A 57,178-nucleotide genomic window follows, 5' to 3' on the forward strand; every position below is an offset into this window, starting at 1 on the left:
ACAGATGAAGCTTCTGTAATTTCAGGTTCTATGGGATTAATGCCTTCTGCTTCTGTTGGAGAACATACCTCATTGTACGAACCAATACACGGTTCTTATCCTCAGGCAACCGGATTAAATATTGCAAATCCTTTGGCAACAATTTTATCTGCTGCGATGATGTTTGAAGATGCTTTTGGATTAAAAGATGAAGCCGAAGCTATTCGTGCTGTTGTTAATAAATCACTGGAACAAGGAATTGTTACAGAAGATTTAGCTGCAAAAGGAACTAAAGCTTATAAAACAAGCGAAGTTGGAGACTGGCTTGTAGCAAACTTATAATATTAGTTTCAGGTTTTATTTTGTTTCAAGTTTCAAGTTATTGGAACGTGAAACAAAATAAAACCTGAAACCTGAAACAAAATTTACCACATAAAAAAAGGGATCAACTTTCGTTGATCCCTTTTATATATTTAGAAAAAAATATTAATATCCTCCTCTACCACCACGGTCATTTCCACCACGGTTGTTTCCTCCACCATAACCTCCGCGTGAATCTCCACCACGGCTGTTATTATTGAAGCTTCTTCTTTCACCCTCAGGTTTCGGTTCAGATTTATTAACCACAATTGCACGACCTTGAACAGTAGCTCCGTTCAGTTCATCAATTGCTTTTTGAGCTTCAGCATCGTTTGGCATCTCAACAAAACCAAAACCTTTGCTTCTTCCAGTAAATTTATCAGTGATAATTTTAACTGAATCTACTGCTCCGTAAGCCTCGAAAGACTCTCTTAAATCTGCTTCCTCAATACTGAATGGAAGGCTTCCAACAAAAATGTTCATATGTACTTATTTATAATAATGTAGCAAATGTAGTCTTATTTTTCTCTAATCTACTACATATTAGCTTATTTATGTTTTTATTTTGATTTTAAAAACCAAATATCATCAAAACGTGTTAAAAGTAACAACATTTAATGTCAGGGAATAGAAGTCAGCGGTACTTTATAAAAGACACCCTCGGTAAAGGTTATTTTTGGTTTTTCTGCATCATCTTCATTTAAGTTTATTGCAGTAAATTTGAATGTTCCTGAAATTGTTTTATTGTCAGCATTATACTCTGTAATTGTAATCTGACCATTTCCCTGATCTGTACCTGTAGAGAATTCACTTTTCTTTTCAGGCAAATCATTAATATAATATCCTTTAGAAATATCATCGATTCCCAGAACGTAACTACCAACAGCAGGAGAAGCCGTGGTTAAAGTTATTTTTTCATAACCTAAATAGCCTTCAACGGTTACAGTACCATCTCCGGCAACGTAAGCTTTGTAATTCTGAGCTCTCCAGAAAACATTATCTTTTAAGGTTTGAAATGCCGGATTATTAAACTTTATATCTTCTGTACAAGATATTACAAACAAAATAACTGGCAATAGAAACATCCATTTTTTCATAAATATGGTATTTAAAACAAAATTTACGCAAAAGTATCATATTAATAGAAGGAAAACCTAAATGTACATTAGAAAAACATACATTTTTACATTAAATCTTAACTTTGCTTTTTAATATAAATTTGAACGTAGTATTCAGAAAAAAATTATATCTTTGCGCCCTTAATTAACAGAGGTCGAGTACCTCAAAATTTAATCATACGATTATGTCAGTAAAAATTAGATTACAAAGACACGGTAAAAAAGGAAAACCTTTTTACTGGGTTGTAGCTGCAGATGCACGCTCAAAAAGAGATGGTAAATACTTAGAGAAAATCGGTACTTACAATCCAAACACAAACCCGGCAACTGTTGAGTTAAACCTTGACAACGCAGTTAAATGGTTACACAATGGTGCACAACCAACTGATACTGCCAGAGCAATTCTTTCTTACAAAGGTGCTTTGTTGAAACACCACCTTGATGGAGGTATCCGTAAAGGAGCCTTGACTCAAGAACAAGCTGATGCAAAATTAGCTGCTTGGTTAGAAGCTAAAGCTGGAAAAGTTGATGCTAAAAAAGAAGGTTTAACAAAAGCGCAAGCTGATGCTAAAGCTAAAGCTTTTAAAGCAGAACAAGAAGTTAACGCTAAACGTTTAGCTGCTGCAGCTCAGGCTGAAGCTGATGCTATCGCTGCTGCAACTCCTGCAGTTGAAGAAGAAGTTGCTGAAGTTGAAGCGGAAGCTGCTACTGAAGAAGCTCCTGCAGCTGAAGAGAATAACGAAACAACTGAAGCATAATTTTATTTAGCGGTAATGCGTAAAGAAGAATGTTTTTATTTAGGTAAAATCGCTAAAAAATTTAGTTTCAAAGGTGAAGTTCTGGCTTATTTAGACACGGACGAACCTGAGTTATACGAAAATCTGGAATCAGTGTTTGTTGAATGCAACAAACACCTGGTTCCTTTTTTTATTGAAAAAAGTTCTCTGCATAAAAACGATTTTCTTAGAATTCGTTTTGAAGACATGAATACTGAAGAAGAAGCAGATGCAATTATTGGCAATGCTATTTATCTTCCTTTAACGATGTTGCCAAAACTTTCCGGCAACAAGTTTTATTTCCACGAAGTTATTGGTTTTGAAATCGAAGACCAGCGCTTAGGCGTTTTCGGAAAAATTGCAGCTGTTAACGACACTACTGCTCAACCTCTTTTTGAAGTTTTGAATGGCGAAGTTGAAATGTTAATTCCGATGATCGATCATTTCCTTGTGAAAATTGACCGTGAGAATAAAAAAGTAATCATGAACTTGCCAGAAGGGCTTGTTGAGATGTACCTTTAATTAAAATTCCAAAAATTTTTAAATTTCAAATTCCAATACGAGGAGTTATTTTCTTAAAATATTTTTAAAAGAAAAAACTTTCAAAACAAATATAATTTCTATTTTTAAACTCTATTTATTGAATTTAGAATTTTAAAATATTGGATTTACACTATGACTAAACCCTACGATTTAGAGGAAAGGACTTTCTTGTTTGCAAAAGAGTGTCGAGCATACATTAGAACTTTATCTAAAACAACATCAAATATTGAAGATGGAAAACAATTAATAAGATCTTCGGGTTCTGTTGGAGCGAATTATATTGAAGCGAATGAAAAACTTGGAGACAAAGATTTAATATTTAGACTTAAAATATCCCGAAAAGAGGCCAAAGAATCTAAATTTTGGTTGAGATTACTACACGAATTAAATCCCGATCAAAGAATACTTTCAGATTCATTAATATTCGAAGTCGAAGAATTAAGAAAGATTCTGTCGGCAATAATCACCAAAACTTCAAAATAAATATTGAATTTTTAATCTTACTTTTGCAATTCTAATTACTCCATTTACATTTGAAATTTTCTTCTTTCAAATTGGAATTTGGAATTTTAAAAATTTGGGATTTATAATATGTTTCAATTTAAGCAATTCTCTATTCAACAAGATAAAACCGCTATGAAAGTCGGAACTGATGGTGTTTTATTAGGTGCGTGGGCTCCAATAGATCACAATCCGTTTAGTATTTTAGATATTGGTGCCGGAACTGGAATCATTGCTTTAATGCTTGCTCAACGTACTCATGCGGAACAAATTGATGGTCTTGAAATTGATGAGGATGCTTATGAACAAGCAGTCGATAATTTTGAAAATTCGCCTTGGGGAGAACGTTTATTTTGTTTTCATGCCGGCTTAGATGAGTTTATTGATGAACCCGAAGATGAGTATGATTTGATTGTTTCCAATCCCCCTTTTTATGCCGAAGATTATAAAACAGAAAACGATCAGCGTGATTTAGCACGTTTTCAGGACGCAATGCCTTTTGAAGAGTTAATTGAAGTTGCAGATTTATTACTTTCTGAAAACGGAATATTCGCTTTAATTATTCCTTTTAAAGAAGAAGAAAAATTTATCGCTCTAGCGAAAGAATCTGAACTATATCCGATAAAAATTACACGAGTAAAAGGAACTCCAAAATCTGAGATCAAGCGCACTTTACTGGCTTTTAGCCGAAATAAAACTTCTGAAATTGAAATCGATGAACTAATTATCGAAATTGACAGGCATGTTTATACTCCTGAATATATTGAATTGACAAAGGAATTTTATTTGAAGATGTAAAAAAAATATCTTTGTCAAAGTTTGAAACTTTGACAAAGATTTAAATTGTTTTATTTTCCATTTTTAGCAAAAATAATTGCTCTTTCCAAAACTTCATCTCGACCTTGCTGAATACCTAAAATGGTTGGTTTTACTACAATATCAGGTACAATACCTATTCGCTGTGTTTCTTTTTTGTTGGGATAAAAAACGCCATAACAAGTAAACGAAGTATAAAATCCTTTAATGATCGGAAATCCATAATTTGCTCCATCTGCACCTCCTGTCTGACTTCCTATTACTTTAACTTTTGGAGCAGTTTGCAAACTCATCGCATTAAATTCTGCGTGGCTCACTGCTTTTTCATTTATTAAAACAATTACTTTTCCTTTGTAATATTCTGGATTATTTTTACCACACTTTAGAATTTCATTTCTCCACAAATAACGTCCTGGATAACTTACATCTGGATCTAAGAATTTAACAAACTCCTTAGGCTCAGAATTTAGCCAGTCCGAAATAGCAAACATAACATCATGCGGACGTTCACGATTATCAAAAATAATAGCATTTGTATTATTAAGTGCAGAGATCAAAGCAGGGACATCACTTTCTTCTAATGCATCATAATTAACATAGCCAATATTATCCTCTAAAATTTTCCATTTTTCTCTATCTGGAAACTGAATTTTTAAGTCTTGATATTTATAACGATTTATTGATTTTAACGCTGTTTTTCCATCACGGACAAACTCTACTTCAACAGAGGATGTTTTTCCATTAAAAATTGTCCAATAGGCATTCTTTAGTACAGACGGTTCATTTGATCCTTCAACATATTTTCTATTTTCTTTTAATAGTTGAGCAATAGTTTTTCCATCAACTTTTGTAACTACATCACCTACTTTTAAATCATTTATTTTTCCTAATGAATCGTTTTTTAAACTTACTATAATTGCTTTTTCATCTATAATTTTGACATCAGCCGGAATAAATTTATCTCCAAAATATTCAAATAATTGAGACATCTGAGTTGATGCATGTGTATCATTCAGTTTTATTGAAATCTCACGCATTGCCAAAACAAAATCTTTCTCAGATTCCGGAGCATCAAATCTTGGAAGCATTTTAATTAATACTTTATCCCAATTTTCATCCATTTGATATTTGTACGGAAAGAAGTATTCTATATAATTCCAATATCTAAACAATGCAAGAAGACGTAAATTTTTATCCGTCCACTTAAAATCGGCGTATTTTATCTCATTATTAAACTGCAGCGGCACTTTTCCACTATTCAATTCGTAATCAACATAAAACTGCTTTCCCTGAATTCTGTTTTCTTCAATAAATTTTAATTTTTTGGAAAGTGATTTAGAGAATAATTCATTTTTTGAAAACCAGGACAAATCAAAATTTTTATCGAAATATTCTATTTTTGAAGCTGATTTAGGAGATGTATAATTTTTAACTTCTCCTAAAGAAACAATCCAGTTTTCAATTATTAAGGAATATGCTTCTGCAGTTTTTGCTTCTTCTACTTTTGGTAAAATTTGAAACAATTGCTCATCCCAGTTTTTACTTCCATCTACGACATTTGGGTGATAATATTTTAAAAATCCCCAAACTTTACAGGTTACAGCGAGCTTTTGGGTTTCGGTTATGGGTTTTGAAAATGCATTTTGAAATACTAAAATAAGGATAAGAAACAAAGTTTTCTTCATTAGAAAATGGTTTTTGGTTGTTAAATAGTTATAGTTATTTTTTAAACCTGTTCAAAAATACTTTTAAACTGATATAAGATTCTTTCGAGTAATCGTAAATCTTCAGTTACGATTTCGGCACTTCCTTTCATTTCCTGCTGGAAAATAATTTGTTTTTTATACGATGTTTCCAGTCCGTTTGGCAGTGCAACATCCAATAACAGATTTCCATCCTTATCAGGAACTAAAGAAATATTACGGATTTTGCCGTATAACACACCAAATTCCCTATCCGGAAAATTCGAAAGTCTTATATTTACTCGTTGTCCCACTTTTATTTTTCCGGAATTTAATGCCGGAGCTTTTACTTTTCCAACAAAACCATTTCTGGCATCGGGAACTATCGAAAAAACATTATCACCAGAATTTATCGTTTGGTTTTCTGTCCATACCTGCAAAAAAGTTACGACACCGCTAACGGATGATTTTAGTGTATAATTAAGTTCCCAGTCTTTTATCACTTTTTTTAGCTGATAAAAGGACTGAGCCATATTTCTCCCAAGGTTAACCTCTTCCTTAGTGCTGTTTATATGTGAACTCTGGCTCGATTTTGTGTTATCTATCAAAGATGACCTTAATTGAGAAATCGACGATAAGAGGTTTTTATAATTCTTTTGCGCCTGAAGGTAGCTCAGTTTTTTGGTTTCCATTTCCTGAGTTGATACAATACCTTTGTTGAATAACGTTTCAAAACGTGCTACTTCATTTTTTTGAAGCTGCAATTCACTTTCATTAATTACCTTTTGCTGCTGAAGGATTTCCAAACGCTCTTTTATTTGGATGTTTTCAGAACTTTGAGCCCTGCTTTCCACTTCATAAGGCTGTAAGTCCTTATTTAATTTTTGTGCCTGATAATCTTTTTGAAAAACAGCATACGCGCTTTCAATTTCGCCTAACTGCGCGTTTTTTAATGCAGAAAAAGGAAAATCCTTTTTTGGATCATTAACATTATAACTATCAACAATACTTTTTAATAAAAATACATCCTGGTAATTGGCCGTATTTTCAATAATAGCAAGAGTTGTGTGTTTTTTTATTACCGATTTATCCTTAACTAATATGGCTTCAATTCGTCCTGATGTTTTAGAAACTATTTTCTCTGGCGGTATATTGGTTGTAATTACAATTTCGGTATTTACCACGTCCGGGTATTTAATAAACCAGGACACAAAGAAAAGCATCACCAGAATTGTGAATATCAGAACTGTCCCCCAACGTATCATCCAGTGTGGGACTTTGGTGAGAATGTCCTGAACTTCCTCGCTTCTTAACTCAAATGTACTATGATCTTCTGCCATGATTAATTTCCTAATTGCAATTGGTTTCGAACCAATTCAAAATAATTCCCTTTTTGCTCTACTAATGCCGAATGGCTTCCTATTTCAATAATTTTTCCTTTATCTAAAACTACTATTTGATCGGCATTCATCACGGTGCTTAATCGGTGGGCGATAACAACAACCGTTTTTTCTTTGAAGAAAAGAGACAGTTTTCGCATAATTTCTTTTTCATTATTTGCATCTAATGCAGAAGTAGCTTCATCAAAAAATAAAATTTCAGGATTCTTATAAACAGCTCTCGCAATAAGTAATCTTTGTTTCTGGCCCGTACTCATTCCTGTGCCTTCAGAACCAATTTTAGTATTGTATCCTAATGGCAAACCACTAATATATTCCTTGATATTGGCAACATCGGCGGCATACATTAATCTTTCTTTATTAATATTATCAACACCAATTGCAATATTATTGGCAATCGTATCACTAAAAATAAACCCTTCCTGCATAACGGCACCAATATTAGCCCTCCATGCTTTTTGTGAAACGTTTTTTAATTGCGCATTTCCAATACTAATTTCTCCTTTTTCCGGTTCATAAAATTTGAGCAGCAGCTTCATTAAAGTTGTTTTTCCGCTTCCGCTAACGCCAACTATGGCAGTAACTTTATTGGCCGGTATTACTAAATTCAGATTATCTAAAACCGGAATGTCAGAGCCTAAATACCGGAAAGAAAGGTTTTTTATCTCCAGATCAGCATCAAAAGGAACATCAGTGGTCTGATGGACTTCCTGCTGTGTTTCATCTTCTTTTTCATGAATTTCAGACAGTCTTGCCAATGAAATTTTTGCATCCTGAAGTTCACGAACAAATTCAATAAGCTGTGTTATAGGACCGTTTAAACTCCCCACAATCGAACTAATGGCAAGCATCATCCCTAGTGTAATGGAGCCATCAATAACCAGTTTAGCCGAAAGAAAAATGATAAAAATATTCTTTAGCTCATTAATTACAGAAGAACCTATTGTTTGTGTTTGCTCGAGTACCAGTCCTTTTATAGAAACCCTGAATAATCTTGCCTGCACATATTCCCAGCCCCAGCGTTTCTGTTTTTCGGCATTGTGCAGCTTTATTTCCTGCATCCCGTTTATAAGCTCCATTACTTTGCTCTGCTCCTGTGAGACTTCGGCAAAACGTTTGTAATCCAGAACTTCCCTTCTTTTCAGGAATAAAGTTATCCATCCGAAATAAAGAACACTTCCGGCAAAAAACACTAAAAATATTTTCAGGTTAAAATAAGCCAACACCCCTCCCATAACAAACATATTGATTACAGAAAACAATACATTTAGTGATGAGGTTGTCAAAATTCGTTCAATTCTGCGATGATCATTAATACGCTGCATGATATCTCCGGTCATTCTTACATCAAAAAATGAAATCGGCAGATTCATTAGCTTAATGAAGAAATCAGAAATAAGTGAGATATTTATCCTGGTTGAAAGATGGAGTAAAATCCAGCTTCTGATAAGTTCTAAACCAGTTCTTCCTGCAAAAAGAAATAGCTGTGCAAAAAGTATGAGATAGATAAAATTAATATTTTGGTTTTGTATCCCTATGTCAACAATACTTTGTGTCAAAAAAGGAAAAATTAACTGTAACAAGCTACTGGCCAACAACCCGATGCTTAACTGAATCAGAAATGACTTATAGCGAAGTACATATTGTGACAGTAGCCCGAAACCGAGTCCCTTATTATCTTCTTTATCAAAATCTGTCTGAAAAAATTTCGGTGTTGCTTCAATCAATAATGCAATTCCTTCCTGAGTTGATTCGTCTGCGTTATTTCCTATCCAGAATTTAAGAAAATCTTTCTCATTATATTCTATCAGTCCAAAAGCAGGATCTGATATATAATAGGTTCCTTTTTTTATTTTATAAAGTACAACATAATGGTTTTTGTTCCAGTGCAGGATACAAGGCAATGGTGCTTCTTCTAATCTTTCTAAACTCAATTTGACACCCAAAGTCCTAAAACCGATTTTCTCAGCTGCATCGCTCAAAAAAAGCAAATTACTTCCTTCACGAGTCGTTTCACTGCTGTCCCTTAACTCCTGGATATGGATTGTCTTGCCGTAATGTTTTGCAATTATCTTTAAACATGTCGGTCCACAATCTTTGTAATCGGCCTGCTTGTAGTTTGTGAATTTTTTCAAGTCTAAATTGGTTTATTTGATAGCAATATTATACAAAAATTCTTAAAAATTGAAGATTCTTTTTTAAATATGTTAAATCAAAAAAAAACAGAGAGAATCATTTTCTCTCTGTTAATTATATAAGTGTAATTATAATAAAATAATTTCTCTAGGAGATGGCACTGGTTAGCCCTAACCAAATAAAACCAACCAAGTGACCAATTTTCCTGAGAATCCCAGCACCAATCATCAATGCGGGGATAAATTGCCTAATGTTCCACGATTAGGCGCCTACAAATTCAAAAAAAACATGACTAAATTTTAAATAAGGCTTTATATTGTAATTAATTGTTTATTTCTAAAATTATTCTAATCCAGGCTTTAAAGGAAAAGGATATCCACAGTTTCCTGTGCTTCCTTCTTCTATTCCAGGAATTGATCCGTCAGGACATAATGTATAGCAATATGCATTTACCTTATGATTTGATGTGTAACAAAAACATCTACACGTAGCTGGCTGAACAGGCAGCCCTCCAAAGATGCTTTTTTGCTCATTTACACTTAGCTTTTGAGCTCCTTCCAGGTTAATTATATTTTTTAACATACTACAGTTTTTATATTAGATTAAAAACATTTAAATTTTAGTATAGATATTATTAACAATATCTTGTTCCAATAGGTACGCATAACCAATATGAAGGTACTGTACCAAACTCTGTACATCTCTTGGCAACCAAACCTTCCTCACAAACCGGCGCATCTCCGCCAATTATTGTTTTTTGCTCATTTGCGCTTAGTTCTTGTGCGCCTTCTAAATTCAAAATATTCTTTAACATAATAATTTCGTTTTTATTATTTAGAAACACTTCAACCTTTAAAGACACTGAAGCTTTTGTCCGTATATATTTTATGCTATCTGTTGTTCTAAAACTGTAAGTTCCTTCTCTTCAATAAAATCGTTTAAAAAATATTTCAGTTCGTTAAGCTCATATTCGTTTGGAAATAATTTATCATTTACAATTTTTACTGGTGTATAATTAAAATTATTTTTAGAACACCATTCGTATTGTTTTTGTATTTCCTGATTTATCATCATACTTACTGGTTCTGTATGCCATTTTTTCAACCATTTTTTCAGACCCATCTTTTTAATATGCCAGTCTGAGATTGCTTCTACCGTTTTTCCTGGTGTCGATCTGTTTATCGTTAAAAGCCTTTCGACAACAATTTTGTACGGATTATCAATATTTTCAGGATTAATATTAAATAATATATTTAAAAATATTTTGTCCGGAAATCTTAAAACCAAATCAAATGCTTCCTGAAAAGTTTTATGACAATGACCACAACTCGGGCTAATAATTATTGTAAGCTTTATTAATGCATTTCTATTTCCAAAATTTAGGCCTCTTAAATCATCTAAACCCACTATGTGAGGTACTTTTTTTGATAAAAAATTCAACAGTGAGTAATTTCTCTTAAATTTCTTAAGATCCTTTAAGTTACTTTTATCACTAATTATGTTTTTTATTACAGGTTTAAGAGCTGACCAGGTTAACGTTAGCAAAACCAAAGAAAACAGGAATGGAAAAATAACTTCAAAACTAAAATTTAATATAAAAAAGTCTGACGCAAACCATATTGCACTTTGCATTAAGATTAAGAACGAAACAGCCAGACACATTACACACCATTTTTGAATTTCATATTTCTGAATCCACACTGATGTTACGATAACCGGGATTACCAATAGACTTAAAAAACCTATAATAATTGACGATTCTAAAGGTCTAATCAGGATTGCCAAAAAACTTGCACTAAAAAACAGTAAAGGCAAATCTGAAAATCCAACTATTTGCTTATTTGTACCTTCAAAATTAATTACCGAGTCACAAGATGTATTTGGAGTCAGATTGCAAAACTTTGAAATGATATTATTTTTAAAACCTAATTTTTCCTGAACAATAAAAATGCTAATAATCAATCCTAAAAGCGATGTAGCTAAAAATATTGAGCTATATAAATTATAAGAATGATAAAAAAATGACAAACCAACCAAAAGAAATAACGGAACATAGTATCTAATATTTCTGTATTCATTTTTTAAACTTTCTCTCCCTACAATATTATTTGGTTCAATTGCTACAATTACCCCATTCCAGTCCAAAAGGAAATTATCATATGATATTTTTTGATTTCCTTTTTTTTCAGTATCAATGCGAACAAAGTTTTTTGCTCTTTCTACCAAAGTAAGCTCTTCTTTAAAATAAGCTAAAAAATTAGTCGGTAGGTTTTCGATTTGTTCTTTCGAAACCCTTACTGCAGCATTCTCCACAGACAACAAATCCAAAGAGTCTGTTATCGCAAACAAACTTGGATAATTTGGATGAGAGAGAAACAAATCTTTGAACTCATTTTTTATATCCGAGTATTTGTTAATTAGAAGAAATTTCTGAACCAGTTTTAACATCTTTTCGAGCCGTTTAATTCATAACTACGATGCAAATATTGTGGTTTTTATTTGAAAAAAATGCGCTTATATATACTTTTTATTAATTATAGTACATACAATTTATAAATTATACCAGTCAGATTAATGTACCTAAATTATTGTTTTTCAATTATTTATACTAAATTTATTGTTTGCAAAAACTCAAAAAGAGTAATCTCGATTAAGGGTTTTGGTTTTTGTCTAGTTTTGAAAAAGTTAAACGACAACATTTAAAAACATGACAAAAAAAAAATTAAAATTCGAAGATTTTACAACTGAAAAATTATCCAAAAACCAACAAAAAACTGTAATCGGAGGAGACGTTCCTGAAGATGAAAAAGATCCAATTCGAGGTGGTGGAGGTGGTACCGGAACACCATAAAGTTTATTCAAAAAAAGAGTAATTACAAAAAAAATAAATTTTAATATATCGAATTATGACAACTAAAAGATTAAATTTTGAAGATTTTGAGACTGAACAGTTATCTAAAAAACAACAAAAAACAATACAAGGCGGGGATGGTTCTGATATAGATGGAAAAGACCCCATTCGTGGAGGAGGAGGCGGAACCGGAACTCTTTGATTCCTAATCACTACCAAACTTTAAATAAAAACTAACCACAATAAATATAGACATGGGAAATAAAAAATTAAACTTCGAAGATTTTAAATCTGAAAAATTATCACCAAAACAAAAAAAAAAGGTAAGAGGTGGTGAAGATCCAATAGACGGAAAAGACCCTGTTCGTGGAGGCGGGGGTGGAACCGGAATTCCTTTAAGTTCTACTGAAATTACTAAATAAATTCATTAAATATTATTCGCAAACTGAGCTGGAGATACTCCAGTTCTTTTGCGAAATGATTTAGCAAATGAAACAGCGTTTTTAAATCCGACGCTTTCTGCAATAGCCTGAGTTGAATATTTACGGTACATATGATTTGTAATCATCTCGTTGATTACATAATTAATTTTGAGCTCATTAGAATATTCTCCAAAAGATTTACCAAATCTTTTATTTACTACATAAGACAAATATGTGGTATTTGTTTTTATCTTTTTGGCGGCATAAGACAAAGTAAAATCGGCATTTAAGTATTCGAGTTTGTTTTCTAAAGCCAGTAATTTTTCAACAATTTTATTTTCTTTAGCTTCATCAATACTCAAATTGACATTCTCTTTTTTATGAATGACATTTTCTTCGTTTGCAACTAAGGCTGTTTTAATTTCAGGATGGTCTTTTTTCTCCAGGTTGGCTTTAAATTCTTCTATTAAGGCATTCATCTTTTTATGCGCCTTGTTTTTATCCCGTATGTTTTTTATCAAAAGAAATACAATTCCAATTACAAGTAAAACATAAAATACTCTTAGAGCCTTATTCAGCAAAACATCTTTTTCATACTTGTCCTGAATGGTTATCATTTCTTCACTTAAGTCTCCAACGCCCAACTTATAGTTTACTTCTAAAGCTTCGTTACTTAATTTTGCTTCTGATTTTTCATAATTATCAAGGTAAATTTTTGAATGTTTAAAAGCCAATTCCGGCTCCTTACGTACATTATAGATTTTTGCCTGATAATAATTTGATTTTAAAAAGCTTTCGTCCTTGATGTTACTAATCATAGAAACAGAATCCACCCTTTTAAAAAACACCAGTGCCTTATCATATTTTTTTGTTTCAAAATATAAATTACCAAGATTATAGTTGGCAATTTTATATTCTCTTTTCATATTATTTTGTTTAGCAAAGAAGATAATATCATAATATGTTTTTTCAGCATTTTGGAAATCATTCTTCATATAATAAACATTTCCCAGGCTTATTTTGGCCATAATGTTATTAAGTGGGAAATCCTGAGAATAAGAAACTGTTTTTTTGTAATAATACGCAGCAGAATCTAATAAATAGGTCTGAGTTTTATTTTTTAGATACCATCCTTCGTATGAACCTGCCAAAGTTAGGTTGTTATTACTCTTTAAAGTATGGAATAAATCCTTCGTAAAAGAACTTTCATTCTGATCTATAAAACTATTGAGCTGTTTTAAATTCTTTATCGCCAATTGGTAATTACCAACTGATTCATTTATTAAGGAAATATTGCTTTTAAATTTTACTATTTGAATAATATCCCCTAATTGTGTAGAAAGTTTTATCCCTGTCTGGTAATTTTCCAGTGCTTCACTATAGTTCCCTCTCTTCCATTCTATTAATCCACCATAATTATAGAGATACGATTTAAGCTGAGTTTTATCTCTCGATTCGGGCATTTTATCAAGATATTTAAATGCCAGCAGATATTTTTCCTTAGATTTTGCAATATTCCCTTTTAGCTGATACAGATATGCCAATGACACATTGGCAAAAGTCAAATGCTTATTTTCACCAGATTCCAGCATTTTATTGGTGTATGCAAAAGCACTGTCTATATTAGTGCCCGAGCTTCGCCGTATTTTGTCCTGTAATATTAAATATTCTTGTTCTGTCAATTCTCTCTTTTGTTGAGCAAAAGAATTGGATAGAACAAAAAAAAGCAAAAAAGAGATGATCAGCCTCATTTATATTGTTTTTGAAACTCAAAAATAGTTTATATAATACCAATAAACTAGTATTAATTCGTCTTATTCGTATTTATTTGTTTTTTATTTTGTAAAAATATAACAATTTAGCTTAGTTTTGTTATATTTTTATTACGTAAATTTGTTTTAGTAAAACTAACAAAAATGAAACCAGACTTATTTCAAGCTCCAGATTATTACAACCTAGACGACTTATTGACCGACGAGCATAAATTAGTTCGTGATTCTGCACGTGCATGGGTAAAAAGAGAAGTTTCTCCAATTATAGAAGAATATGCTCAAAAGGCTGAATTTCCAAAACAAATTATAAAAGGACTTGGAGAAATTGGCGGTTTCGGCCCTTATATTCCTGTTGAATACGGAGGTGCGGGATTAGATCAGATTTCTTATGGTCTAATTATGCAGGAGATTGAGCGGGGAGATTCTGGAGTAAGATCAACCTCTTCTGTACAATCTTCTTTGGTAATGTATCCGATTTGGAAATACGGTAATGAAGAACAAAGGATGAAATATCTTCCAAAATTGGCCACAGGCGAATTCATGGGCTGCTTTGGTTTAACGGAGCCGGATCATGGTTCTGATCCCGGAAGCATGATTACTAATTTTAAAGATATGGGAGACCACTATCTTTTAAATGGTGCCAAAATGTGGATTTCTAATGCTCCTTTTGCTGATATTGCCGTTGTTTGGGCAAAAAATGAAGAGGGAAGAATTCATGGTTTGATAGTAGAGCGTGGCATGGAAGGATTTTCAACTCCGGAAACTCACAATAAATGGTCGCTTCGTGCTTCTTCTACTGGAGAATTAATTTTTGATAATGTAAAAGTTCCCAAAGAAAACCTTTTACCAAATAAATCCGGTTTAGGTGCTCCGCTTGGATGCTTAGATTCGGCGCGATACGGAATTGCGTGGGGTGCTATTGGAGCAGCAATGGATTGCTATGATACTGCACTGCGCTATGCAAAAGAAAGAATCCAGTTTGGAAAACCAATTGGCGGTACTCAATTACAGCAAAAAAAATTAGCCGAAATGATTACCGAAATCACAAAAGCACAATTGCTGACCTGGCGTTTGGGTGTTTTGAGAAATGAAGGAAAAGCAACAACTGCTCAGATTTCGATGGCAAAAAGAAACAATGTCGATATGGCGATTCATATTGCGCGTGAAGCCAGACAAATGTTGGGAGGAATGGGAATTACGGGTGAATATTCTATTATGAGACACATGATGAACCTTGAGAGTGTAATTACTTATGAAGGCACCCATGATATTCATTTGTTGATTACAGGAATGGATGTAACTGGAATTCCAGCATTTAAATCGTAAACAACTATTATAACATATAGAAAAACAATATAAAAAGCTTCCTTGTATGAGGAAGCTTTTTATATTTGCAGCAAAATTTACCCCTAATGAATATTGAAACAATAAACAATAGCATTCAACCTCAAAAAGAGCAGCTTTTACAACATTCTTTATATAATAAAATTCAGACTATTGATGATTTACATAGTTTTACAGAAAACCATGTTTTTGCTGTGTGGGATTTTATGTCATTGTTAAAAGCTTTACAAGCAAAACTGACGTGTACAACTACACCGTGGTTTGCTACCAAAAATCCTGAAACCCGATATTTAATAAACGAAATCGTACTTGCCGAGGAAACCGATCTGACGATTGACGGAAGAAGACAAAGTCACTACGAAATGTACCTGGAAGCGATGGAAGATTTTGGCGCAGATACAACCGGAATCAATAAATTTCTTTCTGAAGTACATTCATTACACAATATATTTGTTGCGATTAAACAGAGTTCTTTACATCCGAATGTGAAATCATTTTTAGATTTTACCTTTAGAGTTATTGAGCAGGGTAAACCACACGAAATCGCGGCTGCTTTTACTTTTGGAAGAGAAGATCTGATCCCAAGCATGTTTACCGAAATCCTGAATAATTTTCAGAAAAACCTGCCGGATACCGATTTAAGTAAATTAATTTATTATTTTGAAAGACACATCGAACTCGATGCTGATGAACACGGCCCAATGGCAATGCAAATGATTACTGATCTTTGCGAAGATGATGTTCAGAAATGGAAAGAAGTTGAAGAAATTTCAATTTTAGCACTGGAAAAAAGAATTGGACTTTGGAACGCTATCGAAGAAGAAATTCTCCTGAAAACAGAAATGGTATAAAACCAAAACTATAATTTTAACGTAACTATTTGTTTAGAATGTCCCAAAACTTAATTTACTCAAATTATGAAAACAGAGTTCAAACAAATAGTTACTATTTTTTTGTCAATATTTCTTCTTAGCTGCAGTTCTGATGAAACAGCTTTAGAAAATAGTACTGCGCCAGCACCAGTATTGCCCCCAAATACAACAACTCCAATAGCAAATTCAATAAATTATTTGGCCTTGGGAGACAGTTATACGATTGGTCAAAGTGTGTGTGAAACGTGCAGATATCCCGAACAGCTCAAAGCAAGCTTAAACGCAATTTATCCTCAGACCAGCTTTTCATTAAAAGTAATTGCAACAACAGGCTGGACAACATCTAATTTACTTTCAGCAATAAACACCCAAAATCCTAAATCTGATTATGATTTGGTTACTTTATTGATTGGTGTAAATAACCAATATCAGGGAAGGGATTTTTCTCTATACGAAAAAGAATTTCCAGAACTACTAAACAAAGCTATAGAACTTGCTAAAGGCAATGCTAAAGATGTAATTGTCCTTTCGATACCAGATTATGCTTATACTCCTTTTGGAGTAAGTATGATGCAGGGACAGACAGATAAAATTTCCTCAGAAATTAATAACTACAATTCTTTTGCAGAAAATTATTGCAAAATCAAAGATGTTGTATTTATAAACATAACAGAGATAACCCGTCAGGGACTCAAAAATCCCGATCTGGTTGCTAAAGATGTTTTACACCCGTCTGAATATGCATACAAGTTATTTGTAGAAAAAATGCTCCCAGCGGTAAAAAGTACATTTCGAAATTAAAATTTAACTTAAAAGTAGTAAGCTACCTAAAAAAGACGAAATAGCTCCAAGCGCAAACCATAACAATCTTGATACCCGATTATTACGGATCATTTCTGATTTATTTATATTTTCCATGTTCATTAATTTTTAAACGGAAATTAAATAAAATCAGGGTTTTTGAATATCCGAAAAGGTCTTTATTGTATTAAATTAAGACAAAATAACGCAAAAATAAATTCGAGTTCAAGCATTAATTTTTCCCGGATTTCCATATAAATCCGTCTAAGAGATAATGGGTAAATTGTGGAACACTTAGTAATGGAACCGCAAAAAACTCCCAGCCGGAGAAGTTTATCGCTGTAATGTTTTCATTCCACACAAAAATTTCCCAAAGAAATTCTTCTGTAAAAGCGATAAACAATAGAATTGCTGCATAAATAACAATCCCTCTGTACTTTTTAAAATAACGCAAAACACCCAATTCTAAGTCTGTTTTACCATCTATTTCTTTAAAATAAACTAGTGCCATATATGGAATTCCATGAGAAACTACATTAAGCAATGTAAAAATCAAGTCATTATCAAAATAAACAATCCCAAAATACCAGGAAAGTGCCGTACCTAACACAATGGCGTTTTTAGGAATATTAAAAAATCTTCTTTTCAAACTGTATCTCAAAGTATAGACTATATATATCAAAAAAACACTAATGTAAATCCAAAATGCAATTGATAAAATCAACTCATTATGAAAATGAAAAAATTCGTTTTCAACAAACCAATTGAATTTTCTTGGAGATGATAAAAACCAATACAACATAGGATATCCTGTCGAAGAATAGATTGCCAGATTATCTATACAGACAGATAATGAGGTTTTTTCTTCCTGTCTTGCATATAGGCGCATAAAACCATATTGCTGTCTAATGAAATGATAAACGGCAACATAAGCTAAAAATGACCAAAATATAATACTGCCAAAAGCAAAAAGAATAAATCCAATCAAAAAACATAACAGAGGCAAAACCGTTAGCAGCTTCTTTCTTTTCTCAAATTCTTTTTTTACAAAATAAGTTTTGAACAATGTGGCATAAACATGTGCAACATCTATAAAAACGATTAAAAAAAGCCATGTATAAAATGAATATTTATTCTCAATTTCAGACAAAAAATCCTGAAACAGAAAAATAACCGCCAGCACAAAAAAGGATGGCCCGATTATAAAAAAGAAATCTGTCTTAAATTTATGAATCCAGGGCTGTCTCATGTAAAATCTGATTTATAACATTAATTCCGTGATGAAAAGCTTCTTCAAAAACAGATATTCCTGACAAATCAGTGTGAGCAAAATACACTAATTTTTCAATATTTTTTGATGCTTGCTTTTTGCTTTCGCCAAATATAAAACCCGGAACGGGGCTAATCATTCCGTGACCTAAAACAAAGACATTCATTTCTTCTGTAACACTTTCAATATCGGGATGGGCAATTCTTAAATCGTCAAATACCATCTGTTTCCAGTACTCTGTTTTCTTTTTATAAATTTCTTTTCTTATTTTTTTTAAATCAGGACCAGAAAAGCTATAATAATAAGTAATTACTTTTTTATTCTGAATCTGATTTAAAGATTGATGCTGATCGTAAACATAACCCAATCCTTTTGATCCATAAATGACGTTATCCCAAGATAAGGGAAAACTAAAATTATCCGATAAATCAGAAACAACGAGTGTTGCCAAAAGCCATGGAGTATAATGAAAATCAGTTGTAAACTGTTTCCTGTTTTTTATAATATATTGATTTACAAATTGCGGTGTGGCCATTATTACTTTGTCAGCAATAATTTCAACAGAGGTCTTTTTGCTGTTGTCAAAAATTTTAGCAATTATCTTTTTATCCTTGATTTTAAGATCGTAAACCAAATGGTTTTTTAATGCTTTGTCTTTAGAATATTTCCTTAAATGGGTTGCCAGTCTTGCATTCCCTTCAGGCCATGTTAAAACGCTGTCTTTTTTGTCAGATGTCGCATCTTGTTTTCGTCCGGCAAAATAATGAATTCCTGCCCAGGCCGAAACATATTCAATTCCTAGTCCAAAATCATCTTTACAGCAATAATCGATATAATTATACAAAGGTTCTGATTTGAAATTATTTTTTCCGAACCATTCTTTCATCGTTATTTTGTCTAAATTTCTGGTGTTTTGGTCTGCAGAAGAAAGGTAAAGCGGAATATCAAACAAGAACTTTCCGTCTTTGCCTTTTGCAATTCTAAAAGCATCCATCTGTTTAAAAAAAGCTTTCAGTTCTAAGTCCTGCTCAATTGTATTTCCTTCTTTAGGAACCACTCCTTCCTGCCAGCTGTTTTTATAAAATAAACGTTCATTAGGAGCAAAAGTAAGCTGAAGCTCATCAAATACAGGAAGTTTATTGGCATCATACCCAACTATAATCTTTTCCTCTTCTAAAAAATTTAATAATTCTTTATCGTGAAAATTAGGCAAAGGCAAATAATGAGCCCCTAAAGGATATTTTGAATATTGATTCTCACCATTTGAAGAATTCCCACCTAAATGACTTTCTAATTCAACCAAAATAAAATCAGAAATCCCTTTTTTTGTTAACTGGCGTGCTGCACTCAGTCCAGATATTCCTCCACCGACAATAAGAAAGGAAGTCCTTTTTTGAGAAGTTGGTTCGGGAAAATCCTTAATCCATAATTTATGTCCCAGAAGATGTTTGGTCCCGGATAAGCGTATCATTAAAACTGCAACTTTATCAGTACAAAACTGCAAAAAAGGAACCAGCAATAATGATGCTGTAATCCCTTTTATAAAATTCCTTCTTGATTTATTGCAATTTTCCCCACTCTTCATCAAAATAGCGTACTAATATTTGGTTATCCAGACGATTAATCTCAATTTGATTTGAAATCATGTCATTGGTAAAATAATTAAATCTGTCAAATTGATAATTATAGAATTTCAACCCGGGTGCCTTTCGGTTTACGTCATTAAAAGTCACTCCGAAACCGTTTACTGCAATCGTATATCCCCATTCTCCAAAAGACGGAACATAAGCATGATAAGCATCAACTTGCGGAAAAACCTGCATCACTGTTTTATTGATACACCAAAATGATTTTGGTGCAAAATAAGGAGAAGTGGTTTGTATCACAACAGCGGCATCTGGTTCTAAAATTGTTTTTATTGTCTGGTAAAAATTTAATGAATATAACTTTCCTAAACTGTAATTGGACGGGTCCGGAAAATCAATAATCGCAACGTCAAATTTTTCTTTGCAGCTCTTTGCCCAGATATAAGCATCTGTATTAATAACAATAACTTTTTTATTATTAAGGGAGTTTTGATTAAATCCTGTCAATATTTTATTGGTCTTAAAAAGCCTGGTCATTCCTTCATCTAAATCGACTAAAGTTACTTTTTCAACCTCTTTATATTTTAGGATTTCACGCACAGCCAATCCATCTCCTCCACCCAAAACCAAAACACTTTTTGCACTTTTTGCAATAGACATTACCGGATGCACCAAAGCCTCATGATAACGGTATTCATCGGCTGAACTAAACTGAAGATTGTTGTTTAAATATAGTCTGTAATCGCTTTTATTATGTGTTAAAACAATACGCTGATAGGGCGTTGAATTGGTATAAATAATATTTTCTCCATATAATTTGCCTTCTGAATAGGATAAAATATTTTCAGAAAATATAAAAACAACCAAAAGCAGCAAAAATGAAAATATAGCTTTTGTCTTTAAGAAATAACTTCTTTTTAATTGGGATTTTAAAAGAAAACACAAGACAATTGCAATACTGATATTAATCATTCCGAAGAATAAGGAAGTTCCCATTATTCCTAGTTTGGGAACTAATATTAAAGGAAAAAGTATGGATGCCAGCAAGGCTCCGATATAATCAAAAGTAAAAACATTTGAAACCAAATCTTTAAACTCAACCTTGTCCTTTAAAATATTCATTAACAAAGGAATTTCCAGTCCTACCAAAAAGCCCGTTACAAAAACAAGCAGATATAATATAAACTGAAAAGATGCTACGCTCTCAAACAATAAAAATAAAATTACTGAGCTTAAACCTCCTATTAAACCAACCAGAATTTCGATTTCAACGAAAGTATTCAGTAGGTTTTTATTGAAAAATTTAGAAAAAAAAGAGCCTATACCCATCGAAAATAAGTATACACCAATTATAAACGAGAATTGTTTTACTGAATCGCCCAGCAAATAACTTGCAAGAGTCCCTGCAACAAGTTCGTAAACAAGTCCGCAGGTTGCAATTACAAATACAGCAAAAAGTAAGAGGAATTCAAATCTTAAAAATTTCTTACCCATGAATTGCGGCACTAATAATCATTGCAATTCCAATGATAAACGCTGCCAAAACAATAGCAACTGCAACATTATTTTTTTCTACAACCTCTTTCCAGGTATTTTCCGGTGTAATTTTTTCAATTATAAAATAACCTACTAAAAGAATAACAATTCCTAAAAAAGAATAAATAATCGAATTGACTATTGGCTGTGCATGTATTAATTCCATATTTGTTAAATGTTTTATTTATGATAAAAGCGGTTATATGACGTGCGGCTTCCTGCCGAGCTAAATTTTTCTGTAGTTTCACAATCGCAGATTCGGTTTCCTGCCAATGCAAAATAAATATAACACCCAAAGCAAAAGAGACCAATTAAGATCGGAGCGAGATTGTTATACATAAAATCTGTAATTTTTTTCATTCTTTTATTCGTTAAAAGGAGAATATGAACTGTCTGACCATCTGTCTTTTTCAAAAGTGCTTTTAAAAAATCTTATAACACAAAATACAACAACCATAAAAATAACAACCAGCCAGACATTTCGGTCAGAAGGCTGATTCCAAACTACATTTACTTTCAATCTATCATTATTAATATCTTCAGGAGCTTTTAGCGGCGTTATCAAAAGATGGTATTTTCCAGCTTTTACTCCACAAATATTAAATTCCTCAGACTGATTGCCTTCTGTCCATGATTCGCCGTCAGAGTAACCATGATAATATTCTATATCCTTATTGGTATAAATTTCATCACCGTTATCTTCATTTACCAATGCAATATTTACATTGGCCCATGAATTATCTACATCTGTTGAAACACTAATTGTCATTGGAGCCGATGCCCCATTTAGAATAAAAGAATCGCTTGTAATTTCTTTATTATCAAATTCACTATATCTTATTTCTTTATAAAACACATTTTGTTCGGCCTGATTTTTATAAATGTACCAGTTTGCTGTAATAATCAACAATGCAAAAATGCAAAAAATGACAGCCGTATTGGTAATATCAAATTTATAAGGCTGAATCATATTTACACCGTTCTGATAAGGCAGTGTTATATTTGGAAAAGCTTTTTTTATTTCACTCTTTTTAATGTATTCTCCATAAAAAGCTGTTTCAACGCCATCCATTCTTTCAACTGAAATAATAAAAGGCGGTCTTATATATTCAACAAGGTGAATCAATTTATTTTGAGGAAGCTGAAAATCAAAAAATCCCTGGGCATTTACAATTTCAGCATCTGAATATTCAAAAATATTATATTCTTTGTTTTCATATTCCAGAATCAAAGGATGTTTTTTTACTTCAAAAGTTACATCCATTTCCGTCAGCAGCATCCAGTGCCCATTCGAAAGAGAAAGATAAATAAACTCTCCAGCCTCATTTTGCAGAATAAACTCCGTCCAGGAATAATCAGGATGAACATTTTTTCTCAAAATTCCGGTGATTTTATATTCGCTCCCTTTCAAAAAACCAACCTCGCCAATATGCAGCGGATAATCATCCGGCATCTTTTTATACTGAGATTTTCTACGAAATTTACCTTCATCGTCAAGAGCATATAAGCTATGACATTTCGGACAGACAAAATTCACAACATCAAAACCAACTTCTAATTCGGTTACGGTATCACAGCTGTAACAGGGAATCTTCATCTTTTATCGGTTAATTTCAAAATCCTTAATAATTTCTGCATCAAAATAAGCAATATAATCAGCCATAACATCGCGCACTTTTTGTGAATTATCCTGCAGATAATTGCACAAATAAACATCCAAAGTTAGCTGATTGTATTCTGGCCAGGTGTGTATACAAATATGCGATTCTTTGAGGCAGAATGAAATAGTAAAACTATTGTTTTCAAAATCATGTACAACTACTCCAACCTTCTCAAGTTCATATTTATTTAAAATGGAATTGGTAATATCAACAAAACCCTGACTATCTGTAAGTTTAGTGATTTTATCAACATGTAAAGTAACCAGTTTATGCAATCCTGGCGAATAAGGCGGTAAATCCATCAAATTTTTTGTATAACACAGAGGCCAAATATATAATAATTTCTGTAATAAAATAATCTTAAGAATGGCATTTTAAGCGTAACTTTTCAGAGCTATGTATTTGCTTCTTTATATGCTTTGAGCGGCAAAAATCATTTCGTTTTTATTTATAATTCTCAAAATCAACTTCTCCTTTCTCAAACAATTCAGCCTTTTCTAAAATCGAATTAATCTGAACCAGACCATCCTGATTATTCTCAGCCATTATAAATGCAAAACCCCAAATATCTTTAGAAACAGTAAATTTTCCAACTTCAGAATCATATGTCATCAGAACCTCATCGTTCATCCACAAATCAAGGATATCAATCATTTTTGGATTTATTTCGCTGATTGCATTGATAAAATCAGAAAGGAATGTTTCGTTTTCAGCCCCGCTAAAAATATCTATTAAAAGCTCTTTCGATTGATAACCCGGACGAAAGTAATATCTGTAAAAATTATCCATTATTCTTGTATCCTTTTATAATGATAACCCAAATTATAAGAAGATCCGGCTCCAATAATAAGTAAAAGTGCACCCGAATTATCGTAGGCATAATTTACCATAAGACCATTATTTTTTGACAGTCCAATTCTGGTTTTGTGATGCGTATAGCCTCCGGCAAGATATGGAATCCCGTTGCGTTTCAGGAATTTGTTGTCAAGATAAAAAAGCCCACTTCTTAATTTTCCGCCCAAATCAACACTGTCGATTTTCACATTATTCTTTTGGGTTATAAACCTTATTCTGTTTATGTCTATTATTTTTACAGTAACCGAATATTTATCGGAATAATCATATTTTTTATCTTTAGTTGAAACAAAATAATTGAGATTGAATGTTTTTTTAGAATCTTCAGAAGTGATTGACTGTGGCTGTCCTTTTTTGTCATATTCCAAATCCGGAAATAACTCATAAGTTCCTTCTAATTCTTTTAAATCATTTTCTTTTAAAGAAACTTTGTCTTGCCTGATCATTCTGTCTGAAAATGAGGCGCAGGAGGTCAGGACTAAAAAATATAAGAAGAAAAGAATTGATTTCATAACAATCTGATTTATATCTAAAGTATGGTTTAATTTTTACACTTATAGATTTGATTGATTTTAATTGTTTTTAATAAATTTTCTCTTATTTCACAACCTTAATTTTATTCGGTTTGCCCATGAATATAGATATAATCTAATTTTCCTGAACCATTGTCAAAGAAATTAATTTCTTTGATATTTTCTATATTCTTCCATCTTATAACATTTCTAGGACTATTAAAATCCGGTTCTGTCAATTTTAACCCTAATAACTCAATTCCCTCAACACTAGTGTCGAACTCAGAGACATTATAAATTGTAATCCAGTCAGCTTTATCATTAATAAAAACGACTTCATATTTACTTTTTTTATAAATCAATTTATCACAACCTTTATCTTCACAAGGAGTATCTGATGGCCTTATTTTTTCTTCATTTTCAGCTTTACCCAAAACTTTTTCAACTTGAGTCTTATTTTTCCCAACAATACTTAAAATATTTATTATGAGTTCTTTTTTTACGGGGTCTTCTGCATTCTCCTTTAAAGGAGTATCATTAATTTGAACTTTTTTAGAGTTATCACAAGATGAAAATATTAATAGTAACAATAGAAAGGAGATAGATTTTTTCATTTTATACGTTTTTTATGTTTATAGAATTCAAATTTACTATTACAGTAAATATTATTTTATGGTAATCCATAATTCTGAAAATAAGAATGTAATTTATAGCTCTTATTCAAATACTAATTAAGTATAAACGCTTGTTTTAAATTGTGATAAAAAAAACCGCAACTTCATAAACATGAAATTGCGGTTTTTAAATACGCAGAAAGGAAGGGATTCGAACCCTCGATACAGTTACCCATATACTAGCTTTCCAGGCTAGCTCCTTCAACCACTCGGACACCTTTCTATTTTGGTTTGCAAAGAACACAAAAAAAACTGAGTTAGAAAATATTTTTTGCCACGAATTTCACTAATTCTTCACTAATTTTCTTATTCTCAAAAAAAAATCTGTAATTCGGGTGAATTTGAGCAATTTGTGAGACCTTACTTTTTACATACTTTTTCTAAATTCTTCCATAAATAGCTTTACAGCTTTCTTTTGGTAGGCTCCTTCTATTGTTAACATAAATGAATCCCTTTGCGTGGTAACTCCCGTAATATTTATTGCCTTTATATTATTCCAGCCTTGTAAAGCTTTCTCAGTTACAATTGTAGCCCAATAATCACTGTCGTCTACCAATCGCAACAAAGCATGAACCGCATTTAATTCGATAGAAACTTTGGGTTTCATATTATTTTTCAAAAACAATTCATCTAAAAATTCTCTCGAATTAAATCCTTTTACAGGCAATATAAGCGGAAGATCTTCAATTTTTTTAAAAGAAATCTTATCCAAAGCAGATAAAGAGTGCTTTTTTGATACAGCGAGAACTAATTTTGAAGTAAACAATGGCACTTTTTGAAATGGAAGCTCAATTTCGTTGGATGAAATGACCAAAACAAGATCTAATTCGTTGTTTAATAATTTTTGTTCCAAAGGTTCGGTCGTACCATATTCGACAACAATTTTTAAATGTGGATATATTTTTGCAAACAAATTTACTACCGGCAAAACCAAAAGTCCAAAAATATAAGTAACCCCAATTCGCAATTCACCGCCAATCATTTCGTTCAAATCATCAATCGCCTGTTTGCCGCTTTGCACATTTTCAATAATTTGTTTGGCATGAATCAGAAAAACAGAACCGGCTTCTGTGAGCTGCACTTTTTTTCCAATCCTTACAAACAAAGGCATTCCGAGTTCTTCCTCCAGTTTTTTTATTTGCTGCGAAAGTCCGGACTGAGTTACAAAACATAATTCGGCAGCTTTTGTAAAATGCAATACCTCAGCAGTTTTGATAAAATATTCGAGTTGATAAATTTCCATATCGATAAGTTTTAATACTCATTATCAGTAAAATTATTAATTTTTCTAATGAAATCATAATTCCGACCTTTGTATTAAATATTTAAGGTTATGTTTAAAGCGTTAAAATCAAAAAACTTCAAGCTCTTTTTTTATGGTCAGTCTGTGTCGGTTATTGGTACCTGGATGCAGAAAACGGCCGTAAGCTGGATGGTTTATAGTATCACCGGCTCTGTATTTTTACTGGGATTGGCGACTTTTTTAAGTATGATTCCGTCGTTATTTTTAGCGCCTTTGGCCGGAAGTATAATCGGGCGTTACGACAGACACCGTGCCATGATGGTTTTGCAGTCTCTTGCCATGCTGCAGGCGGGTGCTTTGGCTCTGCTGATTTATCTCAAAATATACAATATCAACTTTATTCTGGCATTAAGCTTAATTCAGGGAATTATCAATGCTTTTGACATGACCTGCCGCCAAACCATGATGATCGATATTGTTAATGATAAGGAAGATCTGCCAAATGCTGTCGCACTAAACTCAACGTTAAATAATTTTGCCCGAATTGCCGGTCCTGCTCTGGCCGGAATTATTCTGCATCAATATGGAGAGGACATTTGTTTTATTGGCAATTTCCTTAGCTATATTCCTGTGCTGGTTTCATTATTAATGATGAAAATTACTCCGCATATCAAGGCAAAAGATAAATTTAAAATGCTCGAAGATTTTATTGAAGGTTTTGATTATGTGAAAAAAGAAGCCGAAATGGCCAAAATGCTTTTGATGCTTATGTGCAGCAGTTTATTTGTAATCTCATTTAATACTTTAATGCCTGTCTTTGCAAAAGATATTTTTAGCGGAAACGCCCAGACTTTTAGCTGGTTTGAAAGCGCTGCAGGAATTGGTTCTATTTTATCAGCAATTTATCTGGCTAATCTTAAAAGAGCTGATAATATGGGCAAAATAATGATTGCTGCAAGTTTATTACTGGGTTTTAGCATAATTATATTAGCATACTCAAATAGCCTCACGGTCGCACTTATTTGCATGGCTTTGAGTGGCGTAGGAATGATGGCACAAACCTCATCGATAAACATTTATATTCAGACTCAAAGTGCTGTAAATATGCGATCAAGAAGCATAAGTTATTATTTAATGGCTTATCAGGGAATGATTCCTGTGGGAAGTTTAATTATAGGATATATTTCTAATTCGCTTGGCGTAAGAACAACTGTTGCAATTCAGGGAATTATTTGTATTATTTCGGTGATAGTATATGTTTATTACAAAAGACATAGTCATGAAGAAGAATTGGAGACTTGCACAATTGAGTACAAAAATCCTAAAATTTAAATTCCAAATTCCAATTATCCGTAATCTTGTCATCCTGACAAAACTGCGTCTCTTTTGCTTTTCAAAATGACCTTATATTACTTATCTGGTGGAAAAACTTATAATGAAATTTCTCCACGCAAAGCCGTTTCAAAAACATCTTTGAATTCGTTTTGCGGAATATTATGCCCTAGCAGATACATTAATTTAGTAATTGCGGCTTCTGTAGTAATATCTTTGCCAGAAATAACTCCTAGTGATTTTAAGGCTGTACTGGTTTCGTATTGACCCATATTGACACTACCGCCGGAACATTGTGTTACATTTACAATGTGCAGGCCTGATTGGATTGCTTTTTCAATTAATTTTAAAAACCAATCTTCGGTTGGGGCATTTCCTGATCCGTAAGTTTCCAGAATAATCCCTCGCAAACCTTGGGTTGACAAGATCGAAGCCAACACAATTTCGCTCATTCCCGGAAACATTTTTATAATCGCTACCTGATTATCCAGGTTTTTATGAACAATTAGTTTAGCGTCTTTTTTTATTGGAAGAAATAAATGCGAATTGAGTTTCAAGTGTACACCAGATTCTACCAATTCAGGATAATTTGGTGCGGTAAAAGCTCTAAAATGTTCTGCATTTACTTTTGAAGTCCGGTTTCCACGGTATAATTTATATTCAAAATATAGACAAACTTCATGAATTACGGGTTTTCCGTCTTCCTGAAGCGAAGCAATCTGAATAGCGGTAATAAGATTTTCTTTTGCATCGGTACGCAAATCACCAATTGGCAATTGTGATCCTGTAAACACAACCGGTTTGGCCAAATTCTCCAACATAAAGCTCAATGCAGATGCCGAATAAGACATTGTATCTGATCCGTGTAAAACCACAAATCCGTCAAAATCGCTATAATTTTCCTCGATAATAGTGGCAATCTTTGTCCACATTTCGGGATTCATGTTTGAGGAATCAATTGGATTTTCAAATGAAACAGTTTCTATTTCGCAATCCAATTGTTTTAGTTCAGGAATCTTTTGCAATAATTTGCTAAAGTTGAATGCCTTAAGCGCGCCGGTCTCAAAATCTTTGCTCATACCGATGGTTCCTCCGGTATAAATCAACAATATTTTAGGCTTAGACGACATCCTGATATTTTAATTTATTGACAACAGGATTGGCATACATTGACAAAAACCCTTGTCTCGTAACAGGATTATCGCTGCCAATACGCATTTCTAAACGACGCTCAAACAGCGATTTTTCATTTTCTTTATATAAATGCGAAAATTTATCGGTTTCGTTTAGAATATCGTAAGCAATAAAATTTGTTGGCCATAACTGATAATTCTTCAAAATACTATCATCAATTACCTGTGCCAAAGCCTGAACTTGTTTGTTGGTATTGTCATTTTCTGCTACAATCTGATCAATTTCTGTATCCAGAACATCTCCGACAGATATATGTATTCTTTTTTTAGTTCCCATGATACCACTCAAAATGGTCATGAAATCTTCATTTTTTTCTTTTATATAAATCTCATTGTTTGCTTCTGCCATCAATTGCGGCATTTTGAGAACATCTGTAGGATCGTATTCATACGAAATAGATACCGGAACGATTTTTAATTTCTTAAAATAATCCATTAGATTGGCTTCATCAGATCCCATTCCGATCATTTTAAGCACACCCGGATTGGTTTCGTCGTTTCCATCTTTGGTACGGCCTTCTCTTTGTGCAATCCAAACCGATCTGTTTTCGCGAAGCAATAACTGCCCCATATATTCGGACAATAGTTTAGAACTCTGCAACATTTCTCTTGGTGTCAACCCTCTCAAAACCAAAAAGTTTCTGTTTAGTTTTGCCAAAGTACTCAAAAATGCTTTTTTTACCAGATTATCACCAATTGCCGATGCCGTCATGACCAAGCCATGTTCAAACAAAGAAACGTTTAATAAGGTCGTATCTAATAGAATATCTCTGTGATTGGATATAAAAAGGTAGGAAGTATTTTTCTCCAGTTTATCAAAACCTGAGGTTGTAAGCCCTTCAGAACTTCTTTCCAGGACTTTTTGAATGGTATTATAAATAAAATTGCATTGAAAATCACGAATAGAGTGTGTTTTCTTAAGCTGATCTTTCCAAACTTCGTCTTCTAATTCCGGAAAAGTAAAGTTCATCATGGCTTTCATCATCGGATGATTGACTACATTATGAAGTGCTTCATTTATTTCGGTGTCATAAAACGGTCTAATAGCATCAAATTTCTGCATTATTTTTTATTTATTTAGGTGGGCAAAAGAACAAAAAAAAAACCAAATTAAAGTAACGATTTCGTTAAATACCAAAAACGTCTTTTGAGTTTTGTGTTGTAATTGCTGCTATTTCTTCTTCAGAAACATTATATATATCAGCCAGTTTTGCAATCACATTCACCAAATAACTACTCTCGTTTCTCTTTCCTCTATACGGAATTGGCGCTAAATAAGGCGAATCTGTCTCCAAAACAATGTGTTTTAAATCGATTTGGTTCATGAACTGATCGATCTTTCCGTTTTTAAAAGTTACTACTCCTCCTATGCCTAATTTCATTTTATAGGAAATTGCCTGCTGTGCTTGTATTAAAGTTCCGGAAAAACAATGAAAAATCCCAAATAAATCTTCAGATTTTTCTTCTTCAAGGATTTCAAAAATTTCATCAAAAGCTTCACGGCAATGAATTACGATTGGCAATTTGTATTGTTTTGCCAATTGTATTTGTTTTCTAAAGGCTATTTGCTGTTCTTTAAGATGCGTTTTATCCCAATACAAATCAATTCCGATTTCTCCGACGGCGTAGAATTTTCTTTTGGCCAATTCGGTTTCAACATGTTTTAATTCCTCCAGATAATTATCTTTCACGTAAGTGGGATGCAAACCCATCATTAAAAAGATATTTTCCGGATAATTTTTTTCTAAATCATACATTGACTGCGTTGCGGCGGCATCTATTGCAGGAATAAAAAAACGTGTGATTCCGGCATCGATAGCACGCTGAATCATTTCGTCACGGTCCTGATCAAATTCTTCTGAATATAAATGAGTGTGTGTGTCTGTAATAATTGTTGTTGAATTCAATGGCATAATTTTAAAAAGCAAAATTACGACAATAATAAAAACTTTCCCAATCCTGACGAAATGGGACGCGGATGGCACGGATTCACTTCGTGAAAGCGCGGATGAACGCGGATTTTTGATACAATCTTGTCATTGTGACGGAGGAAGGATCACACACGTACACATTGCGATTAAATAAAAAACGAGGCGTCTCTTGCGAAATTCCTCGTTTTTATTATTTCAAAACTTATGCATCATTCCAATTCTTTTAATAATACCTGAACTTCAACATAATCCTCATAATCTTCCGGAATAGTTAGCAGGATTTCTTTACAGCCAATATAGTTTTTTTGTTTCAGCCTGGTAAGGGCAAGATTCCATGTTGCTTTGTCTTTATAAACAGATGTTCCTGATCTAAGTTCCTGAAAAACAATTGCTGCTTTTTTTGTTTTGTTTGCTTCTAACAAAGAGATTCCGTAAAAATATTGAATCTCGGGTGTTTTTGTCTGCTTTAGAATTTTCTCAAAAAGCGGAACTGCTTCTTTATAACGTTTTTCATTAAAAGCTGTTTCAGCTTGTTTCAAAGTGGCATTTTCTATACTTCTCTCTGTAAAATAAGCCTGTTCGTGCTGATTAAAATCTTCATATACGGGTTTTTGCATATAATTAAAGAAAAACAGACCAACCAAAACCACAATAGAAGCTGCAACCGCATAATTCCATGGTTTAAAGGCAATTACTTTTGAGCTTTCCTTATTAAAATGTTTATTGGCAATTTTAGTCAAATTTTCTTCAAACGCTTCCCTTTCTGCTGCAATTCCGAATTTATTCTCCAATTGGGAATGTGCTATTTTGAAAGAGGCAAATTCTGATGCAAATTCCTCATTTTCGGATACTTGTTTTTCAAAATTCGACTTTTCCTCAGCATTCATTTCATTCTGAAGATATTGATCAAATAATATATAGCGCTCTTCGTTCATGACTAATTATTTTTTAAGGATTTAAAATTTTTAGCTTCCTGAATCCATTGTGTTAACTGACCAACGCATAACGATTTCTTTTTACGAACATAACCGTATGTAACATTTAGTTTTTCAGCAACTTCCTCCATAGATTTAATTGTAAAACTCAACTTTAATAATTCCTGGCATTTGTCTCCCAATTTCTGAAACATGGCATCAAAAAGCTGTTGTTTTTCATCAAATTCTTCGGTGGACTCCACCAATTTAGGATCACATTCACTTATAGATCCCGCATCTTCGTGAATTGTTACCCCTTTATTTGATGTTTTTTTCAATTCATTGAGCCATTTTCTTTTACATAACAAGAAAAAATAAGCGTCAAACGGACATGTTAATTGTAGTGTATTGGCTTTTGCCTGATTAAAAAGCAATATCAAAATCTCCTGAACCACATCTTGCGCCTGATCCTGGTTGCCGGAATTATTTCTAATATAAAAAACAACTTTTGGAACAAACTTCTTATAGATCTCCTGAATTATTGCGGAGTTATTTGCAGCGAGTCCTTCAATATATTTTTGGTCGGAATGAATTTTAATCTTGGCCATAAAACAGCATTTTAAAACACTAATCTATAAAGATATTAAAATATTTTTCTATTTGAGGGGTAACAATTATAAAATCAGGTTGATATAACGAAGTAAGAATCTTTTAGAATAATCCAAAAAATTAAGAAAAATGGAAAGTTATCAACTCATAAACGAAAAAAATCTTGATCGGTTTTACAAAATGCTTTCTGCCAAAGAACGTAATGGTTTTGTCATTATCGAACATAATGAAAAATTGCCTTACGCGGTTTTATCAAAAGAAAAAAAAGAAATAAATCATCCTTTTCATTTATTCCTTACCATGATGACTTTAGGATTTTGGGCTATAATCTGGGTCTATTTTATTGTTTCGCTTTCGCGGAAAAATGACATCCTCGTTGCATTGGATGAAGACGGAAATGTCTTTGAAGAAAAGTGCCTTTCAAAATAAAATCAAAAAAAATAAAAAGAAGGGTAACAAATTTTGACCGCAATTGATTTCTTCATATAAATCAAAATAAAACAGGGTAACAATTCTCCTGCCATAAGTATCTATTATTAAATAACTATTAAAACTGAATATCATGAAAACAAACTTTAAAACAATCGGACTTTTATTATTCGCTATAACGACATTCGTAAGCTGCGACAACAGCGATGGCGACGATACTAATGTAATCTTGCCTCCAACTTCAGGCGCTTTTAAAAGTATCAACGAAAAAGGAGTTAAAAGAAATACGCAAAATTTTACAATTACTGCAGGAAATGGTGTAGTTACGTTTACTTCTGCAAAAGGAGTAAAAGTAAACATCAACGGTGATTGTTTAACCAAAAACGGTAATGCGGTAACAGGAGCTGTAGATATCGAATATATCGAACTTTTTGACAAAGGAAATATGTTGGTTACCAACAAACCTACGATGGGGATAACTCCAGACGGTAAGAAAAATTTATTAATTTCTGGTGGTGAATTCTTCATTAAGGCTACTCAGGGTGGTGTTGCACTTCAAACCTCCTGTTCGATGACCATGCTTGTTCCTGCAGATTTAACAGATGGCGTAGACAATACCATGACATTATGGGCTGGTGCAATCGACGAGCAGGGTGAACTAGCCTGGAGAGAGGTTAAAGAAGGTGGTGATGGTGCCAACGGAAAAGGCGGAGTTCAGGGTGAAGGAACCAATTACTACGTAACTTTTGGAAATTTTGGATGGACAAATGTGGATCGTTTTTACAGTGATCCAAGACCAAAAACGACAATTCTTGCAGATGTTCCTGATGGATATGATAATAACAACAGTGCAGTTTACTTGTCTTATGATGGTGAAGGTACTAATGCACTTGCTAAACTGGACACGTATACAGCAGCCGGATTATTCAGCGAACATTACGGACAAATTCCGATCGGACTGGCTTGTCATGTGATTTTTGTAACCGAAGACAATGGTCAATGGCGTTATGCAATAAAAGGGGTGACAGTTGCTGCAAACGATGTTTATACTTTCACGCTTGCCGAAACAACAACCGGTACAGAAGCACAACTGGTAGCTGCAATCAATGCTATTCAATAACTTACAAATACTTTTTAAAAGAAAGTGGTGATTTGCTCATCACTTTCTTTTACATTTAATCCAGTTTTAAAATTAACTCTGATGATTTTCAGAAGCTAATCCTGCTATCCGTTGCAATCTTTTCTGCCGAACCCCGGCAAAAAAGGATTTACACTACTATCAGGGCTAAAAACCTCTAGTTATGAAACCACTATCATCTATTCTCTTTATTCTTTTTTCTATATTCTCTTTCGCGCAAACCAAAGTAAAAGACACCATAACCCGAAGAGCCAATATTATTTACAATCAAAACGGAAATCAGGTTAATTATAAACCTGAAACACCACCTTTAATTCCGATTGCGGGTGCTCCAAAACCAAGTTATTCTTATCTATGGGAACTTGGCGACGGACATTACAGCAAAGAAGCAGAGCCAAAACATGTTTATAAAAACAAAGGGACTTATACTGCCAGACTCGCTGTAACCAACAATTATGACAACGGAAAACCTCCTGCAACACGTCCGAAAAAAGTAGCTGTAAATGATATTACTGATACAAATTATAAAGATATTGCGTCGATTGCAGACCAAAACGGATTTGCAATCTTAAAAAACTGTGATCCAATTCCAGAACAGGAAATGGTAGTTGTAGTAGGTTATCAGAATTTGGAAAATTATGTTTCCAGCGGAAAACTATATCTTTTTTATAATGAGAAACAATTCAAAAACAACAATTTTGAATTGGTCGATTTCAGGACTTACGCCAGCGAACGCGAAATAAAAGAAAATACAGTCGCTTCTGTTCATGATCTTGATGATTCTAAAGATTATCTGGCTTCTGCCGAAAACACAATCAAACTTAAAAAATACAAAAACCCAACAACCGAAGAAGATCTTGATGCTTCTTTATTAGACGCTAATAAAATATATCATAATGTTTCTGTTTTAGAATTTGATGATGCTAACCCGGGAGAAACACGTAATGTCTTTTATACGTTTAAAACTACTCCTGAAATGATCAAAGATACCAGCGCAACAGTTACCATGAGAGGAATTTTTGTACCGAACAGAAGTTATAAAAACCACAAAATAAAAAATCTGGAGATGGAAATTGTAACTTCTCATGACCCAAATAAAATGGGCTCTAACGGAAGTTTTATGAATTACAGACTGGTGCGTTTTAAAAGAGTTAATTTTAAAACACGTTTCCAAAATAATGGTGAAGGCCCGGCGAGAATGATTCGTCTGGAAACTGATATTCCGGATATGTTTGACAAAAAAACTTTCAGGATAGAAAGTATGTATCCCGAATGTCCGATTTGTCCCAAAGACGAAGTTCCTACGACGAGCTGCCTGGATACTATCATTAAACAAAAACAGATTTTCTTTACTTTCAAAAACATTTATCTGCCCGGAAGTGAACAAAAAAATGTACATGAAAAAGATTCTACAAAAGGTTTTGTAAAATATTCGATGAAGTTTGCAGAAGATTTTCATAAAGTAAAAACCAGAAGCCGGACCGCGATTATTTTTGATAAAAACGAACCTATAATTACCAACTACGCCACTACCCGATTTTTGCCCGGAATTTCGATTGGTGTAAAAGCGGGTTATAATTTGTATCCCGATTTAGAAAAATCGACAAGTTATTTTGTGGGCGCGACGATTTCGCCTTTTAAATCATATCGCTTTTATTGGCAGGCAGAATGGGTCAATGCGTTAAACAAATATGATAGTGCTATTAATGTCGAAAGTGTAGTAAATACAAACGCAAACGGAGTAAGACAATTGGTACGCACGACTACGGCAACTGAAAATAAAAATATCAATTGGGAAGTTCCGATTTTGATTCGGTATAACATTAATAATTATATCGGAATTGGTGCCGGCATTCAGGCGAATATAAATGTCTCTGAAGAACAAAATCAGGACATAAAAATTGAGACTTTTGAGGGTGAGAAAGAAAGTTTTCTCATCAGCACAACAACAGCAGACAATAAAGTAAAAAACTCTTTTGCTGATTTTAAAACAGGTCTTTTGTTCGATTTAACTGCAGGTTTTGCGCGAATTGGCCCAAGTTTGGGTGCACGCTATGTAATTAACTTTGAACAGAATTTTAATTATTTTCAGTTTTATGGGATTTGGAAGTTTTAGTAGCAATACCACAGAGATACACAGAGATTGGAAGATATTTTTTTTTGCCACGAATTACACGAATTTTCACGAATTAATTTTAAATACTGCGTTCAGCTTTGCTAATTTGTGAAAATTCGTGTAATTCGTGGCAACCTTTTCTGCGAATCTCTGTGGAATAAATAATCATTTATGAAAAAACTATATTGCTTTATTTTCACCTTCTTTACTCTGATTCTTTTCGGACAGAAATCTGTTTCTTTAGAAGATAAAATATATAATGCAATTGATGTTTTTGTCGCTCATCCTTCCGCGAAAGCGTTGCAAAATTTAACGAATACGGAAGCTGATTTCTGGAGGAATTCAAAACCGAAAACCAAAGATGAATTGTTGGCAATTGTCGTTTTAAACTGCAATAAAGCGTATTACGAAAATCAGTTTGGGCAAACCGAAAAAGCGATTTCAAGCTACGAAAAAGCCTGGCAGATTTACCAGAAAAATAAACTTTCTAATTACGATATTATAGAATTTTGTCTGAAACCTTTGGGCAATTTATATACGGTCCTGGGCGATTATGATAGCGCCGAAAACACGATTAAGCAGTATTTTTTTATTGTAAATACCTTCAAAAATTATCCTGACACACCAAAACAAAAATTTGCTGCAATTTTGAATTTATCAAATGTTTATCAGAGTTCTGGCAAAATTTCCCTTGCGATTGAATTGTTAGAAAATACTTTAAAAACAGAGAAACTATCGAATTCGCAGAAAGGAATTTTATTGAATAATTTGGGGAATAGTTATTTATTAAGTTCTACAAGAAATTTGATGCGCCCTGAAATTCATCATAAAACTCAAAATGCTTTTGAATCAGCCGTTATTTATCTGAAAAACGAAAACGATCAATTGGAGACTTTATCGAATTCTTATCGTAATCTGGCAACGCTAAACCGTCAAAGGGAAAAATTTGAACTTGCAAATTCTTATTTAAACAAGGCAGAAAAACTGTTTTTTAGAACTACAAATCAACAGCCACGAAAAATCGCTAAAATATATTATGAAAAAGCTTTATTGTTTTTTGATGAACAAAAGTATGATGAGAGTACCAAACAGATTTCAGCAGTTTTTAAAACTTTGATTCCTGATTACAATTCAAAAAATATACTGCCAGACCAAGATCAATTATATGCAGAAACTGTTTTGATTGATGCACTCGATTTGCAAGCAGAAATTCTGCAGCTTAAACATCCCAAAAAAGCATTAAAAGCTTTTGAACTTTCCTTTTATATTGAAGATCTATTAATGAATTCACTGGTTTACGAAAATTCAAAAATCCTGATGCAGTTGCGATCACGAAATCGTACCGAAAGGTGTATTTCAATTTATGATGAGTTTTTTCAAAATGAGGGCAAAACTCAATATCTGGAAGAAGCTTTTCGATTATCTGAAAGGACAAAATCGGGAATATTAAAAGGCTATCGTTCAAATATTAAAAATGCTTCTGCAAAAGAAAAACTGCTTTTACAAGAACTTCAAAACTTAAGTAATGCTATTTTAAAAGAACAGCAAAAAGGTGATTCGGCGAATATTTCAGAAATAAACAGGTTTATAAAAAAGCAGCACGAAATAATGATTTCGTTGAAAAAAGTGCAATCTAAAAATGCAGATTATATTCCCGAAAATTTTGATTTAAAAGCTTTATTTTCAAAACTGGAAAATGATAAAGCTATCATGGTTTATTATTTTATGGGTGAGAAAAATTTATTTTATTTCATCTTGCAAAATGACAAAATTAATCTCCTCCATATTAATATTACAGATACTGCCATTCCTAAAATTGCACAGTTTATAGATTATTTCAATTCTGCAGATGCTATTACAAACGATATTTCCGGATATAATAAATACGGGAAAGTGCTTTATGACATGCTGAAATTACCTCAAAACTCAATATACCAAAACCTCATCATAGTTCCAGACGGTATTTTGAATTTCCTGCCTTTTGAAGCTTTGATTACTCAGGAATCTTCGACAACAAATTTTGCCAAAATGCATTATTTATTGAATGATTTTAAGATTGCTTATAATACTTCGGCTAGTTTTTATTTGAATTCAAAACGGGTTTCAAATTCAGATAAAACAGTTTTAGGTATTTTTCCGGTTTTCGAAAAAACGGCTTATGAACTGACTTATTCGAAGAAAGAATTAGAATCTATTCAAAGTTATTTTAAAGGAAAATATCTGAAGAATTCAAATGCCAGTTTCTTTAATTTTAAAACTAATGCAAACCAATATTCTATTTTGCATTTAAGTACTCACGCTTCTTCCGGCGATATTGAAACTCCGGCCAGCATTAAGTTTTATGATCAGGAAGTTTTATATTCTGAATTGTATAATTTGAACATAAATCCTGATTTAGTGGCTCTAAGTGCCTGTGAAACCGGAATTGGAAAATTGTATAAAGCAGAAGGTGCCATGAGTATTGCAAGAGGTTTTCAGTTTGCGGGCGCGCAGAATTTATTGTTTTCGCTGTGGAAAGTCAATGATTATACAACATCGGTTTTTATGACTGATTTTTATAAAAACATTAAAAATGATGTTCCGTATTTTGAAGCGAATGCCAATGCAAAATTGGTTTTTCTAAACGACAAATCGATTCCGAATTCGAAAAAATCACCTTATTATTGGAGTTCTTTTGTGTATTATGGTTCTGTTTCTGCAGAAGAGAAACCGACAAATTATATCTATTACATCACTAGTTTTTTGATTGTAATTGGTTTATTTTTGGTTTTCAATCATTACAAAAAATGGAAAATCTTCACGAGGTTCTCAAAAAAGAGAAATACAAGAAAATAAAATTCAAAGTTACCAAAACACAACATCTTCTTATAAAAGCTAAAATCAATGGTGTTTCGGGAAATTTTATTTTAGATACTGGAGCTTCTAACACTTGCATAGGTTTTGAAAGTATGGAGCGTTTTGAAATTTCATCAAAAAAATCTAAAACAAAAGCGTCGGGTGCGGGCGGAACGGGAATGAAAACCGAAATTTCAGCTCATAATATTTTACAAGTTGGCAGTTGGAAAAATGCTGATTTTGGTTTGGTAATTTTTGATCTTTCTCATGTTAATGAAGCTTTAGAATCTTATAAGGCCAAACCTGTTCACGGTATTATCGGTGCGGATGTTTTGTTGGAAGGTAAGGCTATTATTGATTATTTTAATCATTATTTGTATTTGAAATAAATTTCCAATATTTAAAAACTCCAAATTCCAATTTTAGGATTTCTTATAAATCAAAAATCCCAAACTCCTTAATTGGAATTTGGGATTTTTTATGTTCAAGATTCAAGCTCCTTTTGGAATTTGAATTTTAAATGTTGGAATTCTTAATGGGTATGTTTTGGATTAAAACCGTCCTCGCTTAATTCTGTGTGCTCATAATCGGCAACCATTTCAGCTTCGTAATCAATTTTTTCTCCTTTGCTAACTTTAGCAATTATTTTTTCCATAATGTTATAAATAACCGGAACCACAATCAGGGTTAAGAATAAAGAAGAAATTAATCCTCCGATAATTACCCAGGCCAAACCGTTTTTCCACTCAGCTCCTGCTCCAGATGCCAATGCAATCGGGAACATACCAAATACCATCGCAATTGTTGTCATCAAAATCGGACGTAAACGTGCATGGTTTGCCTGAATTAAGGCTGTTCTGATCGATTCTCCGGCAGCTCTTCTCTGGTTCGTATAATCGACAAGCATGATCGCATTCTTACACACCAGACCAATCAACATGATAATACCTAAGATTGTAAAGATATTTAATGAGTTATTTGTCAGGGCTAATGCTAACATCGCACCAATAAATGAAAGCGGGATTGCAAATAATACTACGAATGGATGCACAAAACTGTCGTATAAACTCACCATTACAAGGTAAACCAAAATAATAGCCGCCAATAAAGCGATTCCTAAAGTACCAAATCCTTCAGATTGATTCTCCTGGTCACCACCCCAGATGTAGTTTACACCTGCTGGTTTTTTAAGCTTGTCTAATTTAACCTGCCATTGCTGAACAATTGTTCCTGATGGCACCCCAACGTTTTGTCCTTTTACAGTAACAGAAGCAGATTTGTCTCTACGCTCTAACTGGCTAGGTCCTGATCCTTCTGTAATATCTGCAAATTGAGACAACTTGATTTGCTGTCCTGCGGCATTTACAAAAATCAGATTACTTACATCTGTAATACTTTTTCTGTCGAATGCATTGTATCGAATGTTGATATCATACTCATATTCACCAGCTCTGTATTTACCGTCTGTATTTCCGCTAAAAGCAGTTTGCATGGTTAAACCAACTGTTTGAAGTGTTAGTCCCAACGCAGCCATTTTATCACGGTCCACTTTTACGTTAATTTCTGGGTTTCCGTCTTCAACTGTTAATTTAATCTCTGTTGTTCCCGGAATTGTGCGTAATTGTGCTTCAGCTTGTTTCGCAAAAGCCATAGCTGCTTCTGTTGAAGGACCTGTTACAATTAATCCTAAAGTTGCATCTTCGGCAGTTCCTAAAATACCTACCGGAACAGTTTTTACTTTTGCTCCAACTAATACTTTTTCTAACTTACGCTTGATTTTTGCAGCGTAAACATTCGCATCATCTGTACGGTCTTTTTGTTCGATCATTTTTACGTCGATCTCTGCTTTGTAAGCCGTAGCCTGAGATGCTCCGAAACCTTCACTGGTTTGCCCTACAGTTGTAATCTGACTGTGAACATATTCTTGTTGTTTTAGATAGGCTTCTGCTTTTTGCGTCATGAAGTTCGTTTGTTCTAACGAAGCATCTTTTGGCATCTCGATCTGTACTAAGAACTCCCCACTATCAGATGATGCAAAGAACTCTCCACCGATGAAACCTCCACCCATTAATCCTATAGTAGAAGCAAAGAATAAGATCACTACAACTACAATAGTTTTAATATAATGATCTAAACACCAAGTCAATAATTCTGAAACCCAGTTGGTGAAACGGGTTAAATAACTTTCAAATCCAAGAATGATTCTTCCGAATAAATTCTTTCCTTCTATATGTTCTAATTTCCCGAAACGAGATGATAACCATGGGATGATTGTAAACGAAGCTAAAAGAGATAACATCGTAGAAATAATTACCGTAACACAGAATTGTGTAATGATGTTGGAAACTAAACCAGAACTCATCGCAATTGGAAGGAATACAACCACAATTACTAATGTAATCGAAGTTACAGTTCCGCCGATTTCTGCGGTTCCGTCATACGATGCACGAATTCGGCTTTTACCCATCTCCATATGTCGGTAAATATTCTCAAGTACCACAATCGCGTCATCGACCAGAATACCTACCACCAGAGATAATCCTAATAAACTCATTAAGTTCAGGGTATATCCCATTAAATAAATACCAATAAATGTTGCAATCAATGAAGCAGGAATAGATACCATTACAATCAATGAGTTTCTAATACTGTGAAGGAAAAACAACATTACAAATGCAACCAGAATTACTGCAATTAATAAATCGTGTACTACTGAGTCTGCTGCTTCTAATGTGAAGATGGTACTGTCTTTTGCAACTTCTAATTTTAACTGGTTTACTTTATAATCTTTTTCAAGAGTAGCAATTGTTTTTAATAATTGCTCACTTACCGCAACGGCATTGGCATCTGATTGTTTTACGATTTGTAAAACGATCGCGCTTTTTTGATCTACACGAGAAATTTTCTCGGCAATTTTTTGTGTATCCTGAACATCGGCGATTTCACCCAAACGAATCTGAATTCCGTTTTGAGAAGAAACTACCAGATTTCTTAATTCATCAACATTTTTATATTTACCCGCTAAACGAATTAATATTTTTTGATTACGTGTCTGAATGTTTCCTGTTGGGAAATCCAGGTTCGAGGTCAAAATAGTCTGCTGAACCTGCGGAACAGATAAACCGTATCCCTGCATTTTTACAGCATCAAGATTTACCTGAATTTCACGCTCAGAACCACCAATAATATTTACTTGCGCAACACCTTGTACACGAGATAAAATAGGCGCAATTTTTTTGTCAATTAAGTCATAAAATTCTGCTTCATCCATTTTTCCGTTAGCACCAAGTGTCATGATCGGTAAGTCACTCAGGGAGAATTTGGTCAGTGCCGGTGTTTTTACATCCTCTGGCAAATCACTAATGATGGCATTAATTTTTCGCTGTGCATCATTCAAAGAGAAATCGACTTTTGCGTTTGATGTCAGTGTAATCGAAACGATAGATAAACTTTCGTAGGATTTCGAGTCAATTTTCTTAACATTTTCCAGAGAAGCAATCGCATCCTCAATTTTCTTTGTTACGGTATTTTCTACCTCACTTGGAGAAGCTCCGGGATATATTGTAGAAATTGTAATAACGTTTTGCTCAAATTTTGGGATCAGCTCATAGCCCAATTGGCTGTAACTGAACAATCCACCAAGAGTTAGAATTGTAAACAATACAATTACCAACGACGGACGTTTTATGGATATTTCGGCTAATTTCATATATTTCTTTTAAATTTATTAAGTCCTTAGTTTTTAGTCTTTAGTCCCACTAGTTATTTAGTTTAACTATTCTAAGTACTCTGTACTAATCACTAATTACTTTATTTAATAATTTCTACTGTATTACCATCCTGTAAGTTAATCTGACCCGTAACAATTACCTTTTCTCCTTCAGATAATCCATTGATAATTTCAACTTTATCTCCCAAAATTCTTCCTGCGGTTACTTTTCTTAATTTTGCAACACCGTTCTCTGCTACAAAAATTTCATTACTGTTTACACTTCCCACAAATGCATTTCTAGGTACAACCATCAAGTTTTGTTTTTGTTGGTTTGATGCAAAATTTGCAGTTCCGTACATACCTGCTTTCAGGTCATTATTTGAGTTGTTCGTAATTTCAATTTCAACAGGAAAGTTTAAAGACTCATCTGCTTTTGAAGCGATGAATGTAATTCTTCCTGAAAAAGTTTTATCAGGATAAACACTAGCTGTCACATTGATAGTATTTCCGACTTTTAAACTTGCTACCTGATTTTCGTTTACTGTAACAACTAATTTTAATTTAGAAACATTTACAATATCAAATAAAGCTGTTGCTGGCATTCCTGCCAAAATAGATCCCGGCTCAATATATTTTTTATTGATGAATCCGCTTATTGGCGCTTTTACTTTTGTGTCTCCAACATTAATGTTTGCTTGTGTTAAGTTAGATTTCGCATTTGTTAAAGCTAACTTAGCCTGATCTAATTGTTGTTTTGTAACACCACCTGTTTTAAAAGCATTTTCATATCTCTCATAATCAGATTTTGCATTTTGATACACTGCCTGTGCTTGTTGTGCACTAACATTAATTACATCACCTCTAACTGTCAATAAAGTTTGGCCTACTCTTACATAATCACCTTCTTTAGCTAAAACGCTGATTACTTTACCTGATTTCTCAGCAGAGAAAGTCAATTCCTGAATAGGCTGGAAATTTCCGTTTGCAACAAAATCCAAAGAAACTTCTTCTGTTTTTACCTCTGTTACTTTTACTGAAACAGCAGCGTTTTTTTCGGCAACGATATCAGTTTTTGCTTTATTTTCTTTCTTATTATTATTTAAGACATATCCAATCACACCCAGTGCTGCGATTATGATTACGATTGTTATAATAGTTTTCTTCATTGTAATTAGTTATTTAATAAGAGTTTTTAGTTCGCCTTTTGATTTGATTAGTGCTATTTCGGCAATTTTATAGTTTAAAACTGCTCTCGTAAAATTATTTTGAGCTTCAAGTGATGCATTTTCAGCATCTAATAAATCTGTTAAAGATGCCAGTCCCTGAAGGTAATTGTTTTTTGTATTGCTTAGAATCTCTGATGCCAATTGCATGTTTTCTTTTTGATTCTTAATAGTTACAATGTTATTCTCGATGTCAGCCATTGCATTTCTGTAATCTAAATCAAGAGAAAGTTTCGTGTCTTTAATATCTTCTTGTAAAGATCTGATTTCTACATCGGCTTGTCTTACTTTTGCACGCGTTCCAAAACCTGTAAAGATTGGCACATGTAAATTTAATCCTATCGCTGAGTAATCTGACCAGTAAACTCCGTCTTGTGGTTTTGCAAACCATGGAAATTGAGGCCCCTGACCAATATAGTTGTAACCTGCCGTTAATGAAAGTGTCGGGTAATATCCTGCCTCAACTGCTTTTTTATTATACACCAAAAGCTCTTCCTGTTTTTTCAAAAGCAGATATTCTGTTCTGTTTTCCACATTTGGCTGCTCGGTTAATGCCGTTGGTACAACTTCAAATTCTTCTTTTGGCATGTCGATTTGAGTTTCAATAGGCATTCCCATATAAAACTTCAATGCATTTTCCTGTAAAGTAATTTGATTTTTAATTTGCTGACGCTCTGTGTCGATGTTTGACATTTTTACAATAATACGGTCTAAGTCAATTTTTTTTGCTAAACCATTATCAAACTGCCCTTTTACAATATCACGAACTTTTGTTGTGTTTACGTAATTACTGTCTAACAGAACCAATCTTTCTTTTTGTACATAAACAGAATAATAGTTATTGGCAACTCTTTCGATAACCTGTTCTTCTGTTAACTGATTATTTATTTGATAAAATTCACGTGTAGATTTTGCCGCTTTTAATCCTGTAAAAACAGACTGATCAAATATAGCCTGAGTTAAAGAAACACCGGCATTTGATGTCCATTTTTGTCCAAAAGCTGCCTGAATTGTAGTTCCCGGGGCACCAAATCCTGCTCCGTCGATAACTGTTGTCTGAATTACCGGATTGTACGTTATATTTCCGTTTGCAGAAATTTGAGGCAATGCTCGTGAACGTACTTCCTGAATTTGATACTCACTGTTTTCGACCTGTAATTTAGCCTTTTTAGCATCCGATTTGTTTTGAAGCGCATACGTAAGAGCATCTCTTAAGGTTAAAGTGGTTACTTGTGCGTTGGCCGTCAAACCAATTGTACACAAAAATAAAAGAACTATTTGTTTCATATGGAGTATATATATTTAAAGATTGATGATTATGCTCTAATTTTTATTAGTTGTTTTTCAAGTTCAAGTATTCCTTTTTCTGTTGCCATTGCACGGGTATGATATTCCAGTGCTTCTAATTCTATTTCCTGTGCTTCTCTTTCTGAAATCGTATTTTCATTAATATGAAAAATGAGGGTGTAATAAAATTTCACATAGATATCTATATTTAAATCCGGGCGATACAATCCTTCACGGATTCCTTTTTCAATATTTTCTCTAAAATATTTAGTGCACTGCTCAATTTCGTGAGACAATACATTTTGGTAAATTTCAGGATAATGCTTTTTTAACTGATATATTGGCGATGTGTCTATATTGTTTTTAAACATATCACGAAACATTTCTCTAATTTCAAAATTCTCATGAATCGCGTTCAGGTTTTTCGCCACAATACTGTCAATAATTTCATGTACCTGTCTGTGAACTGTTGATGTGCTTTCTTCAATCAAAACCTCCTTATTACAGAAATATTTGTAAATCGTTTTTTTTGAAATACACATTTCACCTGCAATATCATCCATCGTAACACTCTTAAAACCAAGCTTTAAAAAAAGTTCACTTGCTTTTGATATAATTTTCTCTTTCATTTTGATTTTTCAGATTGTACTACAAATATAAACAGGAAACTAAAACCTAAAAAATAGTTTCCGCTATTTTTGTAATAATTTTACATTAAATTATTCAATGTGTAAGATTTATATACTGAACTCCAGATTTGCGATTAGTTTTATGTCTTTTCCAAGAGCCAAACCACCATTATGGTTAAAAGAATTATAGTCTAATCCAAAATCCTGGCGCTTAATATCGCCTTTGATTTCAAATGCTACTTTTTTCTCTCCGTTATAAGAATTAACACCAATAAATTCTGCATCAAGTTCTACTACTCTTGTTACATCTTTAATAGTCAGATCTCCTTTGAAAAAATTAATGTTGTTATTAATCTTTTGAAATGAAGTCGATTTAAAACTTATAATAGGATGTTCATTTACATTAAAAAGATCATTTAACTGCAAGTATGTGTCAATTTGCTGAAAACTGTCATTTCTATTATTTACATCTAATGAAAACTCAACAGAAGCATCTTCGATCTCGTTGTCTTCGATATTTACATAACCGTCAAATTTGTTTGCAGTTCCGCCTATATACGCAATGATAGAATGTCTCATTTTTATTAAAACATCTGATTGGCTAGAATCTATCGTCCATGTTGTCATAAGTGTCTGATTTAATGAGTTTATAAATTACTCAAATTGTTTACGGAAACTTTTATAGTGTTCTTAGTTTCCAATAACGGTGCAAATATAGACAGGAAACTCTAAATACCAAAAAAGTTTCCAAGTTTTTTAGAAAAAATTTTAACAAATTATTTATTAGGCGAATTTGTCGCTAATTTGCTGGCTTTAGTATTTAAAAATTTAGAAACCGATAATTCACAATTGAATTGTATCTTTGAGCCTCGTAAATCAGAATTTCATTTTATGCACGATATAAGTCAGTACCAGGATTTTTTTATTAGTTATTTAAAAAACCAAAGCATTAGCAAAGAGCCAAAAAACCTTTATGAACCTATTGAATATATTTTAGGCCTTGGCGGAAAACGTATGCGTCCTGTATTAACATTAATGGCTGCTGAAGTTTTTGATACTGATTATACTACAGCTCTTCCTGCCGCTATGGCTGTCGAAGTTTTTCATAATTTTTCGTTGGTTCATGATGATATTATGGATGATGCGCCTTTGCGAAGGGGAAAAGTTACGGTACATGAAAAATGGAACATCAACACCGGAATTTTATCCGGAGATGCCATGCTTATTTTGGCCTATCAATACTTTGAGCAATATGAGCCGGCCATTTTTAGGGATTTAGCAAAATTATTCAGCAAGACTGCTCTTGAAGTTTGCGAAGGCCAGCAATGGGATGTTGATTTTGAAGAAAGAAGCAATGTAACCATTCCGGAATATCTAAAAATGATCGAATATAAAACAGCCGTTTTGGTTGCTGCTGCTATGAAAATGGGGGCAATCGTAGCCAAAACTTCTGAAAAAGAAGCGGATCTGATTTATGATTTCGGGCTTAATTTAGGATTAGCTTTTCAGCTTCAGGACGATTATCTGGATGCTTTTGGAGATCCTGAAACTTTTGGAAAACAAGTTGGCGGTGATATTATAGAAAACAAAAAAACATATTTGTACTTAAAAGCTTTAGAGTTTTCATCTCCTGATAAGGCGTTACAACTACAGAATTTATTTCATTTGCAACTGGAAGATAATACTGCTAAAATTGATACAGCAAAAGCTATTTTTAATGAATCCGGAGCTTCAAAAGCTACGCAGGAAGCTATTGAAATGTACACTTTAAAGGCTTTTGAGACTTTAGAAAAAATGACAATTTCTAAAGAAAAAAAGGAAATCCTTAAGACCTTTGGAGAAAACTTAATGGGTCGAACTGTTTAAGTTTCATCCCAAAAATATAAAATCATAATTCAGCAATCTAAAATTAAAATCAATGTTTGTCGCTCCTAAAAACACAGAATCATTACTACAGGAAGCTCAGGCTGAGACGTTGTATTTAAAATTGATTGAACAGATCAATAAGGATTTTAATCTGGCAAATGAAGGAATCGATTTTCCGCTGAGTATTTCTCCGGATGAATTAAAAATTCAGCTTCACGAAAAAATCTATCGCATGATTCAGTACAAATTTGCTGAATACCTGAATTTACTTTATATCATTGATGTTTCTGAAAGCGAAATAAAAAAACTTGACGGCTCAGATTTGGTAATCCTTGCCGAACAAGTTTCGTTTTTAATTTTAAAAAGGGAATGGCAGAAAGTGTGGTTTAGAAAAAATTATTAAGCCTCTGCTTCCTGCTCTGTTTCGCTGTATTCATAAATTACTTTTCCAAACTTATCTGAGTCCAGATTATAGGATTTAGTAACAAAATCTGACAAGGAATTTTCATCTGTAAAAACGGAATCTACCAATAATTTTTTTGTTTTATAAAATTCCAAACCTGTTACCAAATCATCAGTTGTTCCTAAACAGTTACCAATAAAACTAATGTTTCGCATCATCAAATTGGCAATCAGCAAAGTTAAATTGGTAGGCTTAACATTCTTAATTTTATCCAGAGACTGATTGAAAATTCCGCACGTTAAGTAACGGGCATTCAGATTCAGATTAGGCATTAAATATTCTAAATACGTATCTGAAAATGAATCCAAAACAGCATCAAACAATATCGTATTAGGAATGTTTTTTTTATTTACTGAGAAAATTTCTTTTATAAAAGGAAAATGTTCGCGAACGGTTTCTGTATTTTTTCCTGAATAAGATAATCCGTAAACATTACATTCAAGATTCCAGAGTGCATTTAACAAAAAATAAGAAGTGTTTGAGGTTACAGAGGTTACCAGAACATTGTCTCCTTTTTTAATATTTGCCTTGCGAACCATAGCATTGGCTGTTTGTGTTCCTATACCCAATGCACCTGCCTCAACACCAGAAAGATAAGGCGGCACTTTGATTAACTTGCCAAAATGATAAATTTCATATTCTTTGCTTGCATGATTTGACGGAATTCCAGGCATTGCACCATTTTCAGGTTCGGGATAAAAACAGTTTCCTATTACCAAATCTCCAACAGACAATGAAGAAACACTTTTCCCAATTGCAATTACATGCCCGGCAAAATCTGATCCTATGGGATAAAAAGTATCAATTTCTGCAGATTTTAATTTCTGCCATGCATTTTCTATAACTCCTAAATCTCTGTAATTTAAAGAGAAACTTGTCTTTTTTACCAAAACAAAATTGGCATATTGTTCTGATTCTTCATTAAATTCCGGAAAACTTCCTTCTATAAAAGCCAAAGGAATTTCTAAATTATCAATACAAATCAAATGTTTATTATGATCTTCAATCTGATCAAACAAAGAAGATGTTACTACTGCTAATGCTCTCATAATCTATGATATTAATTCTTCTGTTACTGTCGTTTTTTCTCTTTTTCCAGTGTGAAGCTGTTTGCTGTAATATTTGTATAAAAAATCATAAACAACCATTTCATGTATTCTGTGCTTTGTTAAGAAGATTCGGTTACAAATCATATGAACATAACTTAACATTATATTGTCCAGATAAGTTGGCAAACGGTGTTCTTTGCCCAGTTCTTTTATTTGCTTTACAGCATCAGCGTTTTTCTCTGTACGTTCATGAAGAATTTCCAGCAAAGGCTCATAAATTTCATCCATCAGATTTGGGTCCAGAAAGTATTCTATTTCAGATTCATGTTTTACAAACATTTCATTAATTTGTTTATTCAGTCTTCCTGAACGGTTAAATTCTTTGCCAAAACCAGTCTTGGCTACATTAAACAGTTTGACTTTTCCTTCGAGTTTTACGTCAAAATCATTTAAGAAATGATCGATAGACAATAGACAAAACATCCATCTTATTTTTTCTCCTGTATCGCCTTCAATCATATCTGCAAATTTTAAGGTACAATCACTGTCATTAAAAAACAAAGTTTCTGTTTTTTCAATGGCTTCATATCCATAACGCTGCAATTCACGCAGATAGTTGTCTGTCTGGGTTTTCCAGATGATTCTGGTTTGTTCCAAAGGGTCGGTATATTGTCTTATGATTCGGATACAATCTGTAAATAAATTACTGTTTTTCAATAAAACACGAAATCTGATATGATGTCCCTGAGCATCATAATATCGAATAAAAAACCATTTGTCAATAATGCCTTTTTCTTTTAATTCTTCAACAATTGGAGCAATGCCTCTTTTTAACAATTCTTCTCCGGCTCTTTCTCCACAGTAAAATTTGTAATAAAGCCATTCTTCTCCTATCGAAAATGAAGTTGCTACACCTTGCTGATTTTCATTAGAAACAAATTGATTTGCCTCAATGATTTCTGCTTTCTTCTCGATATTTTTGTGTGCTGTAAAAATAATTTCATTGCAATAATTACCTGTAATTGTATTTTCCTCAAATAAAAATTCTTTTAACTGAACAAAGTTTTCACTCTTTAGCATGTAATAAAACACATTGCAACTCAATTCATTATTAAAGTTTATAAGAACTTCATTGTCGCCTTGCGAGATATAAACCAGATCGGGGATATTTCTGTTTTTTCTGAAATTATTTATAAATTCGGTATTTTTTGATTCGCCGGCAGCAAGGATATGATCAATTTCTGTTTTAGTGATATTCCAGGTTGCTCTGCTAAAAATAGTGTCTTTGTAAGTTAGCCGGGGTAAAAAATCAAATTCGTTTTGAAGTGCTCCCCAGCTAAATCCAAATCCGAAAGAGTTTTGATTTTGAAGATCACATAAAAAATGATAGATTGGCAATGCATTTGAAACAAAATTATGGGCGTTGCTCAATCTCGGGATTATCTCTTTATTCAGTCTTTTTGAACGCAGCACAATTTTTCCTGACTTTACCGAAACATACAAATCATCGATCATAATCTGATGATCTCTGTCTACAGAAGCGTTTCCTAAATAAGGAATTTCATAATCTCTCTGAAAGTTTCTGTATAATATATTCCCTGTTCTTGCCTGAGGCAAATGCACTATTTCTGCAATAATTTTATCCGGATTAAGCTGATTTTCAATACTGGATACTTCATTGCACAAGTCAAGAATTTTGGTGTCTAAATGACTAAATCTTCCAATCAATCCATTTGCAGACGGGCCGCTGGCTGTTTTTAGATTGATTTTTTCAACTCCATTTTCATGAAATATATTTACAAATGCAGAAAAAGTATCAGGATATAGAGATTCATTCTCTTCAAATTTGTTAATTTCTTCATCTGTTAATTCGATTGACTGCAAATTGTTTTTTGTAGCCTGAAGTAGTTTTTTGAACAGAAAAGTTTTTTTAGAATCCATAGAAATCTGATTGGCATCTGAATGTCCCCCACCAATAAGTAATTCATCAACCAAAGCCGATTTTGCACCAGCTGTTTTTGCGTAGCCAATTCCTATGTCCGGATCCAGAACACTTACCAGTGGTTGTTCGTATTCTTCATAACGCTCCAGGAATTTTCTTTTGAATTCTTTCAAATTATTGTTTTCCGAAACAGATTGCAATTTGTTTAGAACACTCAACGCCGGACGTAAATTCTTTAAAGTTTTAAAACTTACAGAACCCTGATAAATCTTTCTAAAACTGTCTACCTGAAATAATTTTGAGATATCGACATTATTTAATTCTTCGTTTACTAACTCATGAATTTGAGTATATAGAGCAGGATCGTTACTATTATTTGTGTCAAGGTAATTGATTTTGGATTTTAAATTTGTAATTAATTCTTTGATAACTTCGGCTTCATAAAAATCGAATCTTGCTTCTGAAAATATTCTCAATAGTTTTTCAAAATAATCTTCTCCGGTAATGGTAAATTCTAATTCGGTTACAATAAACTGACTTTGAATAAGTGTATCGATAAATTCCTGTGCATCTTTCAACGAAATTTCGTCAGAAACAAGAAGATCTGCAAGTTCGCTTAACAGAACTCCGTTTTTTGCTTTTTCAAATATCAGTTCCAGATAATCGCTCATTTCAACCTCAGAAATTTTATGAAAGCGAACATTGTCTTTAAAATAATATTCGACATAACGGTATTTATCAAGAACTGTGTAAATAGAATTGTTGCTGTAATATTTTAAAGCATTTCTGATAGCATCATTTTTTACAATAACAGGCAGGAAGCTTCCTAAAAAATACATGTCAAACTTGGTAAATCTGCCAAAAGTACTTGCTGCAATATTAAGATTGGTTTCTGAGTTTAGGTCTACTGCCGCCACGGTGGCAAACATTCCAAAAGGGGTACTTCTGTTTGCTAATCTTGAGGCATATTTATATAAAGATCCTTTTAAGTTTTTAAGTTCTTCTTCTGTTTGAAAAGCTTCACCTGTTTCCCACATAACAAGTGCTTTATAAATATTTGGAGAACCTATAAATAATGCTTCCCTGTTTTCTTTTTTAGAAAAAATTGCCTGAATTTTTTCCCACGTAAGATCCATTTGCTTTTCTTCAATTGGAGTTCTTACGATAGCCGTTTTTGTAAAAGAGTAATTTTTCATTTTTGTTAAATTTCCTTATTAAACAATTATATTATTCCACATTCTATAATAGTATTCTTCTTTATTCATAAGCTCATCGTGCGAGCCTGATTCAACGATTTCTCCTTTTTTGAAGGCATAAATTACGTCAGCTTTTTTAATCGACTGAAGCTTGTGCGCAATTACAATAATTGTCTTGCCTTCTGCATTCAGGTCTTCTACTAATTTTTTGATAACCAATTCAGATTCAGAATCCAGCGCCGAGGTTGCTTCATCAAGTATGAGCACTTCAGGATCTTTATAAAGTGCTCTTGCAAACGCAATTCTTTGTTTTTCTCCTCCCGATAAATTAGCACCAAATTCTCCTAAATAAGTATTAAATCCGTTTGGCAAAGATTCTATAAAATCATAAGCACCTACTTTTTTACTTACTTCTATTATTTTTTCCATATCAGGAGTTGAGTCCCCAATAGAAATATTAAATGCGATAGTTCCGTCAAAAAGTTCTACATTTTGTGGCACCGTAGTAATCAGCGAATTAATACTTTCTTTAGAGATGTAATTTAAGTCATATTCACCAATTAATATCTTTCCTTCTTTCGGATTGTATATATTCTGAATTAAGGATGCAATAGTACTTTTTCCGCTTCCGCTTTCTCCCACAAAGGCTGTAAATTCTCCTTTTTTTATGGTAAGATTTAAATCCTTAAAAATGTAACGCCCTAACTCATAAGAGAAATCGATATTCTTAAATTTAATATCATCAAAATTATTTTTTGTCAGCCATACTTTAGATTCCATTTCTTCTCTGTCCAGATCCATAATACCAAACAAACGATCTGATGCAATCATGGCGTTCTGAATAGCTTGGTTTGTACCTATTAATTGTGAGGCCGGCCCGGTAAAATATCCTATTATAGAATAAAATGAAAACAGTTCCCCCGGAGTAATCTCTCCATCGATAGCATAATAAGTTCCTACCCATAAAAGGATTATGGTAAATAATCTTGAGATAAAATCAGTAGAAGTTCTTGCAAAAATTCCGTTCATTCCTGATTTATAAATACTTTTTAATAAATCTACAAACTTTAATTCTGTTTTTGTTTTAGAAAAATCTTCCAGGGATAATCTTTTTACAGTACCAATATTTTTAATGGATTCTACAAGCTGAGATTCCATGAGTGCATTTTTTTCCATTATCTCACGTTCTACTTTTTTATTTAACTTATTTGTTATCAAATAAATAATGATATAAAACGGAATGATTAACGAAATTATCAACGCTAATTTCCAGTAGAAAGAAAACATAAAGATGAACGAAAAAAACACGATTAGGACATTTACAGAAATGCTTAAAGCTGTTTCGTTTATAAGTGCTCTAATTTTTACGGCATCGCCAATTCTAGACATAATTTCACCAATTCGCATCGTATCAAAGAACTTTTGAGGCATTGTAAAAAGATGTTTGTAATATCCTAAAATAAGTCGTGAATCGATTTGCTGACTTGTTTTTAAAATGAAAATATCTTTTAATACGCTGTATAAAATTTGCAGCAGCAAACAGCCAATTACTATTATACTCATTAGGTTCAGTAAACTTTTATTTCCGCTTACAAGCACGAAGTCTGTAATCTTACCAACATAAATCGAAACCGAAAATCCTAACAAAGTATACAAAACAGCTCCTATAATAGCCTGCAATAAAATATATTTATGAGGTTTTAGTAAAAATAGTATCCTTTTAAAATTTGATATTTTTTCATTTTTTTCTTTAAAAATATCTTCATCCGGAACTAATATTAAGGCATAGCCTGTAAATATTTTTTCAAACTCAGCCAGTGGCTTTTTTTCTAATTTACCAACCTGAGGGTCCATTATCTGGATATAAGTACTGGTGATTTTATAAGCAACAATATAATGAGGGAACTCGTGTCCGTCTTTTTTTATCAAAACATGCAAAAGTGAAGGCAGCGGAATATCCTTTAATCCTTCAAAAGAAACTTTTACCCCTTTTGCAAGAAATCCCAGTTTTACTGAAGCTTCTCTTAGTCCTAACAGCGTAGTCCCTTTTTGGTTTGTATTGGCATATTGGCGAATTCTCGAAATCGGAAGGCTTAGATTATAATGTTCAGAAATTGATGCCAGGCAAGTAGCACCGCAATCTGAAAAATCATGTTGTTTTATTTCTATTTTACTCATTTTTGCTGTTGTAAGGATTAAACCAATCTTCTACTTTATCAAACAATAACTGAAAGGCAGTTCTTTTGGTTAAGAAAAAACGGCTGGTCAAACTCATTCCTTTTTTTAGATTTCCTTTGGCTCCGTTTTTTAAGGTTAAGCTATTGACATGAAGGTTGCTTTTTATTTTATAGTAAGGATTATTATTTACGATAAGAATGTCTTTACTTATTTCGAAGATTTTTCCTTTTGCAAATCCCCATTGATTTGAATTGAAAGCATCAATCTGATAAATGGCATCGCCTCCTTCTTTTAAATATCCAATTTCGGATGGGTTTACATAAGTTTCTACAATTATACTTTTGTCGGGCGAAATTTCTACAATTGGATTTCCTGATGCGATTCCGCTTCCTTTATTAAATCCCTGCATATTGATCAATTCACCATCGATCGGAGCAATTATGATGTAATTATTCTCTTCTTCCTTAAGTTGTTTTTGATTAGAATGAATACTTTTATTATCCTGACTCAGCTGAGTGTATTCTTTTTGCCAGGATAATTCTGTTTGTTTGATCAGGTTGATGCGGTCATTCTTTATTTTATTCAGTTCTAATTCAGATTTTTCAAATTCAGATTTAGAAATAACCTCTTTTTTATAAAGATGATCTTTTCTGTCAAAGTCTGCCTGAGTATTTTTTACCACTATATCCAGATTATATAATTCCTGCTGATGTTTTAAAAGCTCTCTTTTGTATTGATCTGATCTGATCTGGCTGTAATTTCTATGAATTAAGTTATTCAGATCACTTAAATAAAGGGAATTTTCTGAACTCTGAATTGTATTTAAATTTTCTCTTTCTTTTAATATGTTGTGCTCTATTATAAGTAAAGTATCGCCTTTTTTTATTTTCTGATTTTCTTCAATATTAAAAAAGGAAATTTTACCACTAATAGGAGAATAAAGCGTAAGTTTCTTTTCCTGAGGAATTATAGTTCCTCTGCTTGTTGTATAAACATCTATATATATAAAAGGAAGAGAAACAAAGGCAATCAACAGCACTAAAAATGTAATGACAAATAAGAAAGAAGTTTTCTTATTATGTTTAATGATATGACTTTCAACAGTGTTGTTCAAAATCTCTTCTGGGAAAATTTCTTTATCGTTCATCTTGTGTCGTATTAATTTCTTATGACAAATGAACCTATTATTTAAGGAAGAAAAAAATGAAAAAAGCCTATTTTTATAAAAAATCGGGTTATAATTACAAACACAAAACACTGAAAAACAGCATATTAAATGTGCTTTTCAAAAGAATTGTAAAAACGATTCGATTGTGTTGGTTTTTATGATTTTAAAGCATAAAAAAAGCGTTATCAGTGTAAACCGATAACGCTTTTTTTGAAGGAGCATGTCCGAAAACTAATTAAAGTTTAGCAATTAAGTAACTTATTACCAAATAACATGCTGGAGAGCTTCCACCATCTACATCATGCATTTGTGTGTCATTTAATTCTGTAACAGCTATTTTATTGAAAGACAGCTTGTTGTTTACGTTTTGTTTTTTCATTATAATTTAGCAATTAAGTAACTAATTACCAGATAACATGCAGGAGAGCTTCCACCATCTACGTCATGCATTTGTGTGTCGTTTAATTCTGTAACAGCCACTTTGTTGAAAGCCAGCTTGTTGTTTGGGTTTTGTTTTTTCATTTTGATTATAGTTTTGCGATTAAGAAACTGATTACTAAGTAACATGCAGGAGAGCTTCCGCCATCTACGTCATGCATTTGTGTGTCGTTTAATTCTGTAACAGCCACTTTGTTGAAAGCAAGCTTGTTGTTTGGGTTTTGTTTTTTCATGTTGATTATAGTTTTGCGATTAAGAAACTGATTACTAAGTAACATGCAGGAGAGCTTCCGCCATCTACGTCATGCATTTGTGTGTCGTTTAATTCTGTAACAGCCACTTTGTTGAAAGCCAGCTTGTTGTTTGGATTTTGTTTTTTCATTTTGATTATAATTTTGCGATTAAGAAACTGATTACTAAGTAACATGCTGGAGAGCTTCCGCCGTCAACGTCGTGCATTTGTGTGTCGTTTAATTCTGTAACAGCCACTTTGTTGAAAGCAAGCTTGTTGTTTGGGTTTTGTTTTTTCATGTTGATTATAGTTTTGCGATTAAGAAACTGATTACTAAGTAACATGCAGGAGAGCTTCCGCCATCTACGTCATGCATTTGTGTGTCGTTTAATTCTGTAACAGCCACTTTGTTGAAAGCCAGCTTGTTGTTTGGATTTTGTTTTTTCATTTTGATTATAATTTTGCGATTAAGAAACTGATTACTAAGTAACATGCTGGAGAGCTTCCGCCATCTACGTCATGCATTTGTGTGTCGTTCAATTCTGTAACAGCCACTTTGTTGAAAGCAAGCTTGTTGTTTGGGTTTTG

60 protein-coding genes and 1 tRNA gene (2 of these 61 only partly in view) are annotated in these 57,178 nt (G+C 33.0%); 19 read left to right on the top strand and 42 right to left on the bottom strand.

The genetic code is table 11. The features are described 5' to 3' along the window. Positions 1-321: the 3' portion of a 3-isopropylmalate dehydrogenase gene (gene leuB / locus JOD96_RS19210; RefSeq protein ID WP_007809706.1), read on the top strand. 741 nt of this gene lie to the left of the window's left edge; the window shows 321 of its 1,062 coding nt (coding positions 742-1,062); its start codon lies off the left edge, out of view; it ends in the stop codon at positions 319-321. A gap of 144 nt (positions 322-465) precedes the next feature. Here the strand turns inward: leuB and JOD96_RS19215 are convergent, their stop codons facing one another. Both JOD96_RS19215 and JOD96_RS19220 read right to left on the bottom strand, forming a co-directional pair. Then, positions 466-822, bottom strand: coding sequence for an RNA recognition motif domain-containing protein (locus tag JOD96_RS19215; RefSeq protein WP_072970243.1), 357 nt, complete (start codon positions 820-822; stop codon positions 466-468). A gap of 137 nt (positions 823-959) precedes the next feature. Then, positions 960-1,436: a DUF6252 family protein gene (locus JOD96_RS19220; RefSeq protein ID WP_209565840.1), complete on the bottom strand. Its 477-nt coding sequence runs from the start codon at positions 1,434-1,436 to the stop codon at positions 960-962. A gap of 206 nt (positions 1,437-1,642) precedes the next feature. Here JOD96_RS19220 and JOD96_RS19225 point away from each other — a divergent pair, with 206 nt between their 5' ends. From JOD96_RS19225 to JOD96_RS19240, 4 genes are all read left to right on the top strand, one after another. Then, positions 1,643-2,215, top strand: a complete 573-nt coding sequence (locus JOD96_RS19225; RefSeq protein WP_209565841.1) for a 30S ribosomal protein S16 — start codon at positions 1,643-1,645, stop codon at positions 2,213-2,215. 15 nt (positions 2,216-2,230) lie between these two features. Then, positions 2,231-2,755 (top strand): ribosome maturation factor RimM, encoded by a 525-nt coding sequence (gene rimM, locus JOD96_RS19230; protein ID WP_209565842.1) that lies wholly within the window; start codon positions 2,231-2,233, stop codon positions 2,753-2,755. A gap of 153 nt (positions 2,756-2,908) precedes the next feature. Next, positions 2,909-3,259 (top strand): four helix bundle protein, encoded by a 351-nt coding sequence (locus tag JOD96_RS19235; RefSeq protein WP_209565843.1) that lies wholly within the window; start codon positions 2,909-2,911, stop codon positions 3,257-3,259. A gap of 108 nt (positions 3,260-3,367) precedes the next feature. Further along, positions 3,368-4,075 (top strand): tRNA1(Val) (adenine(37)-N6)-methyltransferase, encoded by a 708-nt coding sequence (locus JOD96_RS19240; protein ID WP_209565844.1) that lies wholly within the window; start codon positions 3,368-3,370, stop codon positions 4,073-4,075. A gap of 50 nt (positions 4,076-4,125) precedes the next feature. Here the strand turns inward: JOD96_RS19240 and JOD96_RS19245 are convergent, their stop codons facing one another. The 6 genes from JOD96_RS19245 to JOD96_RS19270 all read right to left on the bottom strand — a co-directional run bounded on the left by JOD96_RS19245 (position 4,126) and on the right by JOD96_RS19270 (position 11,660). Then, positions 4,126-5,778 (bottom strand): S41 family peptidase, encoded by a 1,653-nt coding sequence (locus tag JOD96_RS19245; RefSeq protein WP_209565845.1) that lies wholly within the window; start codon positions 5,776-5,778, stop codon positions 4,126-4,128. A gap of 41 nt (positions 5,779-5,819) precedes the next feature. Continuing rightward, the gene (locus JOD96_RS19250) at positions 5,820-7,115 is read right to left on the bottom strand and encodes an HlyD family secretion protein (protein WP_209565846.1); all 1,296 of its coding nucleotides are present in this window, start codon (positions 7,113-7,115) and stop codon (positions 5,820-5,822) included. A 2-nt stretch (positions 7,116-7,117) separates the two neighbouring features. Continuing rightward, entirely contained in the window at positions 7,118-9,310 is a 2,193-nt protein-coding gene (locus JOD96_RS19255; protein ID WP_209565847.1) for a peptidase domain-containing ABC transporter, read from the bottom strand. A 343-nt stretch (positions 9,311-9,653) separates the two neighbouring features. Further along, positions 9,654-9,893 (bottom strand): hypothetical protein, encoded by a 240-nt coding sequence (locus tag JOD96_RS19260; RefSeq protein ID WP_209565848.1) that lies wholly within the window; start codon positions 9,891-9,893, stop codon positions 9,654-9,656. Between the two features lie 52 nt (positions 9,894-9,945). After that, complete coding sequence (locus tag JOD96_RS19265) at positions 9,946-10,125, bottom strand: hypothetical protein (RefSeq protein WP_209565849.1); 180 nt, start codon at positions 10,123-10,125, stop codon at positions 9,946-9,948. Positions 10,126-10,196: 71 nt separating this feature from the next. Continuing rightward, a complete protein-coding gene (locus JOD96_RS19270) occupies positions 10,197-11,660 on the bottom strand; it encodes a vitamin K epoxide reductase family protein (protein WP_245188453.1) in 1,464 nt (487 codons plus the stop codon). A gap of 358 nt (positions 11,661-12,018) precedes the next feature. On the opposite strand from JOD96_RS19270, the gene JOD96_RS19275 reads away from it, so the two are divergent. The 3 genes from JOD96_RS19275 to JOD96_RS19285 are packed head-to-tail and all read left to right on the top strand — an operon-like array spanning position 12,019 to position 12,584. Next, positions 12,019-12,162, top strand: a complete 144-nt coding sequence (locus JOD96_RS19275) for an rSAM-modified peptide (protein WP_209565851.1) — start codon at positions 12,019-12,021, stop codon at positions 12,160-12,162. 55 nt (positions 12,163-12,217) lie between these two features. Next, positions 12,218-12,364: an rSAM-modified peptide gene (locus JOD96_RS19280; protein WP_209565852.1), complete on the top strand. Its 147-nt coding sequence runs from the start codon at positions 12,218-12,220 to the stop codon at positions 12,362-12,364. Between the two features lie 52 nt (positions 12,365-12,416). Further along, positions 12,417-12,584 (top strand): rSAM-modified peptide, encoded by a 168-nt coding sequence (locus tag JOD96_RS19285; RefSeq protein ID WP_209565853.1) that lies wholly within the window; start codon positions 12,417-12,419, stop codon positions 12,582-12,584. Between the two features lie 5 nt (positions 12,585-12,589). Here JOD96_RS19285 and JOD96_RS19290 read toward each other — a convergent pair whose 3' ends face one another. Continuing rightward, positions 12,590-14,335 carry a helix-turn-helix domain-containing protein gene (locus JOD96_RS19290; RefSeq protein ID WP_209565854.1) on the bottom strand — a complete coding sequence of 582 codons (1,746 nt, stop codon included), beginning with the start codon at positions 14,333-14,335 and terminating at the stop codon, positions 12,590-12,592. 165 nt (positions 14,336-14,500) lie between these two features. Here JOD96_RS19290 and JOD96_RS19295 point away from each other — a divergent pair, with 165 nt between their 5' ends. The 3 genes from JOD96_RS19295 (at position 14,501) to JOD96_RS19305 (ending at position 17,373) form a co-directional block, all read left to right on the top strand. Further along, positions 14,501-15,682: an acyl-CoA dehydrogenase family protein gene (locus JOD96_RS19295; RefSeq protein ID WP_209565855.1), complete on the top strand. Its 1,182-nt coding sequence runs from the start codon at positions 14,501-14,503 to the stop codon at positions 15,680-15,682. A gap of 86 nt (positions 15,683-15,768) precedes the next feature. Then, positions 15,769-16,551, top strand: a complete 783-nt coding sequence (locus tag JOD96_RS19300) for a DUF3050 domain-containing protein (protein ID WP_209565856.1) — start codon at positions 15,769-15,771, stop codon at positions 16,549-16,551. Between the two features lie 66 nt (positions 16,552-16,617). Beyond that, a complete protein-coding gene (locus JOD96_RS19305) occupies positions 16,618-17,373 on the top strand; it encodes an SGNH/GDSL hydrolase family protein (protein WP_209565857.1) in 756 nt (251 codons plus the stop codon). Positions 17,374-17,605: 232 nt separating this feature from the next. Here the strand turns inward: JOD96_RS19305 and JOD96_RS19310 are convergent, their stop codons facing one another. From JOD96_RS19310 to JOD96_RS19365, 12 genes are all read right to left on the bottom strand, one after another. Next, positions 17,606-18,622, bottom strand: coding sequence for a hypothetical protein (locus tag JOD96_RS19310; RefSeq protein WP_209565858.1), 1,017 nt, complete (start codon positions 18,620-18,622; stop codon positions 17,606-17,608). Beyond that, on the bottom strand, positions 18,600-20,228 hold the full coding sequence (locus tag JOD96_RS19315) for an NAD(P)/FAD-dependent oxidoreductase (protein WP_209565859.1): 1,629 nt from the start codon (positions 20,226-20,228) through the stop codon (positions 18,600-18,602). The genes JOD96_RS19310 and JOD96_RS19315 overlap by 23 nt, the downstream gene beginning before the upstream one ends. Further along, on the bottom strand, positions 20,203-21,723 hold the full coding sequence (locus JOD96_RS19320; protein WP_209565860.1) for a polyamine aminopropyltransferase: 1,521 nt from the start codon (positions 21,721-21,723) through the stop codon (positions 20,203-20,205). The genes JOD96_RS19315 and JOD96_RS19320 overlap by 26 nt, the downstream gene beginning before the upstream one ends. After that, positions 21,716-21,931: a DUF350 domain-containing protein gene (locus JOD96_RS19325; protein WP_116753594.1), complete on the bottom strand. Its 216-nt coding sequence runs from the start codon at positions 21,929-21,931 to the stop codon at positions 21,716-21,718. Before JOD96_RS19325 ends, JOD96_RS19320 begins: the two co-directional genes overlap by 8 nt. 14 nt (positions 21,932-21,945) lie before the next feature. Continuing rightward, positions 21,946-22,125, bottom strand: coding sequence for a hypothetical protein (locus JOD96_RS19330; protein WP_209565861.1), 180 nt, complete (start codon positions 22,123-22,125; stop codon positions 21,946-21,948). A 4-nt stretch (positions 22,126-22,129) separates the two neighbouring features. Beyond that, entirely contained in the window at positions 22,130-23,362 is a 1,233-nt protein-coding gene (locus JOD96_RS19335) for a DUF4178 domain-containing protein (RefSeq protein WP_209565862.1), read from the bottom strand. Between the two features lie 3 nt (positions 23,363-23,365). Beyond that, positions 23,366-23,728, bottom strand: a complete 363-nt coding sequence (locus JOD96_RS19340; protein WP_209565863.1) for an S-adenosylmethionine decarboxylase family protein — start codon at positions 23,726-23,728, stop codon at positions 23,366-23,368. Between the two features lie 142 nt (positions 23,729-23,870). Further along, positions 23,871-24,215 carry a hypothetical protein gene (locus JOD96_RS19345; protein WP_209565864.1) on the bottom strand — a complete coding sequence of 115 codons (345 nt, stop codon included), beginning with the start codon at positions 24,213-24,215 and terminating at the stop codon, positions 23,871-23,873. Beyond that, positions 24,215-24,793 carry a hypothetical protein gene (locus JOD96_RS19350; RefSeq protein WP_209565865.1) on the bottom strand — a complete coding sequence of 193 codons (579 nt, stop codon included), beginning with the start codon at positions 24,791-24,793 and terminating at the stop codon, positions 24,215-24,217. Before JOD96_RS19350 ends, JOD96_RS19345 begins: the two co-directional genes overlap by 1 nt. Positions 24,794-24,897: 104 nt before the next feature. Continuing rightward, positions 24,898-25,407, bottom strand: a complete 510-nt coding sequence (locus JOD96_RS19355; RefSeq protein WP_209565866.1) for a hypothetical protein — start codon at positions 25,405-25,407, stop codon at positions 24,898-24,900. Positions 25,408-25,603: 196 nt separating this feature from the next. Continuing rightward, positions 25,604-25,690, bottom strand: a tRNA-Ser gene (locus JOD96_RS19360). A gap of 144 nt (positions 25,691-25,834) precedes the next feature. Then, positions 25,835-26,710: a LysR substrate-binding domain-containing protein gene (locus JOD96_RS19365; RefSeq protein WP_209565867.1), complete on the bottom strand. Its 876-nt coding sequence runs from the start codon at positions 26,708-26,710 to the stop codon at positions 25,835-25,837. 90 nt (positions 26,711-26,800) lie between these two features. Here JOD96_RS19365 and JOD96_RS19370 point away from each other — a divergent pair, with 90 nt between their 5' ends. Beyond that, a complete protein-coding gene (locus JOD96_RS19370; protein WP_209565868.1) occupies positions 26,801-28,042 on the top strand; it encodes an MFS transporter in 1,242 nt (413 codons plus the stop codon). 98 nt (positions 28,043-28,140) lie between these two features. On the opposite strand, the gene JOD96_RS19375 is transcribed toward JOD96_RS19370, so the two are convergent. From JOD96_RS19375 to JOD96_RS19395, 5 genes are all read right to left on the bottom strand, one after another. After that, positions 28,141-29,172: an asparaginase gene (locus JOD96_RS19375; protein WP_209565869.1), complete on the bottom strand. Its 1,032-nt coding sequence runs from the start codon at positions 29,170-29,172 to the stop codon at positions 28,141-28,143. Then, positions 29,162-30,298, bottom strand: coding sequence for a 1-acyl-sn-glycerol-3-phosphate acyltransferase (locus JOD96_RS19380; protein ID WP_209565870.1), 1,137 nt, complete (start codon positions 30,296-30,298; stop codon positions 29,162-29,164). The genes JOD96_RS19375 and JOD96_RS19380 overlap by 11 nt, the downstream gene beginning before the upstream one ends. Before the next feature lie 64 nt (positions 30,299-30,362). Then, a complete protein-coding gene (locus JOD96_RS19385) occupies positions 30,363-31,142 on the bottom strand; it encodes a TatD family hydrolase (RefSeq protein WP_245188454.1) in 780 nt (259 codons plus the stop codon). Between the two features lie 233 nt (positions 31,143-31,375). Further along, positions 31,376-32,101 carry a tetratricopeptide repeat protein gene (locus JOD96_RS19390; RefSeq protein WP_209565872.1) on the bottom strand — a complete coding sequence of 242 codons (726 nt, stop codon included), beginning with the start codon at positions 32,099-32,101 and terminating at the stop codon, positions 31,376-31,378. 2 nt (positions 32,102-32,103) lie between these two features. Beyond that, on the bottom strand, positions 32,104-32,688 hold the full coding sequence (locus JOD96_RS19395) for an RNA polymerase sigma factor (protein ID WP_209565873.1): 585 nt from the start codon (positions 32,686-32,688) through the stop codon (positions 32,104-32,106). 130 nt (positions 32,689-32,818) lie between these two features. Between JOD96_RS19395 and JOD96_RS19400 the strand changes: the two genes are divergently transcribed. From JOD96_RS19400 to JOD96_RS19420, 5 genes are all read left to right on the top strand, one after another. Continuing rightward, on the top strand, positions 32,819-33,118 hold the full coding sequence (locus tag JOD96_RS19400; protein WP_209565874.1) for a hypothetical protein: 300 nt from the start codon (positions 32,819-32,821) through the stop codon (positions 33,116-33,118). Between the two features lie 133 nt (positions 33,119-33,251). Next, positions 33,252-34,238, top strand: a complete 987-nt coding sequence (locus tag JOD96_RS19405; RefSeq protein ID WP_209565875.1) for a hypothetical protein — start codon at positions 33,252-33,254, stop codon at positions 34,236-34,238. Between the two features lie 181 nt (positions 34,239-34,419). Beyond that, complete coding sequence (locus tag JOD96_RS19410) at positions 34,420-36,372, top strand: PKD domain-containing protein (protein ID WP_209565876.1); 1,953 nt, start codon at positions 34,420-34,422, stop codon at positions 36,370-36,372. Positions 36,373-36,543: 171 nt separating this feature from the next. Beyond that, positions 36,544-39,207, top strand: a complete 2,664-nt coding sequence (locus JOD96_RS19415; protein WP_209565877.1) for a CHAT domain-containing protein — start codon at positions 36,544-36,546, stop codon at positions 39,205-39,207. Continuing rightward, positions 39,159-39,596, top strand: a complete 438-nt coding sequence (locus JOD96_RS19420; RefSeq protein WP_209565878.1) for a retropepsin-like aspartic protease — start codon at positions 39,159-39,161, stop codon at positions 39,594-39,596. The genes JOD96_RS19415 and JOD96_RS19420 overlap by 49 nt, the downstream gene beginning before the upstream one ends. A gap of 143 nt (positions 39,597-39,739) precedes the next feature. Here JOD96_RS19420 and JOD96_RS19425 read toward each other — a convergent pair whose 3' ends face one another. From JOD96_RS19425 to JOD96_RS19445, 5 genes are all read right to left on the bottom strand, one after another. Then, positions 39,740-42,916, bottom strand: coding sequence for an efflux RND transporter permease subunit (locus tag JOD96_RS19425; protein WP_209565879.1), 3,177 nt, complete (start codon positions 42,914-42,916; stop codon positions 39,740-39,742). Between the two features lie 101 nt (positions 42,917-43,017). Continuing rightward, a complete protein-coding gene (locus JOD96_RS19430) occupies positions 43,018-44,085 on the bottom strand; it encodes an efflux RND transporter periplasmic adaptor subunit (protein WP_209565880.1) in 1,068 nt (355 codons plus the stop codon). Positions 44,086-44,094: 9 nt separating this feature from the next. Then, positions 44,095-45,429: a TolC family protein gene (locus tag JOD96_RS19435; RefSeq protein WP_209565881.1), complete on the bottom strand. Its 1,335-nt coding sequence runs from the start codon at positions 45,427-45,429 to the stop codon at positions 44,095-44,097. A gap of 29 nt (positions 45,430-45,458) precedes the next feature. Next, positions 45,459-46,058, bottom strand: coding sequence for a TetR/AcrR family transcriptional regulator (locus JOD96_RS19440; protein ID WP_209565882.1), 600 nt, complete (start codon positions 46,056-46,058; stop codon positions 45,459-45,461). 108 nt (positions 46,059-46,166) lie between these two features. After that, positions 46,167-46,685, bottom strand: coding sequence for a YceI family protein (locus JOD96_RS19445; RefSeq protein WP_209565883.1), 519 nt, complete (start codon positions 46,683-46,685; stop codon positions 46,167-46,169). Between the two features lie 264 nt (positions 46,686-46,949). Here JOD96_RS19445 and JOD96_RS19450 point away from each other — a divergent pair, with 264 nt between their 5' ends. Together JOD96_RS19450 and JOD96_RS19455 are read left to right on the top strand one after the other, a co-directional pair. Continuing rightward, positions 46,950-47,924: a polyprenyl synthetase family protein gene (locus JOD96_RS19450; RefSeq protein ID WP_209565884.1), complete on the top strand. Its 975-nt coding sequence runs from the start codon at positions 46,950-46,952 to the stop codon at positions 47,922-47,924. A gap of 52 nt (positions 47,925-47,976) precedes the next feature. After that, complete coding sequence (locus tag JOD96_RS19455) at positions 47,977-48,327, top strand: hypothetical protein (RefSeq protein WP_209565885.1); 351 nt, start codon at positions 47,977-47,979, stop codon at positions 48,325-48,327. Here the strand turns inward: JOD96_RS19455 and JOD96_RS19460 are convergent. The 11 genes from JOD96_RS19460 to JOD96_RS19510 form a co-directional block, all read right to left on the bottom strand. Then, the gene (locus tag JOD96_RS19460; RefSeq protein WP_209565886.1) at positions 48,324-49,436 is read right to left on the bottom strand and encodes a zinc-binding alcohol dehydrogenase family protein; all 1,113 of its coding nucleotides are present in this window, start codon (positions 49,434-49,436) and stop codon (positions 48,324-48,326) included. The two genes, JOD96_RS19455 and JOD96_RS19460, sit on opposite strands and share 4 nt — an antisense overlap. A gap of 3 nt (positions 49,437-49,439) precedes the next feature. Beyond that, positions 49,440-52,574, bottom strand: a complete 3,135-nt coding sequence (locus JOD96_RS19465; RefSeq protein ID WP_209565887.1) for a lantibiotic dehydratase — start codon at positions 52,572-52,574, stop codon at positions 49,440-49,442. An 18-nt stretch (positions 52,575-52,592) separates the two neighbouring features. Then, positions 52,593-54,752: a peptidase domain-containing ABC transporter gene (locus JOD96_RS19470; RefSeq protein WP_209565888.1), complete on the bottom strand. Its 2,160-nt coding sequence runs from the start codon at positions 54,750-54,752 to the stop codon at positions 52,593-52,595. Next, positions 54,745-55,899: an HlyD family secretion protein gene (locus tag JOD96_RS19475; protein ID WP_209565889.1), complete on the bottom strand. Its 1,155-nt coding sequence runs from the start codon at positions 55,897-55,899 to the stop codon at positions 54,745-54,747. The genes JOD96_RS19470 and JOD96_RS19475 overlap by 8 nt, the downstream gene beginning before the upstream one ends. Positions 55,900-56,155: 256 nt before the next feature. Beyond that, positions 56,156-56,299 carry a class I lanthipeptide gene (locus tag JOD96_RS19480; protein WP_209565890.1) on the bottom strand — a complete coding sequence of 48 codons (144 nt, stop codon included), beginning with the start codon at positions 56,297-56,299 and terminating at the stop codon, positions 56,156-56,158. Further along, the gene (locus JOD96_RS19485; RefSeq protein WP_165829091.1) at positions 56,299-56,442 is read right to left on the bottom strand and encodes a class I lanthipeptide; all 144 of its coding nucleotides are present in this window, start codon (positions 56,440-56,442) and stop codon (positions 56,299-56,301) included. Before JOD96_RS19485 ends, JOD96_RS19480 begins: the two co-directional genes overlap by 1 nt. A gap of 5 nt (positions 56,443-56,447) precedes the next feature. Continuing rightward, positions 56,448-56,591 (bottom strand): class I lanthipeptide, encoded by a 144-nt coding sequence (locus JOD96_RS19490; protein ID WP_165828981.1) that lies wholly within the window; start codon positions 56,589-56,591, stop codon positions 56,448-56,450. Between the two features lie 5 nt (positions 56,592-56,596). Then, on the bottom strand, positions 56,597-56,740 hold the full coding sequence (locus JOD96_RS19495; protein WP_165828981.1) for a class I lanthipeptide: 144 nt from the start codon (positions 56,738-56,740) through the stop codon (positions 56,597-56,599). A 5-nt stretch (positions 56,741-56,745) separates the two neighbouring features. Continuing rightward, positions 56,746-56,889, bottom strand: coding sequence for a class I lanthipeptide (locus tag JOD96_RS19500; RefSeq protein ID WP_165828981.1), 144 nt, complete (start codon positions 56,887-56,889; stop codon positions 56,746-56,748). Positions 56,890-56,894: 5 nt separating this feature from the next. Further along, positions 56,895-57,038 carry a class I lanthipeptide gene (locus JOD96_RS19505; protein ID WP_165828981.1) on the bottom strand — a complete coding sequence of 48 codons (144 nt, stop codon included), beginning with the start codon at positions 57,036-57,038 and terminating at the stop codon, positions 56,895-56,897. A gap of 5 nt (positions 57,039-57,043) precedes the next feature. Then, positions 57,044-57,178 carry the 3' portion of a class I lanthipeptide gene (locus JOD96_RS19510; protein ID WP_165828981.1) on the bottom strand. The gene runs 9 nt beyond the window's last position, so only the last 135 of its 144 coding nucleotides appear in the window; its start codon lies off the right edge, out of view — the gene reads right to left on this strand; the stop codon is at positions 57,044-57,046.

It is taken from the genome of Flavobacterium sp. 1355 (assembly GCF_017833415.1).
Classification (GTDB): domain Bacteria; phylum Bacteroidota; class Bacteroidia; order Flavobacteriales; family Flavobacteriaceae; genus Flavobacterium.

Excerpts from the sequence above, each read along its gene's own strand:
- JOD96_RS19280 (WP_209565852.1), top strand. The coding sequence starts at position 12,218 with ATGACAACTAAAAGATTAAATTTTGAAGATTTTGAGACTGAACAGTTA.
- JOD96_RS19485 (WP_165829091.1), bottom strand. The coding sequence starts at position 56,442 with ATGAAAAAACAAAACCCAAACAACAAGCTGGCTTTCAACAAAGTGGCT.
- JOD96_RS19355 (WP_209565866.1), bottom strand. The coding sequence starts at position 25,407 with ATGAAAAAATCTATCTCCTTTCTATTGTTACTATTAATATTTTCATCT.
- JOD96_RS19495 (WP_165828981.1), bottom strand. The coding sequence starts at position 56,740 with ATGAAAAAACAAAATCCAAACAACAAGCTGGCTTTCAACAAAGTGGCT.
- JOD96_RS19330 (WP_209565861.1), bottom strand. The coding sequence starts at position 22,125 with ATGAAAAAAATTACAGATTTTATGTATAACAATCTCGCTCCGATCTTA.
- JOD96_RS19320 (WP_209565860.1), bottom strand. The coding sequence starts at position 21,723 with ATGGGTAAGAAATTTTTAAGATTTGAATTCCTCTTACTTTTTGCTGTA.
- JOD96_RS19365 (WP_209565867.1), bottom strand. The coding sequence starts at position 26,710 with ATGGAAATTTATCAACTCGAATATTTTATCAAAACTGCTGAGGTATTG.
- JOD96_RS19325 (WP_116753594.1), bottom strand. The coding sequence starts at position 21,931 with ATGGAATTAATACATGCACAGCCAATAGTCAATTCGATTATTTATTCT.
- JOD96_RS19300 (WP_209565856.1), top strand. The coding sequence starts at position 15,769 with ATGAATATTGAAACAATAAACAATAGCATTCAACCTCAAAAAGAGCAG.
- JOD96_RS19480 (WP_209565890.1), bottom strand. The coding sequence starts at position 56,299 with ATGAAAAAACAAAACGTAAACAACAAGCTGTCTTTCAATAAAATAGCT.
- JOD96_RS19335 (WP_209565862.1), bottom strand. The coding sequence starts at position 23,362 with ATGAAGATTCCCTGTTACAGCTGTGATACCGTAACCGAATTAGAAGTT.
- JOD96_RS19400 (WP_209565874.1), top strand. The coding sequence starts at position 32,819 with ATGGAAAGTTATCAACTCATAAACGAAAAAAATCTTGATCGGTTTTAC.
- JOD96_RS19435 (WP_209565881.1), bottom strand. The coding sequence starts at position 45,429 with ATGAAACAAATAGTTCTTTTATTTTTGTGTACAATTGGTTTGACGGCC.
- JOD96_RS19460 (WP_209565886.1), bottom strand. The coding sequence starts at position 49,436 with ATGAGAGCATTAGCAGTAGTAACATCTTCTTTGTTTGATCAGATTGAA.
- rimM (WP_209565842.1), top strand. The coding sequence starts at position 2,231 with ATGCGTAAAGAAGAATGTTTTTATTTAGGTAAAATCGCTAAAAAATTT.
- JOD96_RS19380 (WP_209565870.1), bottom strand. The coding sequence starts at position 30,298 with ATGCAGAAATTTGATGCTATTAGACCGTTTTATGACACCGAAATAAAT.
- JOD96_RS19500 (WP_165828981.1), bottom strand. The coding sequence starts at position 56,889 with ATGAAAAAACAAAACCCAAACAACAAGCTTGCTTTCAACAAAGTGGCT.
- JOD96_RS19315 (WP_209565859.1), bottom strand. The coding sequence starts at position 20,228 with ATGAAGAGTGGGGAAAATTGCAATAAATCAAGAAGGAATTTTATAAAA.
- JOD96_RS19410 (WP_209565876.1), top strand. The coding sequence starts at position 34,420 with ATGAAACCACTATCATCTATTCTCTTTATTCTTTTTTCTATATTCTCT.
- JOD96_RS19285 (WP_209565853.1), top strand. The coding sequence starts at position 12,417 with ATGGGAAATAAAAAATTAAACTTCGAAGATTTTAAATCTGAAAAATTA.
- JOD96_RS19275 (WP_209565851.1), top strand. The coding sequence starts at position 12,019 with ATGACAAAAAAAAAATTAAAATTCGAAGATTTTACAACTGAAAAATTA.
- JOD96_RS19425 (WP_209565879.1), bottom strand. The coding sequence starts at position 42,916 with ATGAAATTAGCCGAAATATCCATAAAACGTCCGTCGTTGGTAATTGTA.
- JOD96_RS19490 (WP_165828981.1), bottom strand. The coding sequence starts at position 56,591 with ATGAAAAAACAAAACCCAAACAACAAGCTTGCTTTCAACAAAGTGGCT.
- JOD96_RS19290 (WP_209565854.1), bottom strand. The coding sequence starts at position 14,335 with ATGAGGCTGATCATCTCTTTTTTGCTTTTTTTTGTTCTATCCAATTCT.
- JOD96_RS19265 (WP_209565849.1), bottom strand. The coding sequence starts at position 10,125 with ATGTTAAAGAATATTTTGAATTTAGAAGGCGCACAAGAACTAAGCGCA.
- JOD96_RS19505 (WP_165828981.1), bottom strand. The coding sequence starts at position 57,038 with ATGAAAAAACAAAATCCAAACAACAAGCTGGCTTTCAACAAAGTGGCT.
- JOD96_RS19225 (WP_209565841.1), top strand. The coding sequence starts at position 1,643 with ATGTCAGTAAAAATTAGATTACAAAGACACGGTAAAAAAGGAAAACCT.
- JOD96_RS19260 (WP_209565848.1), bottom strand. The coding sequence starts at position 9,893 with ATGTTAAAAAATATAATTAACCTGGAAGGAGCTCAAAAGCTAAGTGTA.
- JOD96_RS19455 (WP_209565885.1), top strand. The coding sequence starts at position 47,977 with ATGTTTGTCGCTCCTAAAAACACAGAATCATTACTACAGGAAGCTCAG.
- JOD96_RS19465 (WP_209565887.1), bottom strand. The coding sequence starts at position 52,574 with ATGAAAAATTACTCTTTTACAAAAACGGCTATCGTAAGAACTCCAATT.
- JOD96_RS19390 (WP_209565872.1), bottom strand. The coding sequence starts at position 32,101 with ATGAACGAAGAGCGCTATATATTATTTGATCAATATCTTCAGAATGAA.
- JOD96_RS19370 (WP_209565868.1), top strand. The coding sequence starts at position 26,801 with ATGTTTAAAGCGTTAAAATCAAAAAACTTCAAGCTCTTTTTTTATGGT.
- JOD96_RS19445 (WP_209565883.1), bottom strand. The coding sequence starts at position 46,685 with ATGACAACATGGACGATAGATTCTAGCCAATCAGATGTTTTAATAAAA.
- JOD96_RS19375 (WP_209565869.1), bottom strand. The coding sequence starts at position 29,172 with ATGTCGTCTAAGCCTAAAATATTGTTGATTTATACCGGAGGAACCATC.
- JOD96_RS19240 (WP_209565844.1), top strand. The coding sequence starts at position 3,368 with ATGTTTCAATTTAAGCAATTCTCTATTCAACAAGATAAAACCGCTATG.
- JOD96_RS19250 (WP_209565846.1), bottom strand. The coding sequence starts at position 7,115 with ATGGCAGAAGATCATAGTACATTTGAGTTAAGAAGCGAGGAAGTTCAG.
- JOD96_RS19470 (WP_209565888.1), bottom strand. The coding sequence starts at position 54,752 with ATGAGTAAAATAGAAATAAAACAACATGATTTTTCAGATTGCGGTGCT.
- JOD96_RS19245 (WP_209565845.1), bottom strand. The coding sequence starts at position 5,778 with ATGAAGAAAACTTTGTTTCTTATCCTTATTTTAGTATTTCAAAATGCA.
- JOD96_RS19395 (WP_209565873.1), bottom strand. The coding sequence starts at position 32,688 with ATGGCCAAGATTAAAATTCATTCCGACCAAAAATATATTGAAGGACTC.
- JOD96_RS19310 (WP_209565858.1), bottom strand. The coding sequence starts at position 18,622 with ATGAGACAGCCCTGGATTCATAAATTTAAGACAGATTTCTTTTTTATA.
- JOD96_RS19350 (WP_209565865.1), bottom strand. The coding sequence starts at position 24,793 with ATGAAATCAATTCTTTTCTTCTTATATTTTTTAGTCCTGACCTCCTGC.
- JOD96_RS19345 (WP_209565864.1), bottom strand. The coding sequence starts at position 24,215 with ATGGATAATTTTTACAGATATTACTTTCGTCCGGGTTATCAATCGAAA.
- JOD96_RS19220 (WP_209565840.1), bottom strand. The coding sequence starts at position 1,436 with ATGAAAAAATGGATGTTTCTATTGCCAGTTATTTTGTTTGTAATATCT.
- JOD96_RS19440 (WP_209565882.1), bottom strand. The coding sequence starts at position 46,058 with ATGAAAGAGAAAATTATATCAAAAGCAAGTGAACTTTTTTTAAAGCTT.
- JOD96_RS19340 (WP_209565863.1), bottom strand. The coding sequence starts at position 23,728 with ATGGATTTACCGCCTTATTCGCCAGGATTGCATAAACTGGTTACTTTA.
- JOD96_RS19405 (WP_209565875.1), top strand. The coding sequence starts at position 33,252 with ATGAAAACAAACTTTAAAACAATCGGACTTTTATTATTCGCTATAACG.
- JOD96_RS19420 (WP_209565878.1), top strand. The coding sequence starts at position 39,159 with ATGGAAAATCTTCACGAGGTTCTCAAAAAAGAGAAATACAAGAAAATA.
- JOD96_RS19415 (WP_209565877.1), top strand. The coding sequence starts at position 36,544 with ATGAAAAAACTATATTGCTTTATTTTCACCTTCTTTACTCTGATTCTT.
- JOD96_RS19235 (WP_209565843.1), top strand. The coding sequence starts at position 2,909 with ATGACTAAACCCTACGATTTAGAGGAAAGGACTTTCTTGTTTGCAAAA.
- JOD96_RS19450 (WP_209565884.1), top strand. The coding sequence starts at position 46,950 with ATGCACGATATAAGTCAGTACCAGGATTTTTTTATTAGTTATTTAAAA.
- JOD96_RS19475 (WP_209565889.1), bottom strand. The coding sequence starts at position 55,899 with ATGAACGATAAAGAAATTTTCCCAGAAGAGATTTTGAACAACACTGTT.
- JOD96_RS19305 (WP_209565857.1), top strand. The coding sequence starts at position 16,618 with ATGAAAACAGAGTTCAAACAAATAGTTACTATTTTTTTGTCAATATTT.
- JOD96_RS19430 (WP_209565880.1), bottom strand. The coding sequence starts at position 44,085 with ATGAAGAAAACTATTATAACAATCGTAATCATAATCGCAGCACTGGGT.
- JOD96_RS19295 (WP_209565855.1), top strand. The coding sequence starts at position 14,501 with ATGAAACCAGACTTATTTCAAGCTCCAGATTATTACAACCTAGACGAC.
- JOD96_RS19215 (WP_072970243.1), bottom strand. The coding sequence starts at position 822 with ATGAACATTTTTGTTGGAAGCCTTCCATTCAGTATTGAGGAAGCAGAT.